Annotated in this window: 46 protein-coding genes (2 of these 46 cut by a window edge); 31 read left to right on the top strand and 15 right to left on the bottom strand. The window is 69.8% G+C overall.

The window, feature by feature from the left end; genetic code table 11:
- The 4 genes in view from AOM45_RS07595 to AOM45_RS07610 are tightly spaced (each overlapping or abutting the next) and all read right to left on the bottom strand, a layout consistent with a single transcriptional unit that may run on beyond the window.
- Positions 1–705: the 5' portion of an MFS transporter gene (locus AOM45_RS07595; protein WP_030467033.1), read on the bottom strand. 510 nt of this gene lie to the left of the window's left edge; 705 of the gene's 1215 nt are visible here — the first part of the coding sequence; its start codon is at positions 703–705; its stop codon lies off the left edge, out of view.
- Positions 705–1739, bottom strand: coding sequence for an NAD(P)/FAD-dependent oxidoreductase (locus AOM45_RS07600; protein WP_030467034.1), 1035 nt, complete (start codon positions 1737–1739; stop codon positions 705–707). The genes AOM45_RS07595 and AOM45_RS07600 overlap by 1 nt, the downstream gene beginning before the upstream one ends.
- The gene (locus tag AOM45_RS07605) at positions 1739–3259 is read right to left on the bottom strand and encodes a class I tRNA ligase family protein (RefSeq protein ID WP_030467035.1); all 1521 of its coding nucleotides are present in this window, start codon (positions 3257–3259) and stop codon (positions 1739–1741) included. Before AOM45_RS07605 ends, AOM45_RS07600 begins: the two co-directional genes overlap by 1 nt.
- The gene (locus AOM45_RS07610) at positions 3259–4533 is read right to left on the bottom strand and encodes a lysine N(6)-hydroxylase/L-ornithine N(5)-oxygenase family protein (RefSeq protein ID WP_030467036.1); all 1275 of its coding nucleotides are present in this window, start codon (positions 4531–4533) and stop codon (positions 3259–3261) included. The genes AOM45_RS07605 and AOM45_RS07610 overlap by 1 nt, the downstream gene beginning before the upstream one ends.
- Before the next feature lie 388 nt (positions 4534–4921).
- On the opposite strand from AOM45_RS07610, the gene AOM45_RS07615 reads away from it, so the two are divergent.
- From AOM45_RS07615 to AOM45_RS07635, 5 genes are all read left to right on the top strand, one after another.
- On the top strand, positions 4922–5635 hold the full coding sequence (locus tag AOM45_RS07615; protein ID WP_081902025.1) for a response regulator: 714 nt from the start codon (positions 4922–4924) through the stop codon (positions 5633–5635).
- Positions 5636–5727: 92 nt separating this feature from the next.
- Positions 5728–6090: a cupin domain-containing protein gene (locus AOM45_RS07620; RefSeq protein WP_030467038.1), complete on the top strand. Its 363-nt coding sequence runs from the start codon at positions 5728–5730 to the stop codon at positions 6088–6090.
- Complete coding sequence (locus AOM45_RS07625; RefSeq protein ID WP_030467039.1) at positions 6087–6410, top strand: avidin-fold protein; 324 nt, start codon at positions 6087–6089, stop codon at positions 6408–6410. Before AOM45_RS07620 ends, AOM45_RS07625 begins: the two co-directional genes overlap by 4 nt.
- A 67-nt stretch (positions 6411–6477) precedes the next feature.
- A complete protein-coding gene (locus AOM45_RS07630) occupies positions 6478–8520 on the top strand; it encodes an ATP-dependent Clp protease ATP-binding subunit (RefSeq protein ID WP_051783094.1) in 2043 nt (680 codons plus the stop codon).
- A 145-nt stretch (positions 8521–8665) separates the two neighbouring features.
- Complete coding sequence (locus AOM45_RS07635) at positions 8666–10111, top strand: PKD domain-containing protein (protein WP_030467041.1); 1446 nt, start codon at positions 8666–8668, stop codon at positions 10109–10111.
- A 51-nt stretch (positions 10112–10162) separates the two neighbouring features.
- On the opposite strand, the gene AOM45_RS07640 is transcribed toward AOM45_RS07635, so the two are convergent.
- Complete coding sequence (locus AOM45_RS07640) at positions 10163–11080, bottom strand: sulfotransferase domain-containing protein (protein WP_081902026.1); 918 nt, start codon at positions 11078–11080, stop codon at positions 10163–10165.
- 180 nt (positions 11081–11260) lie between these two features.
- Here AOM45_RS07640 and AOM45_RS07645 point away from each other — a divergent pair, with 180 nt between their 5' ends.
- Complete coding sequence (locus tag AOM45_RS07645; RefSeq protein WP_051783096.1) at positions 11261–11632, top strand: hypothetical protein; 372 nt, start codon at positions 11261–11263, stop codon at positions 11630–11632.
- Positions 11633–11698: 66 nt separating this feature from the next.
- On the opposite strand, the gene AOM45_RS07650 is transcribed toward AOM45_RS07645, so the two are convergent.
- Positions 11699–12820: a PucR family transcriptional regulator gene (locus tag AOM45_RS07650; protein WP_051783098.1), complete on the bottom strand. Its 1122-nt coding sequence runs from the start codon at positions 12818–12820 to the stop codon at positions 11699–11701.
- Positions 12817–13956 carry a PucR family transcriptional regulator gene (locus tag AOM45_RS07655; RefSeq protein WP_051783100.1) on the bottom strand — a complete coding sequence of 380 codons (1140 nt, stop codon included), beginning with the start codon at positions 13954–13956 and terminating at the stop codon, positions 12817–12819. Before AOM45_RS07655 ends, AOM45_RS07650 begins: the two co-directional genes overlap by 4 nt.
- Positions 13957–14168: 212 nt before the next feature.
- On the opposite strand from AOM45_RS07655, the gene AOM45_RS07660 reads away from it, so the two are divergent.
- The 3 genes from AOM45_RS07660 to AOM45_RS07670 are packed head-to-tail and all read left to right on the top strand — an operon-like array spanning position 14169 to position 17294.
- Entirely contained in the window at positions 14169–15608 is a 1440-nt protein-coding gene (locus AOM45_RS07660; protein ID WP_030467046.1) for an FAD-dependent oxidoreductase, read from the top strand.
- A complete protein-coding gene (locus tag AOM45_RS07665) occupies positions 15605–16666 on the top strand; it encodes a hypothetical protein (protein ID WP_030467047.1) in 1062 nt (353 codons plus the stop codon). The genes AOM45_RS07660 and AOM45_RS07665 overlap by 4 nt, the downstream gene beginning before the upstream one ends.
- A gap of 28 nt (positions 16667–16694) precedes the next feature.
- Positions 16695–17294, top strand: a complete 600-nt coding sequence (locus AOM45_RS07670) for a TetR/AcrR family transcriptional regulator (protein ID WP_030467048.1) — start codon at positions 16695–16697, stop codon at positions 17292–17294.
- Here AOM45_RS07670 and AOM45_RS07675 read toward each other — a convergent pair whose 3' ends face one another.
- Entirely contained in the window at positions 17295–18455 is a 1161-nt protein-coding gene (locus AOM45_RS07675) for a beta-ketoacyl synthase N-terminal-like domain-containing protein (protein WP_030467049.1), read from the bottom strand.
- 201 nt (positions 18456–18656) lie between these two features.
- Here AOM45_RS07675 and AOM45_RS07680 point away from each other — a divergent pair, with 201 nt between their 5' ends.
- From AOM45_RS07680 to AOM45_RS07735, 12 genes are all read left to right on the top strand, one after another.
- Positions 18657–21416, top strand: a complete 2760-nt coding sequence (locus AOM45_RS07680) for a sensor domain-containing protein (RefSeq protein WP_030467050.1) — start codon at positions 18657–18659, stop codon at positions 21414–21416.
- A gap of 453 nt (positions 21417–21869) precedes the next feature.
- Positions 21870–23069, top strand: a complete 1200-nt coding sequence (locus tag AOM45_RS07685; protein ID WP_051783102.1) for an HNH endonuclease signature motif containing protein — start codon at positions 21870–21872, stop codon at positions 23067–23069.
- Positions 23070–23950: 881 nt separating this feature from the next.
- The gene (locus AOM45_RS07690; protein ID WP_156093762.1) at positions 23951–28279 is read left to right on the top strand and encodes an OmpL47-type beta-barrel domain-containing protein; all 4329 of its coding nucleotides are present in this window, start codon (positions 23951–23953) and stop codon (positions 28277–28279) included.
- Positions 28280–28685: 406 nt separating this feature from the next.
- On the top strand, positions 28686–29816 hold the full coding sequence (locus tag AOM45_RS07695; RefSeq protein ID WP_030467053.1) for an agmatinase family protein: 1131 nt from the start codon (positions 28686–28688) through the stop codon (positions 29814–29816).
- Between the two features lie 34 nt (positions 29817–29850).
- Positions 29851–30837, top strand: coding sequence for an ABC transporter substrate-binding protein (locus AOM45_RS07700; protein WP_051783114.1), 987 nt, complete (start codon positions 29851–29853; stop codon positions 30835–30837).
- On the top strand, positions 30834–31691 hold the full coding sequence (locus AOM45_RS07705; RefSeq protein ID WP_081902027.1) for an ABC transporter permease: 858 nt from the start codon (positions 30834–30836) through the stop codon (positions 31689–31691). Before AOM45_RS07700 ends, AOM45_RS07705 begins: the two co-directional genes overlap by 4 nt.
- On the top strand, positions 31688–32455 hold the full coding sequence (locus AOM45_RS07710; protein ID WP_030467056.1) for an ABC transporter ATP-binding protein: 768 nt from the start codon (positions 31688–31690) through the stop codon (positions 32453–32455). Before AOM45_RS07705 ends, AOM45_RS07710 begins: the two co-directional genes overlap by 4 nt.
- Positions 32452–34752 carry a sensor histidine kinase gene (locus AOM45_RS07715; protein WP_051783117.1) on the top strand — a complete coding sequence of 767 codons (2301 nt, stop codon included), beginning with the start codon at positions 32452–32454 and terminating at the stop codon, positions 34750–34752. The genes AOM45_RS07710 and AOM45_RS07715 overlap by 4 nt, the downstream gene beginning before the upstream one ends.
- A 340-nt stretch (positions 34753–35092) precedes the next feature.
- Complete coding sequence (locus tag AOM45_RS07720) at positions 35093–35530, top strand: roadblock/LC7 domain-containing protein (protein ID WP_030467058.1); 438 nt, start codon at positions 35093–35095, stop codon at positions 35528–35530.
- A 3-nt stretch (positions 35531–35533) separates the two neighbouring features.
- Positions 35534–35884, top strand: a complete 351-nt coding sequence (locus tag AOM45_RS07725) for a DUF742 domain-containing protein (protein ID WP_030467059.1) — start codon at positions 35534–35536, stop codon at positions 35882–35884.
- Positions 35868–36455: a GTP-binding protein gene (locus AOM45_RS07730; RefSeq protein ID WP_030467060.1), complete on the top strand. Its 588-nt coding sequence runs from the start codon at positions 35868–35870 to the stop codon at positions 36453–36455. The genes AOM45_RS07725 and AOM45_RS07730 overlap by 17 nt, the downstream gene beginning before the upstream one ends.
- A gap of 78 nt (positions 36456–36533) precedes the next feature.
- Positions 36534–40241, top strand: a complete 3708-nt coding sequence (locus AOM45_RS07735; RefSeq protein WP_051783119.1) for a 5'-nucleotidase C-terminal domain-containing protein — start codon at positions 36534–36536, stop codon at positions 40239–40241.
- Here the strand turns inward: AOM45_RS07735 and AOM45_RS07740 are convergent.
- Complete coding sequence (locus AOM45_RS07740) at positions 40213–40530, bottom strand: cupin domain-containing protein (protein ID WP_051783121.1); 318 nt, start codon at positions 40528–40530, stop codon at positions 40213–40215. The genes AOM45_RS07735 and AOM45_RS07740 overlap by 29 nt on opposite strands.
- 50 nt (positions 40531–40580) lie before the next feature.
- Here AOM45_RS07740 and AOM45_RS07745 point away from each other — a divergent pair, with 50 nt between their 5' ends.
- Positions 40581–41165 carry a helix-turn-helix transcriptional regulator gene (locus AOM45_RS07745; protein ID WP_030467063.1) on the top strand — a complete coding sequence of 195 codons (585 nt, stop codon included), beginning with the start codon at positions 40581–40583 and terminating at the stop codon, positions 41163–41165.
- Here the strand turns inward: AOM45_RS07745 and AOM45_RS07750 are convergent.
- On the bottom strand, positions 41162–42568 hold the full coding sequence (locus AOM45_RS07750) for an FAD-dependent monooxygenase (RefSeq protein WP_030467064.1): 1407 nt from the start codon (positions 42566–42568) through the stop codon (positions 41162–41164). The two genes, AOM45_RS07745 and AOM45_RS07750, sit on opposite strands and share 4 nt — an antisense overlap.
- 55 nt (positions 42569–42623) lie before the next feature.
- Positions 42624–42872 (bottom strand): DUF4242 domain-containing protein, encoded by a 249-nt coding sequence (locus AOM45_RS07755; protein WP_030467065.1) that lies wholly within the window; start codon positions 42870–42872, stop codon positions 42624–42626.
- A gap of 87 nt (positions 42873–42959) precedes the next feature.
- Between AOM45_RS07755 and AOM45_RS07760 the strand changes: the two genes are divergently transcribed.
- Positions 42960–44666: an AfsR/SARP family transcriptional regulator gene (locus AOM45_RS07760; RefSeq protein ID WP_030467066.1), complete on the top strand. Its 1707-nt coding sequence runs from the start codon at positions 42960–42962 to the stop codon at positions 44664–44666.
- Here the strand turns inward: AOM45_RS07760 and AOM45_RS07765 are convergent.
- Complete coding sequence (locus tag AOM45_RS07765; RefSeq protein ID WP_030467067.1) at positions 44663–45220, bottom strand: CGNR zinc finger domain-containing protein; 558 nt, start codon at positions 45218–45220, stop codon at positions 44663–44665. The genes AOM45_RS07760 and AOM45_RS07765 overlap by 4 nt on opposite strands.
- An 83-nt stretch (positions 45221–45303) precedes the next feature.
- Here AOM45_RS07765 and AOM45_RS07770 point away from each other — a divergent pair, with 83 nt between their 5' ends.
- Positions 45304–46254, top strand: a complete 951-nt coding sequence (locus AOM45_RS07770) for an EamA family transporter (RefSeq protein ID WP_030467068.1) — start codon at positions 45304–45306, stop codon at positions 46252–46254.
- A 648-nt stretch (positions 46255–46902) separates the two neighbouring features.
- On the opposite strand, the gene AOM45_RS07775 is transcribed toward AOM45_RS07770, so the two are convergent.
- The gene (locus tag AOM45_RS07775; RefSeq protein WP_082157629.1) at positions 46903–48099 is read right to left on the bottom strand and encodes an HNH endonuclease signature motif containing protein; all 1197 of its coding nucleotides are present in this window, start codon (positions 48097–48099) and stop codon (positions 46903–46905) included.
- A gap of 560 nt (positions 48100–48659) precedes the next feature.
- Here AOM45_RS07775 and AOM45_RS07785 point away from each other — a divergent pair.
- From AOM45_RS07785 to AOM45_RS07795, 3 genes are all read left to right on the top strand, one after another.
- Positions 48660–49655, top strand: a complete 996-nt coding sequence (locus AOM45_RS07785) for an Acg family FMN-binding oxidoreductase (protein WP_030467071.1) — start codon at positions 48660–48662, stop codon at positions 49653–49655.
- Between the two features lie 133 nt (positions 49656–49788).
- On the top strand, positions 49789–50943 hold the full coding sequence (locus tag AOM45_RS07790; protein ID WP_030467072.1) for a globin domain-containing protein: 1155 nt from the start codon (positions 49789–49791) through the stop codon (positions 50941–50943).
- A gap of 97 nt (positions 50944–51040) precedes the next feature.
- A complete protein-coding gene (locus AOM45_RS07795) occupies positions 51041–51850 on the top strand; it encodes an SAM-dependent methyltransferase (protein ID WP_030467073.1) in 810 nt (269 codons plus the stop codon).
- Here AOM45_RS07795 and AOM45_RS49270 read toward each other — a convergent pair.
- Entirely contained in the window at positions 51757–52404 is a 648-nt protein-coding gene (locus tag AOM45_RS49270; RefSeq protein ID WP_236703202.1) for a hypothetical protein, read from the bottom strand. The genes AOM45_RS07795 and AOM45_RS49270 overlap by 94 nt on opposite strands.
- Positions 52405–52605: 201 nt before the next feature.
- Between AOM45_RS49270 and AOM45_RS07805 the strand changes: the two genes are divergently transcribed.
- From AOM45_RS07805 to AOM45_RS07820, 4 genes are all read left to right on the top strand, one after another.
- Entirely contained in the window at positions 52606–53871 is a 1266-nt protein-coding gene (locus AOM45_RS07805; RefSeq protein WP_030467075.1) for a hypothetical protein, read from the top strand.
- A gap of 52 nt (positions 53872–53923) precedes the next feature.
- On the top strand, positions 53924–55120 hold the full coding sequence (locus tag AOM45_RS07810) for an AAA family ATPase (protein ID WP_030467076.1): 1197 nt from the start codon (positions 53924–53926) through the stop codon (positions 55118–55120).
- Positions 55117–56334 (top strand): vWA domain-containing protein, encoded by a 1218-nt coding sequence (locus AOM45_RS07815; RefSeq protein WP_030467077.1) that lies wholly within the window; start codon positions 55117–55119, stop codon positions 56332–56334. The genes AOM45_RS07810 and AOM45_RS07815 overlap by 4 nt, the downstream gene beginning before the upstream one ends.
- Positions 56335–56423: 89 nt before the next feature.
- Positions 56424–56834, top strand: coding sequence for a VOC family protein (locus tag AOM45_RS07820; protein ID WP_030467078.1), 411 nt, complete (start codon positions 56424–56426; stop codon positions 56832–56834).
- Here AOM45_RS07820 and AOM45_RS07825 read toward each other — a convergent pair whose 3' ends face one another.
- A protein-coding gene (locus AOM45_RS07825; RefSeq protein WP_030467079.1) for a helix-turn-helix transcriptional regulator crosses the window boundary here: on the bottom strand, positions 56835–57671 show its 3' portion. The gene runs 105 nt beyond the window's last position; the window shows 837 of its 942 coding nt (coding positions 106–942); the start codon falls outside the window, past its right edge — the gene reads right to left on this strand; its stop codon occupies positions 56835–56837.

Here is a 57671-nt window from a genome sequence, read left to right on the forward strand (position 1 = left end):
GGCGTAGCAGATCGTGCCGAGGAACACCGCGGCCAGGTAGGCCAGGTACTTGCCGTCGCCCAGCATCTTCGCGTAGGCGGTGCGGGAATCCACAGTGGACTTCTCTTCGTGCTCCTCCGGCGCCTCGACGCGGGGCAGCAGCGTGTACGCCAGCAGCGCGTAGAGCAACGCCGTGGCGCCGTCGACGTAGAAGAGCAGGTCCCAGTCGACGAGGATGAGTCCGGCGGCGATGAGCGGGGCGAGCGCGGCGCCGGTGTTGAGCGCGATGCGCATCATCGAGAACGCCATCACCTGGTGTTCTTCGGGCATCAGGTCGCTGAGCAGCACCGCAGCCGCCGGCCGATACGCCTGCGTCACCAGGCCCGCTAGGCCCACGACCAGGAACAACACCACCGGCGTCTTGGTCACGAACGGGATCGAGGCGACCAGCGGCGCGGAGGTCAGCATGGCCAGCGTGATCGTGGTGCGCGGGCCGAGCCGGTGGGTGAGCTCACCGCCCGCCAGCGTGCCGAAGATCGACCCGACGCTGTACGCGGCGAGGCACAGACCGGCGATGCCGATCGCGTCGCCGCGGAAGGTCAGGTACAGCAGGATGAAGGTCTGCACGAACGCGCCGAGCTGGTTGACCAGCACGCCACCGAGCAGGTAACGCACGGGTGTGGGCGTTGCCCGCAACGTGGCGAAGACTCCGCTGTTCCCGGACATCAGGCTGCCTCCTCGAGGACGTCGACGATGCGTCCGGCGACCAGCGGCGCCGAACCGAAACCGCTGCCACCGCAGGCCGCGCGGGCCCAGACGGCCGGAGCCACCTCGGTGAGCAGCGCGCCGCCCGTGACGGCGTGGGTGGCGTAGTGGCAGTGCTTCACCGCGACCACGGTGTACCTGTCCACATCGGACACGATCGACGCGGCGAGCAGGCGGTCGGTCCACCTGTGGTCGAGCTCGTCGCCGTCGACGGACGACACCTCGCGGCGGACCGCGTCCGAGCTGATCTTCAGCAGCGTGCCGTCACCCGGCGGCAGCAGCCACGCCCTGCCGTCACGGCCCAGCCCTCCGGCACCGGGTGCGTTCTCCCACCACCGCATCAGCTGCTCTGGCGGCCGCAGGTACACCATCGTCTGGCGGTGCAGCCGAACGGGGACGTCGACCAGTTCCGCGGTCCAGGGACCTTCCGCGACCAGCACCAGGTCCGCGCCGACCGTGCCGCCGCCCTCGACCTCGACGCGTCCGGTGTCGACGGCGGTGACGCGGCTGTTGGGCCGCAACGACACCAGCGGGTGCTCGACCAGCCAGCGCACGGCCGCGGCCAGCACCCGTGCCGCGAGCAGCACCCCGGCGTCGATCTCCAGCACGCCGACCGAGTCGTCGGCGAACACCAGATGCGGCAGCTTCTCCGGTTCCAGCGTCTCGACGGGCAGCCCCAACACCGCCGCCTGCTCCGCCCTCGCGGCGGCCTGGGCGCGCGGCCAGGCCGTGACGATGCCGACCCGGCGGTAGAACCTGGTGTCCAGCAACGACTCCAGTTCCAGCCACCGCCGGTGCGCCGCGAGCCGGCCCAGGGTGGCGTCCACGTCGTCCGGGACGAACGTCCGGATCGCGCGGTGCTGGTCGAACGACGTGGACACCGGACTCGGGATGCTGCCCCGGTCGAGCACCGTCACGCGGTGTCCGGCGAGCGCGCACTCCACGGCCGTCACGAGACCCGTGACGCCCGCTCCCACGATGACGACCTTGGCCATCACTCGGACAGTTCCGGCAGTCGTCGCGGCGTGAACTCCCGCGCGTCGAACGTCGACGGGATCGTGTTGTCCGGCAACGCCTTCGCGGCGAGATCGGTCAGGATCGGCGCGGCGCAACGCAGGAACACGTCGACCTCGTGGCAGAAGTCGCCCGCGTTCTCGGCCGTGAGCGGGAACGAGTCCAGCCGGGCGAGCTGCTCGGTGAGCGTGAACGCCGCGGCCGTGACGCTGAACCGCCGCACGTCGTACGCGCCGGCGAAACGTTCGGCGATCAACCGCGCGGCGACGCGGGAGCGTTCGGAGACCGGCAGCGGGGTCTCGGCCAGGGCGTTGACCTTGGCCGCGATCCGGTTCCACGGCGCCACCAGGCGCGACGACGTCACCTCCGCCATCGCGGCACGGGTGAAGTTCGTGCGCTGGAACTCCGGGCTGGTCGAGGCGAGGTAGAACCGGATCAGGTCGCGCGGGACGCCGGAGTCCAGCAGTTCCTGACCGGTGACGAGGTGCCCGCGGCTGGTGGAGAACTTGTCGTTCTCCAGCTCGTAGAACTCGTTGGTGACGAACTGCTCCGGCAGCACGTACTCGCCGAGCGCGAGCAGCATCGCGACACCGGCCACGGCGAACGCGAAACCCGCGTCGGAGCCGAAGAAGTACACGACCTCCGTGTCGCCGAACCACAGCTCGTCGTCGCTCTCCAGCACCTCACCGCGACGCTGGGCCGCGAGCGCGGAGGCGTGGATGCTCCAGGTGATCGTCTCGGTGTCCGAGTAGATCACCTGGCCGTCGACCTCCGGGAACGGCGCCGGGATGCCCCACGAGATGGGCAGCGTGATCGGGTAGTCCGGCAGCGGCCGCGTCAACATCTCCTCGATCACCCTGGCGAGCCGCGGCCGCAGTGTCGGCGCGTGCCGTGCGAAGAACTCCTCCAGTCCCGGCCGGTACTCCTCGACCGGCAGGACGAGCACCTTCTCCTCGTGCAGCTCGACGGGGTCGTCCGGGTCCAGTGTGGACTTCGGGTCGACGAGATCGCCGGAAGCGATCCACGTGCCGCACCCCTCGCACAACCCGGCACAGCCGTCACTCAGGCACACCGGACAGCCACCGCGCACGTACGCGTCGGTGAGGAACTCCCCCGTGCGCGGCGAGTACGGGAACTTCACCGCGCGCAGCCGCAGTTTGCCCGCGCTGTGCAGCCGGTCGAAGAACGTGACGACCGTCTTGACGTACCGCTCGTCGAACCGCACGAACCCGTCCGGCTCGATGCCCATCGCCGCGAGCGACGCCTCGACCTGTCCCGCGGACTTCTCGCGCAGGTCCTCGGGTTTCACGCCGAGCCTGCGCGCGGTGGTGACGATGTAGTTCTGCGTCGAGTGGATGCCGGTGCCGAACAGCACGTCGCATCCCGCGGCACGGGCGTACCGCGCGCAGATGTCGGCGGCGAGGAACGGTCCGGCGAGGTGGCCGAGGTGCAGGTCGCCGTTCGCCGTCGGGCCGGGGGCGATCACCAGGAGCCTGCTCATCACGCACTCCTCAGCTCGGCCGTGCGACGGGCGAGCAGGTCGTTGACGATGTCCTGCGAACGGTGCGCGAGCACGCTGATCAGCGAGTCGGACATGCCGTGCGTCTTCTCGTTCACGCCCTGCAGGTACAACGCGCCCCACGCGGCGTCACCGATGTCGACGCGGTACTGGCGGCTCACGGCGATGTCGTCCAGTCCCAGCTTGGCGGCGACTTCCCGCGCCATCGCGGGCATCCGCTGGTCGTACCCGGTGCCGAGCACCACGAGGTCGCAGCGCACGGGGTCGACCTTGCCGGTCTTGCGGTCGTGCAGATCGAGGACGATCTCGTCGCCGTCCTGCCGGGCGTTGAGGACCTCGGTCATCGACCGGACGCTGGAACGCTGCGGCCCCAGCATCTTCTGCTGGTACAGCATCGTGTAGAGCTCGTCGAGGAACGGAGGCGCGAGACCCGCGTAGTTCGCGAACCGCATCTCGTCGAGAATCTGCGCGCGCACCTCGGGCGGCGTGTCGTAGAACTCGTCCACATAGGACGGGAAGAAGGCCTCGTTGATGAACTTGCTGGTCTGGTAGTTCTGCAGGCCGATCGACCGCACGACCATCGTGACCTGACTGTCGGGCAGGTCTCCGTGCAGGGCGTAGAACATCTCGGCCGCGCTCTGCGCACCGCCGACCACCACCGCGTGCAGCGGCCGGTCCTTCGGCACGGCGCCGATTCGGTCGAGGTACTGCGAGCTGTGCACGACCTTGTCCGCGGGCAGGCCGGCGAACACCTCCGGCACGTGCGCGTCCCGTCCACCGCCGACGACCAGGTCGCGGCACCTGATGACGTCACCGTTCGCGAGCGTCACGGTCCAGCCGGTGATCACGCCGCTCTCGGTCGTGGGCTCGATGCTCAGCGCACGGGCGTCGTAGCGGATCCGCACCCGTTCCAACGAGTTCGCGACCCACTGCAGGTAGTCGGACATCTCCCAGCGGTACGGGTGGAACGTCCCGAGGTTGACGAACTCGTCGAGCCTGCCCTGGTCGTGCAGGAAGCTCAGGAACGAGAACCGGCTGCGCGGGTTGCGCAACGTCACCAGGTCCTTGAGGAACGACACCTGGCTGCGCGCCCACGGCATCAGCGTGCCGCGCTGCCACTTGACGTCCGCGTGCTGCTCCAGCACGAGCGTGTCGCCTGCCAGCTCCCGCGCACCGGACTCCTCGATCGCGACGGCGAGGGCGAGGTTCGCCGGACCCGCCCCGATCGCCAGTACGCCAACGTCTTGGACAGTCACACGTCCCCCTCTGTTCGTCCCCGAGTGGCGATCCAGAGGCTAGGTAGCGGCTCTTCCCAACAGGTAGGGGAACTGTTCCCGGCCGTGTGGGCAAAGCGATTCCCTTGCGAGGCAACGAGGTCCCGCCGAGAGACGCTCACCGGGTGTCACCGGTTTCCCGCCGGGTTGAGCCGCTTCGCCCAACGACCGGGCCGATCGCACGCACGCCGCTACTCCGCTCGCCACGGACGTCCGGCAGCATGTTGGGCCGAACGAGTGAAAACCGAGTTTTCGAGATCGCGACTTCCCACCGGAGCGCGATATACCCTACGGCCGGTGCCGACTCTTTGGGGGAGATCAGGTGACCGCGATGAAATGAACAGAACAGCTATTTCGGGGGCAAACACTGATGACTCAGCTGGAACAGGCGGTTGTTCCACCGCTCCGCCGCGGGCACGACATCGCGGTTCTGCACAGACCCGCGGCCATCACCGTCGTTCTCGCCGACACACAGCCCGCCATCAGGCACGGAGTGCGTTCCGTGCTCGAACGGGTGGACGGCGTTTCCGTTGTAGGTGAAGCTTCCACTTCTTCCGAAGTGGTCTCGGAGACAGCCCGTTGCCGGCCCGACGTGCTTGTCGTCGACGTCGACACGGTCGGAGCGGGAAACTGCCGATTAGTGGAACAAATAACGCGCGCATGCCCCGAAACGGGCATTCTGGTCTTCAGTGCGAGCGATTGTGACGAGACGGTCATCGCGGCCATTCGCGCGGGCGCGCGAGGCTATTTGTTGAAGAACGCCGACCCGGACCAGATCGTGCGCGGCATCCAGGCCGTCGCGGCGGGCGAGTTCCTCATCGGCAGAACCATCGCGGCCCGCATCGGCGCACTCCTGCACCCCGGCACGGACCGGTCGCCGTACCCGTTCCCCCAGCTCACCGGAAAGGAGCGGGAGGTGCTCGACCGCATCGCCGCCGGCCGGTCGAACGTCGCCATCGCACGCGAGTTCGCGCTGGCGTCGAAGACCATCAGCAACCGCGTCTCGGCGATCTTCGCGAAGCTCGGGGTGGCGGACCGCGCCCAGGCGATCGTGCTCGCCAGAGACGCGGGCCTAGGACGGTAGTTCCTGGCGCAGAAGGGAAAACGTCCTCTGTCGGCGGGGAAACCCGCGAACCTACGCTCCGCGGAGTCGCCGAACGTCGATCGGAGTTGGGGATGCCGACAGACCACGTGGACTTCCGCAGGCGCGAGCCGGAGAACCTCGTCCGCGAACACGGGCTCGACCTCAAGCTGCTGCACCCGTGGCCCGGCCTGGCCACACCGTTCCGCGGCGCCTGGTGCGTTCTGCGCCCAGGCGACCGCACGGACACGCACCAGCACCGCGAGCAGGAGCTGTTCATCGCGATGGCCGGACGCGCCGAGGTCGTGGTGGGCGAACGCACTCACGTGATCGAGGCGGGCGACCTGATGCTGATGCCGGGGGACGTGGACCACCACGTCCTCAACCCGCACGATGAGGACTTCTCCTACTACGCGATCTGGTGGGACGGCGTGATGGCGCAGGAGTTCCTGGCGTGATCGACTACAACGGCCGCAGGTTCCGCAAGCCCGACAGCGATCCCCACACCGTCGCCGAGTACCACCAGGAGGGCGACCTCGTCTGGGCCGACTTCGCCGGTGGTGCCGTCCGGCGCGGCTCGATCGCCGGGACGCGCGACGCGGACGGCACCCTCCACATGGGATACACGATGGTGCTGACGAACGGTGACGTCATCTGCGGCCACACCGTGAACACGCCCGAGTTCACACCGGAGGGACGCCTGCGGCTGCGTGAGGAGTGGGAACGCTACGGTCCGCACGCCGCCGCCGGCACGTCGTACATCGACGAGGTCGGCTGAGACCTGCTCGCGCCGCTGCTCGCCCTCTGACCGGTGCTCATGGCCGCAGAGGCGGAGGATCGGAGGTGTGGACCCCTCGGTCGAGCGGAGGTGGCTGGCGGTGGGTGACGACTGGATGTTCGGCTTCGGCTCCAACTCGTTGGAGGACCTGGTCGGAAAGCTGTTCGGCGGGCTGGGCCAACCCCAGTCCGCGACCCGGCGCACGGACCGGTTCGGGCGCGACCTCACCGCCGCGGCACGGGAAGGCCTGCTCGACCCCGTCATCGGCCGCGAGGACGTCATCGACGAGGTGCTCGAGGTGTTGTCGCGGCGCACCAAGAACAACCCCGTCCTGATCGGGGACCCCGGCGTGGGCAAGACCGCCGTCGTCGAGGGCATCGCGGCACGGATCGCCCGCGGCGACGTGCCCGCCACGCTGAGCGGCAGGCGGCTGATCTCGCTGGACCTGGCGGGCATGGTCGCCGGAGCGAAGTACCGGGGCGAGTTCGAGGAACGGCTGGAGGGCGTCCTCGACGAGGTGGCCGCGACGAACCGGATGGTGGTCCTGTTCATCGACGAGCTGCACACCGTGGTGGGCGCCGGCAGTGCCGAGGGTGCGCCGATGGACGCCGCGAACATGCTCAAACCCGTGCTCACGACGGGACGGCTCCAGGTCATCGGTGCCACCACCGCCGAGGAGTACCGGCGGTACGTCGCGAAGGACGCCGCGCTGGAGCGGCGGTTCCAGCCGATCCAGGTCGCCGAGCCGTCCGTCGACGAGGCGATCGCCATCCTGCGCGGCCTGCGGGACCGGTACGAGATGCACCACGGCGTGCGGATCGCGGACGAGGCGATCGTGTCCGCCGTCGAGCTGTCGGCCCGCTACGTCACCGACCGGTTCCTGCCGGACAAGGCGATCGACCTGGTGGACCGGGCGAGTGCGCGGGTCCGGCTGCGCGAGAAGTCCCCCATGCCGCCGGACCCGGTCCGGCTGGAGCAACGGGTGTGGCGGCTGAAGCGGGACAGCGCCACCGCACAGGGCGAGGACGCGGACCGCCTCGCCGACGAGCTCGCCCAGGCGGTCGCCGAGCTGGAGGCCGCGCGCGCCGCGCTGGCCGACGCGCCGCAGGTCGGGCCGAACGACGTCGCCGAGGTCGTGTCCCGCAGCACGGGCATCCCGGTCGCCCAGCTCACCGAGGCAGAACGGCACCGGCTGCTGCACCTGGAGGAACACCTGCACCAGCGGATCGTCGGGCAGGACGAGGCGGTGGAGGCGGTCGCCGACGCGGTCCGCCAGAGCCGCGCGGGCCTCAAGCACCCGCACCGGCCCGTCGGCTCGTTCCTGTTCCTCGGCCCGACCGGGGTGGGCAAGACCGAGGTCGCGAGGGCACTGGCCGAGGCGCTCTTCGGGTCGCAGGACCAGCTGATCCGGTTCGACATGAGCGAGTTCTCGCAGCAGCACACCGTCGCGCGGCTGATCGGCGCGCCACCGGGGTACGTGGGCTACGAGGACGCCGGGCAGCTCACCGGCGCGGTCCGGCGCGCTCCGTACTCGGTGCTGCTGCTCGACGAGATCGAGAAGGCGCACGCCGACGTCTTCAACACCCTGCTGCAGGTGCTCGACGCGGGCAGGCTCACCGACGCCCAGGGACGCACGGCCGACTTCGCGAACACCGTGATCATCATGACCAGCAACATCGGCGCCGACCAGCTCCTCGCCGCCGCCACGTCGGGCGTGCCGGTCGAGGACCTGCGGGAGCCGTTGATGTCGACGGTCCGCCGCTACTTCCGGCCGGAGTTCCTCAACCGCCTCGACGAGATCATCCTGTTCCGCGGGCTCACCGCGGAACAGCTGCGGCAGATCACCGCGCTGCTGCTCGACCGCACCCGGCAACGGTTGCGCGAGCAGAACATCACGCTAGAGGTCGACGACCGGGCCGTCGACTGGCTCGCGTCCTACGGCTACGTCCCCGAGTACGGCGCCCGGCCGTTGCGCCGCACCATCGGCAGGGAGCTGGACCGGCGGCTGTCCCGGGCGTTGCTCGCGGGCGAGCTGCGCGGCGGCCAGCACGCCGTGGTGACGGTGACCGAGTCGGGCCTGACCCTCACCATCACCGACCCTCCGACCTGACGGGCCCGCTCGGCCGCAACCGTTGCGACGGATGATCGAATTTGCCGCCCCAGCGATCCTCCACAGCCATCCTCGGCGCCGTGGCGCGCGTTTCTGATCACGAGAGGCCGCGGCGAAAGCGGCCTACGGAAACTGGGGTTTTCATTTGCGTGCACTGACCATCGCTGCCGCGGTCGCGCTGACCGCGGCACTGGCACCGGGTGTCGCCCACGCGGCACCGCCGTCGAACGACGACTTCGCCAACGCCACCACGATCGGCGCACTGCCGTTCAGCTCCACTGTGGACACACGCGAAGCCACGCGGGACTCCGGCGAACCGTCCCACTGCTGGTGGAGCACCAGCAGCGTCTGGTACCGCTACACCGCCGCGGCCGACGGGTTCGTCCGCATGACGACAGACCGCCCGGACGAGCAGAAGCCGGCGATCTCCGCCTACACCGGCGAGCTCGGCGCGCTGACGTGGACACCGGGAGCCTGCCAGTTCCCGCACGGTGGCGGCTCGAACACGTTCGCGGTGAAAGCGGGCACCACCTACCACTTCCTGGTGCAGGACACGTACAACGCCGGACCCGTCACGTTCGGCCTGGAGACTGTGCCGAGGGCGGCGAACGACGACTTCGCCTCGGCCGCGGACGTGCCGTTCGACACCGACGTCGCGGCAAACCCCGGCCCCGCCTCGATGGAAGCGGGTGAGACCAGGCCGAAGTGCGAGCGCTCGTCCACCCGATCGCTGTGGTTCCGCTACACCGCCGACCGCGCCGGGTTCGCCGCGGCGAAGGTCACGCAGCGGTCCAGCGGCGCGACCGTGGCCGTCTACCGCGGCACCGCGGTGAACGCGCTGACCGAAGTGGACTGCCGCAACAGCAGCCACGACCCGGCGGTCTTCACCACCACGCCAGGCGAGGTCTTCTACATCAGGGTCGCGGACGACGACCACGGCGCCACGCCGCTGACGTTGCGGGTGTCGGAAGCGCCGCAGCTCAAGCCCTACCTGGTGTACCTGCTCCCGGAGCAGCCCGGCGTCTTCGACGAGGTCCGGTTCGGCATCGAGCCGGGTGACCCGGCGGGCCGCTACATCGCGGGTGGCGAGATCCGCTTCGGTGACGGCACGTCCGCGCAGATCCCCGCCACTCAGGGCGCGGCGCACATCACGCACCGGTACGCCGCCGACGGCGACTACGAGGTCACGCTCACCGCACGCACCGCGGACGGTCGTTCCGGCACCTCCACCCTCCCGGTGAAGGTCGAGACGCACGACGTGACCGTCTCGAACGTCGTCGCACCCGCCACCGCGAAGGTCGGCGAGACCGGCGACGTCCAGGTGTCCGTCACCAACACCCGTTACGCGGAGGACGTCGTCGTCGAACTCCTGCGCCGCAGGTGGGACGGCTACCACGACGTCGTCGGCACGGTGCGCGGGCACGTGGCGAAGGACGGCACCCTGACCGTGCCGTTCACGTACACCTACTCCGAGGACGACGCGAAGCTCGGCAAGGCGACGCTGAAGGCGCGGGTGCGGCTCGACGGCCGTGAGGACAACAACCCGGCCGACAACGAGCGCGTGGTCGAGACGGTCGTCTCGGCCAGTTAGTGGTCGTCCCGTCCGGGCGCGTCCGCGTGGCGTTGCCCGGACGGCACCGCGCTACGGCCGGTGGAGCCAACCGGCGAGGTCGGGCGGGGCCAGTTCGGCCACGCGACGGTGGTAGCGGTCGAGCGCGACGGGGTCCAGCAGGCGCCGCCACTGGCCGCTGGTGCCGGAGCGGAAGAAGTTCTCGTTGCTGCGCCACAACTTCGCGTCGACGCCGGGGGCGAGGTCGTCGGCACGGCCGCGCATGTGGTCGAACGTCGCCGCTGCCGCGAGTTCCTCGACGCGCTCGTCGCTGACCTCGATCGACAGCAGCTGTGCCAGGCGCCGCAGCTCACCGGGCAGGTCGGCCTTGAGGTCCGCGTAGTGGAACAGCCCGACCTGGGGCTCGTCGCGCCGTTCCCAGAACGTCCACACGTGGTTGACGAGGTTCGCCAGGGTCACGCCGAACGAGGACGTGTCGTCGACGAGGTCCGAGTTGGCCCACAACCAGAACCGGTCGAGCTGGTCCGGTGGCGGTGGCCGCATGTCCAGGCCGGCCGGGGGCATGGCGTCCGGGTGGATGTTGGCCGTGGCGTTCTCGAACGACAGCATCACGTCCCGCGGATCACGCCCGACGCAGAGGTACGTCACGTCCTCGCGGAACGGCAGGCCGTCGAGCGGGGTGTGGGTCTTGATGAACCGCCGGTGCTGCTGGCTTTCGAGCGTCGCCAGCGTCGCGGCGGTGTCGTAGGTGGTCGCGTCCAGCCACGGAGAGATCTCGGTGAGCGGCCGGTCGAACTCGGTCTTGTCGAAGATCAGCAACGCGCACAGCATCTGCATCCAGGTGGTGCCGCACTTCGCGGGCGGACTCACCACCACGTCCCCCGCCCGGAACGGGAAGTCCGCCCACAGGGCGCTGTCGGACACCACGGTTCGATATCGCCGCAACGCAGCCATGATCAGCTCTCCCCCAGCCTTCTCGACGTGCGCCACGTCCAGGGTGACACGCCCCGCTGACGATCAACAGCTCCTGGCGGCCCAACGCGGTTGCGGCTTCACGCGAAAACGGGCGTTCCCGCGGCGCCGTTTTCTCGCGGATCGACGAAGACGCGTCACCACCGGGCTGGAAGGCTTCGATTCAGTCGAACCTGCCCGGCATCCCGGAGGAACAACGTGATCGGAAAAGGACTCGGGCGCCTCTGCGCGTCGATCGGTGCCACCGCTGCCATCACGGCGTCGATCGTGGCCGGTGGTGCGGCCGCCGCCACAGCCCAGCCGGTGGCCGCGGACGTGGGTACGGCCAGCCTGCACCGCAGCTGGGCGTGCACGGTTCCGTCCGGCTACACCTGGTCGTCGGTGCGCAGCAACCCCAACTGCGGGTTCCGCTACGAGTACTTCCTGCTCGACGCCGTGAACTACAACCTGACCGGTGTCTGGGCCTGCGGGATCCCGTCCGGCTACACCTACACCTCCGCGCGGCAGGGCAGCAACTGCTCCGCCTCGCCGGGTTCCTCACCCTACGAGTACCGGCTCGCGAGGCTCTGATTCGGCTCTCGCGCAGAGAGAAAGCCCTTCACCGCCCCGGCTCGGTGAGGGGCTTTCTCCTGGAGGTCAGGACAGAACGCGGGCCACGACCGCGCTGAGGATCCTGATGCCGTGCGTGCTGGCCGGGTCGATCCCGGTCAGCTCCCTGACCCGCTGGAGCCGGTAGTCCAGGCTGCGCGGGTGGATGCGCAACGCCGCGGCGGCCCGTGGCCGGTTCAGGTCGTGGCGGTAGTACGCGTCCAGGGTCTCCACCAGCTCGGGACCGCCGGTCAGCCGGCCCGCGAGCTGGTGCAGCCACCGGTCGATCTCCGGCAGGTCCGCGGCACCGAGCTCGATGAACACGTCGGCCGCGGTGTGGAGGTGACCCGCCCGTGTCACCCGGCTGACGCGTCTGGCCAGCGCGAAGGCCTCGGCGAGCGCGGTGGCCGGACCGCTGGCCGTGCCCACGGAGAACGGGCCGCCGATGATCTCGGTGAGATCGCTGACCAGCCTGGCCGAGGTCGTCTCCTGCCCGGCGGGGACCAGCGCCACGAACTCGTTGCCGCCGAACCACGTCGCAGGGGCACCGCACCGGCGCCAGGCCGCGTGAACGGCTTCGGCGGCCACCTCCTTTGCCACGTCCGGTGTTCGGGCGACGATCACCTGGTAGCAGCCGGGCACCCGCACACCCAGCTCGCCGGCGTTCGCGATGGCGGCCACCTCACCCGCGAGCACCATCTCGGCGAACTGCCGCACCTGCGCCATCTCCGGCAGGAAACGCTTCTGCCCCTGCAGGAACCCCGTGGTGTAGGCCTGCTGGGCGGCGGTTCCCTGTGGTCCCAGCCAGCCGAGCATCCGCATGGTCGCGGGGAGGTCGGCGGGTCCGGACGCCTCCTGGATCTCGTTGAGGGTGGCGCTGGCGTGCAACGTGAGCAGGCGCCGCAGGCCCGCGCGGGACATGCCGGTCTCACCACGCCGTTCCCCGGTGGCCGCGACCACGGCGAGATCCTCCGCGGTCAGTGGCTCGTCGCCCGCGACGAGTTCGATGGTGCGGCGCCGGATGAACACCGCGAAGTCGAGCATGTCCGCGTACTCGCGCGGATCACCGGCGGCCGCGGCGTACTCCGGCAGGTCGCCGGTGCAGATCTCGACGACCCGTCTGGCGTTGGCGGGCACCTGTTTTCGCAACGTGCCGAGGAAGTCGCTCACACCGCTTCCCATCCGGAGAGAGCACGGGTCACGGTTGCGCTCAGGATCCGGACACCGCGCACGGATACCGGGTCCAGTCCGGTGAGAGCGTGGACACGCTGCAACCGGTAGTCGAGCGTTCGCGGGTGGACGTTCAACGCGGCGGCGGTGCGCGTCCGGCCCATGTCGTTGCGGTAGAAGGCGTCGAGCGTCGCCACCAGGTCAGGACCGTCGGCGAGTGCACGTGCCAGGTCGCGCAGCCACCGGTCGACCGGAGGAATGCGCGCGGCACCGATCTCGGGGAACAGATCGGTCAGGTGGTGCACCGCGCCCGGCGTGGACCGGACGGGCGAGGCACGGCTGACCTGTCGTGCTCGCGTGAACGCCTCGGCCAGCGCACCGCTGCGGCCTCGCACGGCACCGGCGGCGCACGGAAGTCGCACCAGGTCACCGAAGTGCTCGACGACGGCGAGGCTCGCCGTCTCGTCCGGTACCAGCGCGACGAACTCGCCGGGTCCCGTCCAGCAGACCGGTGTCCAGTGACGGCTCAGCAGGCCCTGGAGAACGTCCGCCCGATCGGGATCGCCCCTGGGCACGCGCACCACCGTCACGACGCAGTCGCCGGGCAGGTTCATGGCCAGGCCCGCCGCCATGTCCGCGGCCACCGGATCGTCGGCGAGCAACGCCCCGGCCAGCTGCTGGACGCGGTCCACTACGGGCAGCACCGCTTCCTGTCCGTCCAGGAATCCTTGCGTGTAGGCGGTTTGCGCGGCCAGCCCCAGCGTCGGCAGCGAGGCGAGCGTGTGCATGACGTCGTCGAGGTCGTGCGGATTGGCCGCCTCGTGCACCTCCTTCAACGTCAAGGAGGTGTGGATCTGCAGGGCGTGCCGCTGGGAGGCCAGCGAGAGCCCGCTCTCCGCCCGGTTGCGCCCGACCGCGCGGATGAAGGCCAGGTCGGCGGCGGGGAACCCTTCGTTCGCCGTCACCAGCGCGACCGTGCGTTTTCGCAGGTACACCGCGAAGTCCAGCATCGCGGCACGTTCACCGGACTCGTCCGCGATCTTGCGGTAGTCGGGCAGCTCGCGCACGTAGACGTCGACAGCACGGCGGCTGTTGGCGTCGACGCTGTTGCGCCACAGGGTGAAGAGGTCCGCCACATCGCCCCCTCGGCCAGAGGTTCACCCGAAAGGCCATCGTGGTGGGAGAACCTGACCGGCAGGTACCGCCGGGAGGCCGACGCCGAAGACCGCCTTGTGCCGCAAGGGGTTCACGTCCACTCACGAGCGAGCGCAGCCAGTTCGTCGCTTGACGCCCGCTGCAGCCGATCATACATTCGACGACACTTTGTATGATTGAGGGAGTGGTCGGTATGCGTCTCGGCACCACCGCCGTCGTCCTCGGTGGCAGCGCGGCAGGCCTGTGCGCCGCGGGAGCGCTCTCCGCGCACTTCGACCACGTCCTGGTGCTCGAACGCGACGTGCTGCCGGCCGACGCCGAGCACCGCCGTGGCGTGCCGCAGAGCAAGCACCCGCACTTCCTGCTGAACTCGGGTCGTCGTGCGATCGAGGCGCTGTTCCCCGGTTTCGAGGAAGCGTTGATCGCCGCGGGCGGCCTGCACCTGATGCCGTCCATGGACGCCGCCTACCTCGACGAAGAGGGCTGGTCGGCACGCAAGCGCGGCACGATGACGATGATCTACGGCTCGCGGCTGCTGATCGAGCGGGTGCTGCGCGACCAGGTTCGGAAACTGGCCAACGTGGTCATCCGCGAAGGTGTGTCGGTCACCGGCCTGAGCACCCGCGACGGCGAGGTCACCGGAGTTTCCTTCACCGATGACGAGCACGTCGAGGCCGACCTCGTCGTCGACGCGATGGGCCGGGGATCGCCGGTCTCCTCGTGGCTGGTGGCCGCGGGCTGGCCGGAGCCGGAGGTGCGGACGCTCGACGCCAAGGTCACCTACACCTCGCGCTGGTACGAACTTCCCGAGCAGCCGCCGGAGTCGTGGTGGTGGCGGCATCTGGTGATCATGCCGACCCAGCACCGGGGCGAGCACCCCGCCGAGCACGAGTTCCTGGTCAACTTCTTCCCCATCGAGGGCAACCGCGCCATCGCGTGCATGGGCTCGTGGGGCCACGAGATGCCGCGCACCACCGAGACGTTCACCGGGTCGGCGCGACGGGTGCGGACGCCGTTGTTCGCCGCCGCGATGGACCGGTGTTCTCCCGTCTCCGAGGTGCACCTGACCCGGTCCACCGGCAACAAGTGGCGGCGCTACGACCTGTGGGCGACACCGCCGCGGCGGCTGGTGTTCGTCGGCGACGCGATCTGCGCGTTCAACCCGTTCTACGGGCAGGGCATCAGTTCCGCGGCGAGCTCGGCGTTGTTGCTGCGCGAGCGCCTCTCCCGCGCCGTCGAGGTCGGTACGACGTTCTCCGCGAAGTTTCTCCTGGCGCAGCGGAAGTCGCTGAACGTGCCGTGGCGCCTCGCACTGGCCAGGGACCGCGGCTACGCGTGCGCCGAAGGCACCGAGAAGATCAGCGAGTGGAAGCGGCGCATCGTCGCGGCGGTGTCCGGACCGGCGTTCAGCTTCATCGTCGGCGCCGCACGGGAGTACGCGGTGGTCGACGAGCACTTCGCCAAGGTGTTCAACCTCGACGAGTCGCTGGGCGACATGATGACGAACCCTCGGGTGCTCGCGGGCCTTCTGCGTTATCGCGTCCGCACCGCGTTGGGACGGCACCGGGTTCCGTTCGGGTTCGACGCCCAGGCCGAACCACCGGTCACGGACTACTCGGCGGCGGCACGATGACCACCACCTGCGGGCCGGACGCCGAGGCCGTGGCGCGGAACCTCGGCTTCGACTGCCACGACGTCTCCCCCGTCGTCTCGGTCCGCGCGCCCTGGGACCTCGCCCACCCGACCATGCCGTTGCTGGAGCTGCTCGTCATCGGTGGCGCCGTTTTCGCGCTGGTGCACGCGGTGCGCCGCCACCGCGCTGGCGACCCGGTCAACCTCGCGCTGTGGTGGGCGTCGCTGGTCTACCTCCTCGTGATCGAACCGCCGCTGTACTTCCCGGAGTGGTTCGGTCTCGACGAGATCTACGGCTTCATCTTCGCGCACAACCGGTTCACCGTGCAGTTCATGTGGGATCGGCTGCCGCTGTACATCGTGGCGTTCTACCCGATGATCAGCCAGCTGGCCTACGAGGTGGTGCGCTGTCTCGGGATCTTCCGCCGCCGTGGCGCGCTGGCGGGGTCGGTCGCCGTCGCGTTCGTCCTGCAGGTGTTCTACGAGGTGTTCGACCACGTCGGACCGCAGCTGCGGTGGTGGGCGTGGAACCCGGCCAACCAGGTCGTCAACCAACCGGCCATGGCGTCGGTGCCGTTGCAAAGCGCCCTGTTGTTCGCGTCCGTCTCGTTGGGAGCCATGACGTACCTGGTGGTGCGTCTCGCTCAGCGCGGATGGTTCGCGCGCACCGTGCTGGCCGGGGTTCTCACTCCGTTGGCGATGCTGGTCGCCGGTATCCCGTCGAGCATCTTCCGCGGGAACCCCACAGCTCAGGCGTGGGTGCTCGGCGTCGAGCTGGCGCTGGTCTGGTTGGTGGGAGCGTGGATCATCGTTTCCTCCCGGCAACCGCTGGACGAGCCGCTGCCCGCGTTCACCCGGATCTACCCCGCGGCTTATCTCGTGGTGATGGCGGGGTTCTGGATCAGCGCGCTGCCTGCCTACCTCGGCGCGGAGAACGGCGTCACCACCGACGGCACACCGACCGGAAGCGGCCTGTACGCGCTGGCCTGCTTCGCCGGAGCGGGACTGGTGCTGGCGGCACTGCACCGGGTGCGTCGCGCGGCACCTGCCTCCGTCTGACCGATCCGGCTCGGGAAAGATGGTGCGCATGGGGCACCACGGCTGGCAGGGCAACCCGCCCGGCACCGAGCAGGAGGCGCGCCGCCGGATCGTCGAGGCGGCGACGGCGTGCATCGACCGTGCCGGACTCGCCAAGACCAGCCTCTCCGACGTGGCCGCGGAGGCCGGGGTCACCCGCCAGACCGTGTACCGCTACTTCCCGCGCCTGACCGACGTGCTGAGCGCTGTCGCCATCGCCGGCGCGGAGGAGTTCGCCGGACGGATGGCGCGGCACCTGACGTCGTTCGACAGTCCCGTCGAGGTCGCCGTCGAGTCCGTCGTGTTCGGCGTGCGCGCCGTTCCCCGCGAGCCGTACCTCGGCCTGCTCTTGGAAGCCGGTGAGGGCGACTTCTTCACGGATGCGGTCGCGTCCGGCCAGTGGTTCGACCTCGGCGCACGGATCCTCCGCGACGTGCCCGTCGACTGGGCCTCGGCGGGCGTCAAGACCGACGACGACTTCGCCGGGCTCGCCGAGGTCCTGATGCGCCTCTTCCTGTCGTTCCTGCAACACCCCTCGACGCCGCCGGTCACCGACGACCGGCTGCGGGCCCTGGTGCGCCGCTGGATCGGGCCCGCCCTGCGCGCGTGATCAGCCGGGCGGTGCCAGCACGACCACCGAGTTGTGGCCGCCCATGCCGAGCGACGACTTGACCGTGATGCCGTCACGGGCCGGGGTGAGTCCGTCCAGCAGCCGCGGATGTGCCGGTGCGACCACCCGTGGTGCCGGGATCACCCCGTGGTCGTAGGCCATCGCGGTCACCGCGACCTCGATCGCCGACGCCGCGCCCTGGCAGTGCCCCGTCAGCGGCTTCACCGAGTAGACCCCGGTGTCCTGACCGAACAGCTGCTCCAGCACGGCAGCCTCGGCGGTGTCGCACTGCACGGTGCCCGGACCGTGCGCGTTGAGGTAGCGCACGTCGGCCGCGCTGACCGCCGCGTTGTCCAGCGCGTCGGTGAAGCACGCGGTGACCTGGTCGAGCCGCGGGTCGATCGACGTGACGTGGTAGGCGTCGTGCGACATCGCGCCGCCGAGCGTCACGGCGTACGGACGCGTCGACTGGCGCGAAAGGACGAACGCCACCGAAGCCTCGCCCATCACGAAACCCCTGCTGCCCTTCTGGAACGGGCGGCACGCGTCGAGCGGCTCCGCGTCCACGACCGCGACTCCCAACCGGACGAAGTGGGCGACGTTCTCGGGAGTCAGCGAGATGTCCGTCGCCACGAACACGACGTCGTCGACGATTCCCGCGTCTAGCCAGGCTTTCGCCGTGATCAGCCCGGCGTTGCCCGACGCGCACATCGCCGAGACGTTCATCGCAGGCCCGTGGAAACCGTATTCCTGCATGAACGTCGACATGGGAGTCGACGGCATCAACGCCAGGTAGTCGCGCAGTGGCAACTTGCCACCGCGCGTGACGTAGAAGTCGCGCCACAGGTCCACTTCGCCCAGTACGACCGCGTGCAAAAGGCCTACGCGGCGGCCGGGTCGCCAGCCGCGCTCGCCCGCGTCCTCAATGGCTTCCCTCGCGGCGGCGCGCATCGCCCGCGCGAACCGGCTGGGCCCGTCCGCCGGATCACCGCCCTCCCCGACACGCGCCGCCCAGACGGTGTCACCCGCGAACCTGCCCAGCTCGGGGACCACGACGGCGGCGGGCTTCCCGCTCACCAGACCCTCCCAGAGCGACCGACGGCTCCAGCCGTACGCGCTGACCACGCCAATTCCGCAGATACCCACACCTCGCGCGACCATATCCAGCTCCCCCACACCGAGGGCCGACACATCACGTCAGCGTAACCGGCCGGAGGGCCCCGTCACGAGGAAATCATCCGTCCACAATGGACATAGAAGCCGACCCTGACCTCCGGACGGATCCGGTCACCGGATATAACGGCACACCATGTTCACGCCAGACGGATGCGGCTCTGGCCGAGTGTGTAGTAGGACTTCACGATGGCAACGCCACCGGGAATTCGAGGAATCGTCGGTTCTGGGAGCCAAGACGTGAGCGGCCTGACCGGCGACACCGAGTTCGACCACGACCTCCTGGCGGACCTCGCGGTGTCGGTCGGCGCCGCGGTGGTGTGGTGGCTGGACCTCGGCGCGGACCAGTTCGGCTGGATGCCGGGCCTCGACGCGGTGGTCGGCGTGCCCGGCGCGGACCCCGACGCGGTGCGCGCCCGGCTCGCCGAGCTGGTCGAACCGCTGACCGTGGCGGCCAAGGCCGCGCCCGCGTGGCAGGACTTCGAGCTGGAGCAGCCCCTCGACACCTCGGCCGGCACGCGCTGGCTCCAGTTCCGCGCCCGCGTCTCGACCCACGGCTCCGCACGGGCCCTGGTCGGCGTCGTCGCGGACGTGACGCGACGGCACGTCCAGCAGCAGGAGCTGGCGGACCTCGCCGACCGCTACCGGCTCCTGGTGGACCTCTCACCGGACGCGATCGTGGTGCACGAGGCCGGCAAGCTCGTGTACGCGAACCCGGCGGCGGTCCGGTTCGTGCGGGCCCAGTCCGACCAGGACGTCCTCGGGCGGCCGATCACCGACTTCGTCCACCCCGACTCGCAGGCGGACATGCTGCGGCGGATCGCGAAGCTGACCGAGCCGGGCGCGACGAGCGACCCCGCGGACGCCGTGCTGGTCCGGTTCGACGGCGGCACGACCGACATCGAGTCGGTCTCGGTGCGCACGACGTGGGAAGGCAGACCGGCCTTCCAGGTGATCATGCGGGACGTCACCGAGCAGAAGGCGGCCGCGGCGGCGCTGTGCTACCAGGCAACACTGGTCGCGCACGTCAGCGACGCGCTCATCGCGACCACGACCGAAGGCGTCGTGACGAGCTGGAACCCCAGCGCGGAGAACGTCTACGGCCACCGCGCCACCGAGGCGATCGGCCGGCCCATCGGCGAGGTCGTGGGAGCTCCGCTGGACCCCGCCGCCGTGCTGGAGGCGGGCGGAGTCGTCCAGGCGGAGCACCGCGGCTCCGACGGCGAAGCGCTGGCGGTCCGGGTCTCGGTCGCCGCGATGTCAGGCGGTTACGTGCTGATCTGCGCCGACGAGACCGCGCGCAGACGAGCGGAGAGCCACTTCACGGCAGTGGTCGCCGCCATCCAGGAGGGCGTGCTCGTCGTCGGCGCCACGGGGCTCGTGGAGTCCGTGAACCCCGCGGCCGAACGCATCCTCGGCGTGCGCGCGAGAGAGGTGGTCGGCAAGGCGGCGTCGTTGACCGAACTGCACGACGAAGCCGGCCAGCCCATCCCGCTGGCCCAGTTCCCGTCGGCGATCACCCGCACAACGGGCCGCTCGCAACACGGCCGCATAGTCGGCGCACGACGCCCCGACGGCACCCGCGTGTGGCTGTCCCTCTCGGCCCGCGCGCTCACCGCGGGCGGAAAGCTGCCGGCGGCGACCGTCGTGTCGTTCACCGACATCACCGAACGCCGCATGATCGACAGCCGCCTGGAGCACGACGCCACGCACGACGCGTTGACCGGCCTCTGCAACCGCACGGTCACCATCAACCGCCTCAGCCCAGCCGCCCGAGCACACCGGTCGGGCGTCACCGCGGTCCTGTTCATCGACCTGGACAAGTTCAAGGTCATCAACGACTCCCTCGGCCACAGCGCCGGCGACGAGGTCCTGCGAGTGGTCGGCACCCGACTGAGCCGCAGCACCCGCCGCGGCGACGTGGTGGGCAGGCTCGGCGGCGACGAGTTCACCGTGATCGCGTACGGCGTGGCCGACCCCGACGAGGCAACGGCGTTGGCCGACCACATCCGCTCCGAACTCAACCGCCCGATCACAGTCGACGGACGCCAGCTGCACGTGGACGCGAGCGTGGGCATCGTCCTGGCCGACCCCGGCGACCCCCGCGACGGCGCCGACCTGCTGCGCGACGCCGACCTCGCGATGTACCAGGCGAAGACCAGAGGCCGCGGCCGCGTGGCGTTCTTCGACGTGGAGCTCCGCGAACGCATCCAACGCAGACTCCAACTCGAACAAGACCTCCGCATGGCCCCGCTCAACAACGAACTGTGGCTCGCCTACCAGCCCATCGTCGACCTGCGGACGAACCAGCGCTCGTCCGTCGAGGGCCTGCTGCGCTGGAACCACCCGCGCTACGGCCTGATCCTCCCCGGCGAGTTCATCACGCTCGCCGAAGAGAGCGACCTGATCAACATCGTGGGCGCCCACATGCTCCACTCCGCCACCCGCGAAATCGCCGAGCAGGCCCCAGACCTCCAGCTGACCGTGAACCTGTCAGCCCGCCAGCTGGACGACCCGTGGCTCGTGTCCGCGGTCCGCAACGCCACGCACAAGGCGGGCCTGTCCCCCAGCGCACTGTGCCTGGAAATCACCGAAAGCGCCCTGATGCGCGACCCGACCCTGGCCGCACGCACCCTGGCGGCCCTGCGCGACCTGGGTGTGCGGCTGGCGATCGACGACTTCGGCACGGGACACTCGTCGCTGGCGCAGCTGCTGACTCTGCCGCTGGACACCTTGAAGATCGACCGCTCCTTCACGTCGGGCTTGGGCGAGTCCGACGAGGCTGAGGCGATCGTCACCAGCATCGTTGCCATGGCTCACGCAGTGGATCTGACCGTGGTCGCCGAGGGGGTGGAGACGGTGGAGCAGTTGGAGATTCTGCGGTCGTTGGGGTGCGATCAGGCGCAGGGGTTCTTGTTGGGGCGGCCGGTGCCGGTGGGGTCGCTCTGACGGGTTTCTCGGCTTGCGTTGGAGCATGCGCGGGTGGTGTGCGGGTCGGCTTTCGTGGTTCGGCGCGGGTTCCAGCGGGGTTGGTCACCTTTGCTGGTTGGGTCACCTTTGTGTTGGTGGTCGCTTTGGGTTGTATGACGAGCCGGGTCATTTCATCGCCGCTTCGCGACGATTGCGATTGGGGCTTGACTTCGGGGCCCTTGCGAGGTGCACGTCGGCCTTAAAAAGCCGGGCATAAGGAGCCCGGCCGATCCAACCAGCATAGCACCTCGCTCCCAAAGTCAAGCCCCAATCGCAAGCGTGCGTGGTTGGGTTTGTTGTTCATCTTCCGTCATTACCGGTTGCCTGTGTTCGTATAGCCCTGTCCGGCTCGGCTTCGCCATCGCTGGTTTCACCCTATCGTGTGCGACTTTTCCCGTTATCCTGTCGTGATCTTGCGGTAGATTAGAACACGTGCTCGAAACCCGCCTCCTCTCCACCGACGAGCTGCTCCGCAGTCTCGTCGACGAGGTGACGGAAATCCGGGTTCGCGAGAATGCCGCGTTGCAGATCGTCGCCGAATTGGATCGGCGCGGTGCCGCGAGCGAACTCGGCTACAAGGATTTGCCAAGGGTGTTGCGGCACGTCGTCCGCTGGGATCTCCACATCGCCAAGCGCTGGATCGACAATGCCGCCCTGCTGACCAACGAGATCACCCCGACCGGCAGCGAACTCGCCCCCAAGCTCCCGCTCACCGCGGAGGCGGTGGCCGAGGGCGCGTTGTCGGTCGACCACGTCGCCGCGGTCGCCGCGGTGATGAAGACCGTGCCCGCCGAGCACGAAGCCGACGTGGTGGGCTACGCCCGCGACTTCGAGCCCGTCACGGTCCGCCGCCTCGGCGCGAAACTCGCCTACAACCTCTTCCAGGACGACCCGGAGCCGCGTGACCGCGAGTCCACGCCGCCGCCGGGCAATCAGCACATGATGCAGTGGAAGAACGGCAAGCTGGAGATCCGCGCGAAGCTCGACAAGATCACCGGCGCGAAGTACGAGGCGCTGCTCGATCCCTTGGCCAAGCCCCGCCCGACCACCGCCGACGAAGGCCCCGACCCGCGCACCCGCGAGGAACGCGAAGGCGACGCGCTGGCCGAGCTGATCGACCTGATGCTGCGCGCCGACCAGCTGCCCGAGCACGGCGGCGAACCAGTCACCCTGACCCTGACCATGCCCTACGAGGATCTCGCCAATCAGGTCGGCCACGCCACCCTCGACAACGGCGACCGTGTCTCGGCCGAGCAGGCCCGTCGGCTCGCGTGCAACGCGGGCATCATCCCCATGGTCCTCGGCGGAGCAGGCCAACCACTCGACGTCGGCCGCAAGACCCGCACCTTCCCCGCCGCGATCCGCCGCACCCTGGTCACCCGAGACCGGGGCTGCGCCTTCCCAGGCTGCTTCAGACCACCCAGACATTGCGATGCCCACCACATCAAACACTGGGCCAACGGCGGCGACACCTCGGTCGACAACGCCGTCCTGCTGTGCCGCCACCACCACACGCTGATCCACAAGAGTGAGTGGGAAGTCAGGCTGGTCAACGGGATGCCGACGTTCTACCCGCCAGCCTGGCTCGACCCGCAACGAAGTCCCAGGCGCAACCTGATCAACACCGCCTGACCACAGCCAGGCGGTGTTGATCAAGGCCGCAAGGCTACGGGCGGCGGTGTCGATGAAGCCCTCCTGTGGCTGCGGCAGGCAGGCCGGTGAAGGCCGTCCTGACCACGGCCAGCTGCCTCGTCACGCGAGGCCGATCCCGCGAGGCCACATTCAGCACAGCGAATCTCCCGAACTCGAAGACCAATGGCAATGGCAATGGCAATGGCGTAGCCGAGCCGAACCTCCCACCGCAACGCTGGCAATGGCGAAGCCGAGCACACCCACCAACCGCAATGGCGAAGCCGAGCCGAAACTCCCACACCAACGCCACGACGGCGAAGCCGAGCCCCCCAACAACCGCGATGGCGAAGCCGAGCCGGACAGGGCAATGCGAACGCAGGCAACCGGTAATGAGGCGAGCCGACCAACAAACGCAACCACGCACGAATGCGATTGGGGCTTGACTTTGGGAGCGAGGTGCTATGCTGGTTGGATCGGCCGGGCTCCTTATGCCCGGCTTTTTAAGGCCGACGTGCACCTCGCAAGGGCCCCGAAGTCAAGCCCCAATCGCAATCGTCGCGAAGCGGCGATGAAATGACCCGGCTCGTCATACAACCCAAAGCAACCACCAACCCAAGGCGACACGAACAGCAAAAGGCGACCACCCCGCTGGAACCCGCGCCGAACCACGAAAGCCGACCCGCACAACCCCACCCCCGACCTGCGCAACGCAAGCCGAACCCACGCGAGGCGCCACCCGACCCGACCACCGCAGAGGTCCCCGTCACCCCGGGACCAAGGTCCCCAATTCCGCCGTCCTGAGCCATCCGGCGTAACAGCGCGCATCCGCAGTTCGACACGACGACCGTATCTGCACCCGCATTCCGGATCGGTGACAAAACATGCGACAAACGTCTCGTCGGGGGCTCACAGCCGTGGTCGCCGGTTCACTCGTTCTCTTCAGCGCGCCAGCAGCGCTGGCCACCTCGTTCAGCGATCCCGCCTTCACCTTCAGCGGTGACGGCGTCACGTCGAACGGGGTGTTCTACGCCAAGTCGGGCAAGCAGATCAGCCTGGTCGTGCACACGGCGAACACCGCGAAGTGCGTCGACGTCTTCGGGCTTCCCCGCCAAACCTCGCAGACCGGCGCCACCACCTGGACGTTCTCGCTCACCACGCCCAACGGCGCGGACGGGGTGCAGTCCAAAGCGGTGACCATCGGCGAGAACTCCAACGCCAACAACTGCACCCAGCGCACGGCCACCACGACCGCCTCGTACGTGCTGGACAACACCGGGCCCGCTGCCACGGCGTCGCTCAGCCCCGCCGCGAACGCCGCCGGGTGGAACAACGGCAACGTCACCGTGTCCTGGACTGGCAACGACGGCACCGGGGTCGGTGGTGGCACGACTACCGCGCCGACGACGGTCTCCGCTGACACCGGTGGGCAGACGGTCATCGGCAAGGCGACCGACGCGCTCGGCAACGTCGGGGCCGACTCCGCCGTCGTCGTCAAGCGGGACACCGTCAAGCCGTCGATCAGTGGTGCGAAGACACCCGCGGCGAACGCGAGCGGCTGGAACAACACCGACGTCACCGTCGGGTTCACCTGTTCGGACGCGCTGTCGCTGATCAAGAGTTGTCCTGCTGCCACGACGGTCAGCGGGGAAGGCGTGAACCAGTCCGTCGGCGGCACCGCCACGGACAACGCCGACAACGCGCAGAGCACCACCGTGAGCGGCATCAACATCGACAAGACGCCGCCGACCATCACCACGAGCGCGAAGCTGCCCAACGGCACTCCGTACGTGCCCGGCACGTGGACCAACCAGAAGGTCACCGCCGTCTTCGCTTGCGCAGACGCACTCTCCCAGGTGGCGGTGTGCGGGACCGAGACGTTCCTCAACGGTGAAGGCGCGGACCAGACGGCCAACAGTTCCGGCAGGGACTTCGCGGGCAACGTCGCCAGTGCCAGCATCACGAACATCGACATCGACAAGACCGCGCCGGTCACCAGCGCGACGGCGCCGCAGACCGCGTGGAACAACACCGACGTCACCGTGGCCTTCCAAGCGAGCGACGCGCTGTCCGGTGTGCGCGAGACGCACTACAAGGTCAACGGTGGCGCGCCGCAGACCGGCGACCAGCTCACGCTGAACGCGCAGGGCACCTACGCGGTCGAGTACTGGAGCACGGACAACGCCGGCAACACCGAGGCCGCGAAGACCGTCACCGTCAACATCGACAAGACGCCGCCGACGATCACCCACGCCCAATCCCCCGCCGCGAACGCGAACGGCTGGAACAACGGTGCCGTCACCGTCACCTTCACCTGTGGCGACGCCCAGTCCGGCGTCGCGAGCTGCGGTCCCGACAAGACGGTCAGCAGCGAGGGCAAGGACCAGGCCGTCACCGGCACCGTGACCGACAACGCGGGCAACACCGCGTCCGACCCCGCCACGGTCAGCATCGACACCACCAAGCCGACCATCACGGCCAAGACGAACGGCACCGCGAACGACGGTTGGTACAACCAGGACGTCACCGTGTCGTACGAGTGCGCCGATGAACTGTCCGGTGTGGACGGTTGCACCGGAACCCAGACGCTGGGCGAAGGTGCGAACCAGACGGCGACCGGCACCGCGACCGACGCGGCGGGCAACAGCGCCACCGCGAGCGTCACCGGCGTCAACGTCGACAAGACCGCGCCCACGCTCACCGGCACGCCGAGCACGACCGGCTGGAGCCGCGAGGACGTCACCGTCACGTGGGTCTGCACTGACGGCGGTTCGGGCGTGACGAACGTGCCCGCGCCGAGCACCGTGACCGGTGAGGGCGCCAACCTGTCCGCTTCTGCCAGTTGCACCGACAAGGCGGGCAACACAGCGACGGCGACCGTGTCCGGCATCCGGATCGACCGCGCGGCACCGAACACGAGCGCGAGCGTCGCGCAGCCGTCGGGCAGTGGCTGGTACGCCGACGGCGTCGAGGTCACGTTCTCCGCGGCCGACGGCCTGTCCGGCGTCGGCGCGACCCGGTACCGCGTGGACAGCGGTGCGGTGCAGCAGTACACGGCTCCGTTCAGCTTCACCGAGAGCGGCAAGCACCTGATCACCTACTGGAGCGTCGACCAGGTCGGCAACGAGGAGAGCGCCGAGGGCAACGCGCTGGCGCTGTGGATCGACAACGCGGTTCCGACGATCACCGGCACCCGCACGCCCGCCAACGGCAACGGCTGGAACAACACCGACGTCGCCGTCTCCTTCGAGTGCGCCGACACCCAGTCCGGTGTGGCGAGCTGCGGTGATCCGGCCGTGGTCACCGCAGAGGGCAAGGGCCAGAGCGTCAGCGGCACCGCCGTCGACGGTGTCGGCAAGAGCGCGTCCACGACCGTCGGTGACATCAACATCGACCGGACCGCGCCCGTGCTCACCGGATCCTCGACGGCAGGCTGGCACACCGGGGACGTCACCGTGCACTGGACCGCGACCGACGGTCTGTCCGGTGTGGACGAATCGACCCAGCCGGCCGACAGCGTGATCACCGGAGAAGGCCGGAACCTCTCGTCCGGCACCGTGACGGTGAAGGACAAGGCGGGCAACGAGAGCACGCCGGCGTCCGCGACCGGCGTGATGATCGACCGTGCCGGTCCCGTCATCACCGGCGGACCGATCACCCAGCCGAACGCCGCGGGCTGGTACCGCGACGAGGTCGTCGTCGACTTCGCCTGCGCCGACCCGAAGCTCGCCGACGGAACCGACGGCTCCGGCACTGCCCTCTGCCCCGGCAGCGCGGTGCTGAAGACCGACGGCGCCGGCCAGTCCGTCACGAGCGGCGACGCCACCGACGTCGCCGGCAACACCACCAAGGGCAAGACCGTCGGCGGCATCAACATCGACGGCACCGCGCCGAGCACCAGCAGCGACAACCAGTGCACCAAGGCGAACGGCTGGTGCACCGGCTCGACGGCGAACGTGGTGCTGACCGCGACGGACGCGTTGTCCGGCGTGCAGGAGCTGCACTACCGGATCGACGGTGGCGCCGAGCAGGTCTCCGCGGGCGCCAGCAAGACCGTCGCGGTTCCGCTCGACGGCAGCGGCGCGGGCACCGTCACGTACTGGGCCGTGGACAAGGCCGGCAACGCCGAGCCTCCGAACGCCGTGGCGCTGAAGTGGGACAACATCGCCCCGGCGGTCACCCACACCACCTCGCCGGCCCCCAACGCCGACGACTGGAACAACAGCGACGTGACCGTCCACTTCACCGCCAAGGACGACGACGCGGGTTCCGGCCTGGACACCGGGTCCGTCACGCCGGACGTCGTGGTGAGCACCGACACCAACGGCCAGATCGTCATCGGCACGGCGAAGGACGTGGCGGGCAACGTCGGCACCGACGCGGTGACGATCAAGCTCGACAAGACCAAGCCGACCATCACGGCCGAGGTCGTCGGTGGCCCCAAGCCCTGGTTCACCGCGCCGGTGAAGGTCCACTTCACCTGTGCCGACGCGGGATCCGGCATCCCGGCGACGGCCTGCCCCGACGACGTCGTGCTCAGCACGAACGGTGCCGGCCAGTCGGTCACCGGCACGGTCACCGACCGCGCGGGCAACAGCCAGAGCGCGACCGTCGGCGGCCTCAACGTCGACACCGTCGCCCCGGCCATCGAGTCGGTCAGCGTGGCCGACGGCGCGGTGTACCGCTTCACCGCACCGGCACCCGCGTGCACCGCCACGGACGCCGTGTCCGGTGTGGACAGTTGTGTCGTGGTCGTCGCGGCAGCGGCGGAGCCGGGCGCGTGGACGTTCACCGCGACCGCGAAGGACAAGGCGGGCAACACCAGCACGCGGTCCGGCCGGTACCAGGTGCAGCTGTACGAGTTCGGCGGCTACCTGCAGCCGATCAACGCCACCGGCCCGACGAGCGTCTTCAAGGCGGGCAGCACGGTGCCGGTGAAGTTCCAGCTGCGCGACGGCTCCGGTGCGCTGGTGGCGTCGCGGACCGCACCCCAGTGGCTCGTGCCCGTCCGCGGTGGTCTGCTGACCTCCTCGGTCAACGAGACGGTCTCGTCCGACTCGCCGACCGCTGACGGCGCGTTCCGCTGGGACGCCACGGCACAGCAGTACATCTACAACTGGCAGACCAAGGGCCTCGCGGCCGGGTACCTCTACCGGATCGGCGCGAAGCTCGAGGACGGTCAGATCCACTACGTCACGGTGGGCCTGAAGTAACAGCGTCCCGAGTGGACGCATCGACCAGGACCTCCCGCACCTCCGCCTCGGCGAGGTGCGGGAGGTCTTGCTCGTTGCGCGGACGCGTCAGCAAATCACCCGATTGGACTCAAACATCGTAGTCCGGCGAATCGGCCCACCATTGGCATGGACCATTTTGATGCCAACTGCGCAGGCCACGAGGGCGCGTCCCCAAACGAGCACGCGAAGTACCGGAAATCATTGCTCCATTCGATGACGCTCGGGCCCGCCGAAGGGGTTGCGCGCACAGCTAGTCTTGGCGAACGTCATTTGAACCTGGATTTTCGAGCCTTTCCGTCCAGGTACATGACAAAGCACACGGAGTTTCCGGGGACCTCCGCATTTCGGTACATCAAGAATGCGCAGAGGAAGCGTGCGGACACCGATGACTGAGACCGGCGGCAAGCCGTTGTACGACAATTACGGCCCGGAAGCCCGCGCCGCCGTCGAACGCGAGGCCCAGCTGCCGACCACCGGATGGGAGCGCGAGGTCGCACGCGGCCTCGAGCTCGGGCTCCCCGCCGCGGACTCCGTCGTGGACCGGCGCATCCCCACGTTCTCCCGCGGTGAGCTGCCGCACTTCGCGGGCATCAACACCTTTCTCAAAGCGCCGTACGTGGAGGACGTCCGCACGTGCGGCGAGTACGACGTGGTCGTGCTCGGCGCCCCGTTCGACGGCGGTACCACCTACCGGCCGGGCACCCGGTTCGGGCCGCAGGGCATCCGCAAGATCTCCGCGCTGTACGGCCCGTACAACTTCGAGCTCGGCGTCGACCTCCGCGAGTCCATCAGCATCGCGGACGTCGGCGACGTGTTCACCATTCCCGGCAACATCGAGAAGACGTTCGACCAGATCAGCAAGGCCGTCGGTCACGTGTACGCGTCGGGCGCCTTTCCCGTCGTGCTCGGGGGCGACCACTCGATCGGTTACCCCACCGTGCGCGGTGTTTCCGAGCACCTGCGCGGCAATCTCGGCATCATCCACTTCGACCGGCACGTCGACACCCAGGAAACCGACCTCGACGAGCGGATGCACACCACCCCGTGGTTCCACGCGACGGACATCCCGAACGTGCCGCCGCGCAACCTCGTCCAGATCGGCATCGGCGGCTGGCAGGCCCCTCGGCCGGGCGTGAAGGTGGGGCGTGAGCGCGGCACCACGATCATGACGGTGACCGACTGCGTGGAGATGGGCATCGAGGCCGCCGCGCAGCGAGCACTGGACGTGGCGTGGGACGGCGCGGAAGCCGTCTGGCTCAGTTTCGACGTCGACTGCCTCGACGCGGCGTTCGTGCCCGGCACCGGCTGGCCGGAGCCCGGAGGTTTCCTGCCGCGCGAGGTGCTCAAGTTCATCCAGCTGGTGGCCGCGCAGCCGCTCGCCGGCATCGAGGTCGTCGAGTGCTCTCCCCCGTACGACCACGCGGAGATCACGTCGTTGATCGCCACCAGGGTCATCTGCGACACCCTCGGCTGTCTCGTCCGCGCGGGCCACCTGCCCCGCTCTGCCGGCGAGTAGCCCTCCCACAACGCGAATCTCACAGGAGTTCGGTTTGTTTTCCCGCCGCATCAACGGTCTTTTGATCGCGCTCGTGTTGCTGTGCGCCACGGCGTGCACGTCGAGCCCGGCCTCAACGGGCAAGGTGACGCTCGGGTTGAGTGCCTGGCCCGGCTGGTTCCCGTGGCAGGTCGCGCACGAGCAGGGACTCTTCGCCCGCAACGGCGTCGACGTCGAGCTCAAGTACTTCGACAGCTACACCGACAGCCTCAACGCGTTGTCGAGCGGCGCGATCGACGCCAACAGCCAGACGCTCAACGACACGCTCGCGTCGGTCAGCGGTGGCGCGCAGCAGACGATCGTCCTCGTCAACGACAACTCGACGGGCAACGACCAGGTGATCGCCCGCGAGGGCATCTCGGGCGTCGCCGACCTGAAGGGCAAGAAGGTCGCCGTCGAACAGGGCACGGTCGACCACTACCTGCTGCTGCTCGCCCTGACCGAGGCCGGTCTGTCGCAAAAGGACATCGAGCTGGTGCCGCTCGCCACCGACGCGGCGGCGGCGGCCTTCGTCGCGGGCAAGGTGGACGCGGTCGGTGTCTTCGCACCGTTCACCACCACCGCGCTGCAATGCCCCGGCAGCCGCACCATCGCGACCTCGGCCGAGTTCCCCGGCGCCATCCCCGACCACCTGGTCGTGTCCAGCGCGTTCGCGAAGAACCGCCCGGAGGCGGCGCAGGCGTTGGTGAACACGTGGTTCGACACGCTCGAGTGGATCAAGCAGAACCCCGGCCAGGCCATCGAGATCATGGCCAAGCGCGGCGGCGTGAGCGCCGAGGACTACCGGACCTACGACGCGGGCACCACCATCTTCACGTTGCGGCAGAACCTCGACGCGTTCACGCCGGGGGTCACGCCCGCGCACCTCAACCACCAGGCCGGCCAGATCGCGGACTTCATGGTGAGCACGGGGCTCACGCCGAACCGGCCGTCACTGGACGGGCTGTTCGACGACCGGTTCGTCAAGGCGGTGAAGAGGTGAAGACCGCACTGGCAGGCCGCACCACCGACGTCCGCGCCGCGTGGCCGCCGCTGCCCCGCCGGACCCGCCCGCACCGCAAGGTGCTCACCATCCGCACACCGATCCCCCGCCGCGCCGCGGTCGTCCTCACCGCGCTCTCGCTGGCCGTGCCGCTCGTCTCCTGGGTGGCGCTCAGCGCGAGCGGTCTCGTGCCGGCCACCTTCCTCCCCTCACCAGGTGCCGTGCTGTCCGCCGGCTGGGAGATGGCGCGTTCGGGCGAGCTCGCGGTCGACGTGGGCACGACGACCCGGCGCGTGCTGGAGGGTTTCGGGCTCGCCGTGCTGGTGTCCGTTCCGCTCGGCATCCTGATGGGCACGTTCCACGCCGCGCAGGCCGCGTTCGAGCCGGTGATCGGGCTGCTGCGCTACCTGCCGGCGAGCGCGTTCATCCCGCTGCTCATCATCTGGCTCGGGCTCGGCGAGCCCTCGAAGATCGCGATCCTGTTCATCGGCACGGTCTTCTTCAACACGCTGATGACCGCCGACGCCGTCCGGAGCGTGCCGCGGTCCCTCATCGACGTCTCCTACACGCTCGGCGCCCGGCGTGGTGAGGTGCTGCGCAAGGTCGTGGTGCCGCACTCGTTGCCGGGCATCATCGACGCGGTCCGCGTCAACGCGGCGGCGGCGTGGAACTTCGTGGTGGTGGCGGAGCTCGTCAACTCCACGGCTGGACTGGGCTACCGGATCGTTCGCGCGCAACGCTTCCTGCAGACGGACAAGATCTTCGCGGTGCTCGTCGTGATCGGCGTCATCGGTCTGACGATCGACGTGGCCCTGCGCCTGCTGCGTGCCAGAGCGGGGCGGTGGGCCGCATGACGCTGGCACTCACCGACGTCTCCAAGGAATACGGACGGAAGCTCGCGCTGGACGGGGTTAACCTCACGGTGACCCCCGGCGAGTTCCTCTGCGTCGTCGGCGCGAGCGGGTCGGGCAAGTCGACCCTGCTGTCGCTGGTCGCCGGACTCGCGATGCCGACCGCGGGCCAGATCACCGTCGACGGTCACCTGATCACCGGGCCGGGACCCGACCGCGGACTGGTCTTCCAGACCGGATCGCTCTACCCGTGGCGCACCGTGGAACGCAACGTCGCTTTTGGACTCGAGCTGCTCGGGCTGGACGGCGCCGAACGCGCGCGCAGGATCGACTGGTACCTCGCCGAGACCGGTCTCGCGGACGTGCGGCGCTCGCTGCCGCGTCAGCTGTCCGGCGGTCAGCAGCAGCGCGTCGCGATCGCGAGGGCTCTGGTCTGCGAACCGGATGTGCTGCTGCTCGACGAACCGTTCGGCGCGCTCGACGTGCAGACCAAGGAGGACATGCAGCTGTTGATCAGACAGATCTGGCGCGACACGGGGACCACCGTGCTCATGGTCACCCACGACGTCGAGGAGGCCGTGTTCCTGGGCACACGGGTGGTCGTGCTGGCGAGCGATCCCGGTCGCATCGCCGCCGAGACCCCGATCCCCCTCGCCGACGACAGGGATCTCGCGATCAAGCGCACGTCCGACTTCCTCCGGCTGCGAGCGTCCACTGAGGACATGGTCCGCACCTGGCACCGGCTCCGCGGTGAGGTGACCAGGTGAGGAGAGGTGTGCTGCACGGGCACTCCATCGGCAGGAAGCTGAACCTGCTGATCGTGCCCCCGCTCGTCGCCGCGGTACTCGTGTCGGTGCCCTTCCTCCTCGGCCAGGCGGGGGACGCGGGATCGGCCGCGGGCACGGCCGAGTCCGCACGGCAGGTGCGCGAGCTGGGGAACCTGATCTGGGAACTGCAACAGGAACGCGTGCTCACGGCCGCGCACCTGGCGACGCCCGCCGACGACGGCGAGAGCCTGAAGCGCCAGCACGGCAACGTCGACAGGGCGGTGGAGGGCGTGCGCGCCGCGCTCGGCTCCGACATGTCCGACGAGCTCACAAACGCGTTGGTGCGCCTGGGTTCGCTCACCGGACTGCGGCAGAACGCGCTGCGCGGCGGCGCCTCGTCCGACGGTGTCGCGCGGACGTACCACGCCGCCATCACCGCGGTCATCGACTCGCTGCGCCTCGTTCCGCAGCAGACCGGTGACGCGGAGGGCACGAGACAGCTCACCGCGCTCGAAGCCCTGCTGCGCGCGACCGAGCAGAACTCGCTGCACGACACCAGCCTGATCATCGCCGCGGCGAGGAGGCAGACGGGACAGGACCTGCTGAACGACGCCGCGATGCAGTCCCGCGCGTTCACCGAACGCTTCGTGCAGCAGGCCGACGCGGACCACGCCGCGATGGTCGTGACGGTGGAGGAGGGCCCCGAGGGCCGCCGGGTCGACGAGCTCGCCACCAGGCTGCCGAAAGATCCGAGCCCGTCGTTCGCGGCCGAGGCGCTGACCGCGGTGACCGCGCAGGCTCAGCTGCGCAAGGTCGCGCAGGACCGGGTCACCGACGAGATCACCGCGGCGGCCGAGGCCCGCGCGAGCAGCGCCAACGCGGTCGCGTGGAGCGTCGGTGCGGGCGGTGCCGCGTTGTTCGCCCTGGTCGTGTGGCTCGTGATCGTCGTGCGTCGCTCGATCGCGAACCCGTTGCGCAGCCTCACCGACGCGGCGGGCGCGGTGGCCGATCTCGCCGGCAGGGAGCTGGTCCGCGTCTCCGACACCGAGGTGCCCGACGAGCAGGTGCCGCGGCTCAGCGCGATCGACGTGTCGTCCGGCAACGAGCTGGGCCGGCTCGCCGAGGCGTTCAACCGCGTGCAGGGCACGGCCGCGCAGCTCGTGGAACGGCAGGCGATCACGCGGCGCAACGTGAGCCTGATGTTCGCCAACGTCGCCAAGCGCACGCGCAGCCTGGTCAGCAGGCAGCTCGCCCTCGTCGACGAGCTGGAGCGCGACGAGCAGAACGAGCGGTTGCTCGCGAGCCTGTACCAGCTGGACCACCTCGCCACCCGGTTGCGCCGCACCTCGGACAACCTGCTCGTGATCGCCGGAACCCGCGAGGACGCCCGGCTTTCCGGTCCGATGGAGCTGGGCACGGTCCTGCGTTCGGCGCTGGCGGAGATCGAGGACTACCAACGCGTCCGGCTCGACGTCGCCGGCAGGAGCACCATGCCGTCCGCGCTCGGGACGGACCTGATCCAGCTGTTCGCCGAGCTGCTGGAGAACGCGACCTCGTTCTCGCCACCGGAGTCCACTGTGGAGGTCAGCACGACACGGCCGGCTGACGGGTCCTGCGTCGTGCAGATCGTCGACCGCGGCATCGGGATGACCGAGGCCAGGCTCGCCGAGGAGAACCTGCGCCTGGTGCAGCGCGAGCGGCTGGACATCGCGCCGACCAGCGTTCTCGGCCTGTTCGTGGTGGGCAGGCTGGCGCGCAGGCACTCGCTCACCGTCGCGCTGTCCCCGACCGAGGGCGGCGGTGTCACCGCACGCGTGACCCTGCCGCCCGGCGTTCTGAAGCAGGAGGACGCGCCCTCGAGGCCGCTCACCCTGCCGTCGGCGCCGTTCCGCGGCAAGGACTTCGGCTGGTTCATGGACGACGAACCGGCCGCCGCGACGGACGTGTGGGAGCAGCCGGACCGGCTGTCTGGCGAGCTGACCGCCGAGATCGCGCTGGTGTCGACGGCCGTCGCGCGCGTCGCGGTCCTGCCGCAGCCCGTCGCGACACCCGCGATCGAGCCCGAGCGGCAGGGACGTGCCGGGCTGACCCGGCGCGTGCCGGGAGCCAGCCTCGCGGCGAGCCTGCGCAACGATCCCCCCGCGACACCCGCAAAACCCGCTCCTGAGAACACCGCCTCCTGGCAGCAGCGCGATCCCGCCGCCGAACGGGCCGCGCTCGACGCGTTCGCGAACGGCCTCGCGGAGGGCGCCGCCGCCGGAGCAGGCACGCACACGATGAAAGAGGGCATTGATTGACCTCACTCCCAGCTGAAGCAGGGAGATTCTTCCCTCGCGGGTCGAGTTTTCTGCTTCACAGCCCGTTGCCGCCTGGGGTTACCAGCGAAGGGACGGTGTACCGCCCACGGTCTTACACAAGCTCCACAGACCTGACATCCCACCAGCTCGGCGGTAGACCCCGCCGACGTGGTTGTCGCCGACCGGGCGCGACAACCGTACCAGCCGCTCCGCCAACTGCCGCACCCGCCGGTCAGAGCACGGTCATTCACCCTGGCGGCGAAGGACCGCCCTTGCCCTGCTCCGCAGGCGTCCGTTTCCTCCCCGGTCTGAAGACCGGGGTATCCACGAAGGAATCCCGATGAGCACGTTCCCCGCAGCACGAACCAGCGTCGAGGCGCAGAACTTCAACTGGCTGGTCACCCGCTTCGCGCAGGGCACCCCCGGCGCCCTGGCCGCGATCGCCGTGTCCTCCGACGGCCTGCTCATCGCGATGTCGTCGGACCTGGCGAGGGAGAACGCCGATCGGCTGGCGGTGATCTGCTCGGCCGTGCTGAGCCTCGCGGGCGGTGTGTCCGAGTGCCACCCGCTCGGCGAGCCGGACAAGGTCATCGTCGAGCTGGGGCACGGTTACCTGATCGTCTGCACCATCAGCATCGGCTGCGCCCTGGGCGTGCTGGCGTCCAAACAGGCCAGTCTCGGCACGATCGGCTACGAGATGGCGATGTTCGCGAACCGCGCCAGCTCCGTCCTCACCCCGCAGGTGATCGAGGAACTCAAGTTCTCGGTCGGGCGGTAGGACGTGCCCGACCGAGACGTCTCGCTGCTGCGGCCGTACCTGCTCACGTCCGGACGGACCGAGCCGATCGACCGGAACCTGGAGATCGAGACCCAGGTGCTGACCAGTGAGCTCGGCGCGGCGTCCCACGCGAGCCTGTCGTTCGAGCGCCGCGACATCGTGGCGCTGTGCACCAAACCTGTGTCGGTGGCGGAGGTCGCGGCGATTCTCGGGCTGCACATCGGTGTGGCCCGAGTCCTCGTGGCGGACCTGGCCGCGCTCGGGTACCTCGCCGTCCACCGACCGGTCGCAGGCCTCGCCGGCGACCCCGCCATGATCGAGAGGATCATCCGCCGCCTTGAAGCCATCAGTTGAGACCCGCACCCCGACACCGGTCAAGATCATCATCGCGGGCGGTTTCGGAGTCGGCAAGACGACAGCGGTGTCGTCCATCTCGGAGATCACGCCACTGCGGACCGAGGCGGCCATCACGACGGTCTCCGAGGACGTGGACCGCACCGCCCACGTCCCGGACAAGACCACCACCACGGTGGCGCTGGACTTCGGCTGCATCACCATCGACGACGACGTCAAGCTGTACCTGTTCGGCACACCGGGCCAGGACCGCTTCGGCTTCATGTGGCGCGACCTCGCGCTGGGCGCGCTGGGCGCACTCGTCATCGTCGACACCCGGCGCATCGACGACTGCTACCCGGCCGTCGACTACTTCGAGAAGACAGGGCTGCCGTTCGTCGTCGCCGTCAACCTGTTCGAGGGCAAGCTCAGCCACGCCCAGGCGGACATCCGCTGGGCGCTGGCGATCGGCGACCACGTCCCGTTGATCACCTTCGACGCCCGCGTCAAGCTCTCGGTCCGGGACGCGCTCCTGACCGTCCTGCGCACCACGTTGGACCGTGCGACCTCCCAGCAGCAACCCGGCCGTTAGGGTCGTTCGGCCGTAGGAGGCGCTCGCGAACGGACCTAAGCTTTGAGCGGGTCGGGGCAGGCACCTGGAGGATTTGTCATGCGCCGCACCCGCATGTTCGTCCTGGCCGCCGTCGTGCCGATGGTGGTCGTGTCCCCTCCCGTGACCGCCGCGGCGGCTCCCTCAGCCGGAGCCGCCGCGCGGGCCGTGTTCTTCGCCTCCGACGGCATGAGGCCCGACCTGGTCGACAAGTACGCGGCCGCGGGTGCCATGCCCACCTACGCCAAATTGATGGCCGACGGCGTCAAGGGCGCGAACGGCATGGTCCAGGCGTTCCCGCCCAACACCGGGGTCGGCTGGTACACCATGGCCACCGGCACCTACCCCGGCGAGCACGGTTCGACGAACAACACCTTCCACCGCACCGGTGAGCCGAACTTCAACAACCGCACGTCGTTCTCCGCCAGCGGGGTGCTGCAGGCGGACACGCTGGCCGCCAGTGCCGAACGGGCGGGCAAGAAGGTCGCCCAGATCGACTGGGTGGGCGGTGCGGCGGCGAAGATCACGGGACCGACCGTGGACTTCGCGAACTTCTTCTCCACCCGCGGCGTGCTGACGGCGCCGGTCGTGGCGGACGAGCAGGCGGGCGCGGCGGCGTTCGGGCTGTCGTACCAGGTCGCGGCGTTCAGCCCGGCCGACGGCTGGACGAACGTGCCCGCCGGCGATCCCGCGGCTGTCCCGCAGCAGACCACGCTGACCATCGCGACGACGTTCGCGGCGCAGAACCCCACCCGCGTCTACGACGTCTACGTGTACGACTCGAACAGCGACGGCACCGCGGCGTACGACCGCGTGCTGCTGGCACCGACGAGCGCGGGCAAGAACGCCGCGCAGGCCGTGTCACTGGCGCAGGGCGACTTCAAGGAGGTCAAGCTGCGCGGCCCGGACGGGTTGATCGGCGCACGCGCGGGGCAGGCCGCGGGCTTCTACACGAAGCTGATCGGCCTCGCGCCCGACCTGTCGTCGTTCAAGCTGTACTTCACCTCGGTCGAACGCCTCATCGCCACGTGCGGCACGGCGGCGTGCAATGCGCTGCCCGCGGGCGGGGCCGGTGAGGACCGGCTGGAGAAGTACCTCGCCGAGAACGTGCCGACCGCGGTGGCCGCGGACTTCGCCCCGATGGAGGCGCGGATCATCGACGAGGACACCTACGTCCAGCAGGGCCTCGACCTGGAGAAGGCGTACGGCGACGCGGTGCTCGAGTACGTCCTGGGCACGTTGCAGCCGGACACCCAGCTCGCGCAGGTCGGCTACCCGGTGACCGACGAGTTCTCGCACCAGTTCCTCGGGCTCACCGTCCCCACCGACATGGACGGCGCCGCGAACCCGTACTTCGACGACCTCAACGGCGACGGCGTGAAGGACAACCGCCTGGCCATCCGCGAGGGCTACCTCCGCGCGGCCTACCACGAGGCCGACGCCAAGCTCGGGCGTGCCCGCGCGCTGATGGGCGGCAACCCGACGACGATGGCGGCCAGTGACCACGGGTTCGCGCCGCAGTGGTACGCGCTCAACGCGGGCAAGGTGCTCGCCGACGCGGGCCTGCAAGGTGCCGAGCAGACCGGCAACTGCCGGGTCGCGGCGAGTGGTGTCACCAAGGCGAAGGCCTGCTACGCCGGTGGCACCGCGCAGATCTACATCTCACTCGCCGGCCGCGATCCCGGCGGCGTCGTGCCCGCGGCCGACTACGAGGCCGTGCGCACCCAGATCATCAACGCCTTCAGCGGACTCACGCACAACGGCAAGCAGGTCGTGCTGAAGGTCATGAAGAAGGAGGAGCTGCGCAACGTCGACGGCTCCGACTCGCTGCACCCGTCGCGTTCCGGTGACGTGGTCGTGGTGACCAGGCCGCCGTACCAGTTCGACGCGGCGACTCCCGGCCAGACGGTCGCGTTCAGCCAGTTCTTCGGCCAGCACGGCTACCTGCCGGAACTGGTGGACCTCGCGCACAGCGTGAACATGCACGCGGTGTTCATCGCGTCGGGTCCCGGCATCCGCAAGCAGAAGCCGCTCGCCGGCGTCCGCGCGATCGACCTGGCGCCGACCATGGCGTTGCTGCTCGGCGTGCCCGGCCCGCAGAACGCGCGCGGCCGCATCCTCTACTCGCTGCTGCCCCAGCCCGGCGCGTTGAAAGAGCTGACCGTGCTGAACATCAGCGACTACCACGGCCAGCTGGTGCCGCTGTCCGAGGCGGCCGACACGGTGCCCGGCGGGACCGACCCGGTGTTCGGCATCGGTGGTTCGGCGTTCCTCAAGCCGTGGTTCGACCTCTACCGCGCGGAGGCCACCAACGGCTCGATCACCGTCGCCGGCGGTGACTCGGTGGGTGCCACACCGCCGATCTCCGCGTTCTTCGGCGACAAACCGACGATCGAGCTGATGAACGCGATGGGCTTCACGTTCGACGGGCTCGGCAACCACAACTTCGACAAAGGCCAGGCGTACCTGCGCCAGACCTTGATCCCGTTGGCGCAGTACAAGTTCCTGTCCGCCAACATCGTGGACGCGAACGGCAAGACTCCCCCGGAGTGGGCGCCGTCCGCGGTCGTCGACGTCTTCGGCGGCGTCAAGCTCGGCATCATCGGGTACTCCAACGACGATCTGCTGGAGCTGACCGCGCCCGGTGCGATCGCCCCGTTCCAGCTGACGAACTCGACGGCGGCGGTGAACGCGGAGGCCGCGCGGCTGAAGTCCCGCGGTGTCAACGCGATCGTGGCGCTCGGCCACCTCGGGGCCACGGCGGGCACGATCACCAACCCGACGGGTCCGGTCGTGAACCTGGCCGACAACGTGTCCAATGTGGACGCGGTGCTCGGTGACCACACCGACTTCCAGGTCGTCGCCACGCGCTCGAACAACGTGCTGGTGACGGAGAACCGCAGCAAGGGCCTCCGGTTCACCCGCGTGCGCCTGGTCGTCGACACGAACGTCAAGAAGGTCGTCTACAAGACCGCGGACTTCCACAAGCCGTGGGACATCAGCGTCACCGCCGATCCCGCGATCCAGGGCCGCATCAACGACCTCAACGCACAGCTGGCACCGGTGCTCAGCACGGTGATCGGCAGTTCCACCCGCGTCATCCCGCGTGCCGACGCGTGCGGCAACGCCCAGGGACGCACGTGCGAGTCGTTGGTGGGCAACACGGTCACCGACGGCATGAGGCTCAAGTACGGCACGGACTTCGCCATCACGAACTCCGGTGGCCTGCGCGCCGACCTGACGTGCCCGGCGACGGACAACCCGAGCGACTTCTGCCCGGCTTTCACCCCGCCGCCGTACCCGATCACGCGCGGCCAGGTGCTGGGCGTGCTCCCGTTCGGCAACGTCGTGACGACGCTGAACGTCAACGGTGCCGAGCTGAAGACCATGCTGGAGAACGGTGTCTCGCAGATGCCCGCCGTGAACGGCCGCTTCCCCGAGGTGTCCGGGCTCTGCTTCACCTACGACATCGCGGCTCCCGCCGGGTCCCGCGTGGTGTCCTCGGTGCGGCAGGCCGCCGACGGGTCGTGCACCGGAGCACCGGTGGACCTGACGGCCGCGGCGACGTACTCGTTGGCGTCGAACGACTTCATCTCCAACGGCGGCGACGGCTACCCGAACTTCTCCAGCCGGGTCACCACCAGGGAGATCATGGACCAGGTGCTGGCCGACCACATCGCCGCGAACTCGCCGGTCAGCCCGGCGATCGTCGGCCGGGTCACCTGCACGACGAGCGGCGCTACCGCGTGCCCGGTGGTGGTGCCGTGATCCTCATGCCGGGTCGGCGCTGGTGCGAGGTGAGGTAGGCGAGCCCATTCGCACCGGCCCGCACCGACCGGCGGCTGCCGCGTGGCAACCACACCACGGCGCCGGGCACGAGCCGTTGGTCGCCGCTGTCGAGGTGCACCACGCCGTCACCCTCGACCGCGACCAGGAGCACGTCGAGGTCGGGCTCGACGTGCTCGCCGATGTGGTGCTCCGGGTTCAGGCGCACCAGGTTCGCGTCCAGCTGCCTGCCTGGATCTGTCAGCCGCCAGTCGACCGTCGCCCCTGTCATGACCCCATTCTAACTATTTCCACGAGTGGGACTCGTGTAATACTGCTCGCATGGCTCGGCGGGATGAGGTGCTGGCAGTGCTGCGCGACGGTCCGCGCACCCTCGCCGAGATCGCCCGCGAGGTCGGCATCCACCCCAACACCGCACGGTTCCACCTGGACGCGCTGGTGTTCGAGCAGCTGGTCGACCAGCTCGCGGGCACGTCGTCCGGTCGAGGCCGCCCGCCCGCCACCTACGCGTTGCGTCCGGTGATGGCACGCGGCGGGCACCGCGACTACCGGTTGCTGGCGGAGATGCTGCTCGGTGTGGTCCGCGAGAACGAGGCTCCGGAGCGGGTCGGCGAGTCGTGGGGCCACCACCTCGTCGACCGGCCCGCGCCGGGACGGGCCACCGACGCGACCGGCGGCGTGGTCGCCCTGCTCGACCGCATCGGCTTCGCGCCTGAACGCGTGCCCGACGGCATCAGGCTGTGGCACTGCCCGTTCCTGGAGCTCGCCGAGCAGAACCGGGACGTGGTGTGCCCGCTGCACCTGGGGCTGATCAGGGGCGCGCTGGCCGAGCTGGGGTCGCCCGTCACCGTTGCGCGCCTCGTGCCGTTCGCCGAGGGCAATGCCTGCAAGGCGTACCTGGGTTAGCCGAACCAGCGCGCGAGGTGCTCTTCGAGGTCCTGCTGGTCGTCACCGATCCACGCGACGTAACCGTCCGGCCGCAGCAGGAGGGCCGGAACGTCCAGTGCCGCGGTGGGATCCGCGATGACGTCGACCCGGTCCGACCATCCCCCGGCGGTGAGCCGTTCGGTGCGGTCGAGCACCAGCCCTCTGCCCCGGCGCAACTGGTCGTAGAGACGGCCGATCTTCAGGTCGAGGTCGGGCAGGCGGCGGCCGAGCAGCTCGGGTCCCGGCCCGAAGTCGTAGCGGACGCCGATCGCGGTGATCTTCTCGAGGAGGTACCGGTTCACCTCGTCGAGGTCCATCAGCTCTTCGAAGAGCCTGCGCACGGCCTGTGCGCCCGCACTGGTGGACATCAGCTCCACCTGGGCGCGGGTGTTGTTCAGGACGTCCTCGCCGACCGGATGACGTTCGGCGTGGTAGGTGTCCAGCAACCCTTCGGGTGCCCAGCCGCGGATCTCGCCCGCGAGCTTCCAGCCGAGGTTGAACGCGTCCTGAACGCCCAGGTTCAGTCCCTGACCACCGGCGGGCGGGTGGATGTGGGCCGCGTCGCCCGCGAACAGCACCCTCCCGACGCGGTACTGCTCGACCTGCCTGGTGGCGTCGCCGAAGCGGGACAGCCAGCGCGGCGAGTGCACGCCGAAGTCGGTGCCGGCGACGGCCCGCAGCCCCTCCTTGAAGTCGTCGAGGGTGGCCGTCCGATCCTCGCTGACCGCCACGGCGGGCACCACGACGCGTTGGATCGTTCCGCCGAACGCCCCGACGTGGAACACCTTCCAGGTCTCACGGACCTCGGCCACCTTGGCGGCGACCTCCTCCGGCGGAGCACCGACCTCCATCGCGCCCATCAACGTGTCGTTGCGCGAGGGCTCGCCGGGAAAACCGACACCGAGCACCTTGCGCACCGTGCTGCGCGCGCCGTCACAGCCGACCAGGTAGCGCGCCCGCAGCCGTTCGCCGCCGGCCAGTTCGACGGTCACCCCTTCGTCGTCCTGCTCGACCCCGGTGACCTCGCAGCCGCGCCGGACCTCGGCACCCAGTTCGACCGCGTGCTCCTCGAGCAGCCGGTCGACGACCGGTTGCGGCATGCCGAGCTGGTACGCGTCCTCCATGCCCCGTGGCGCGGGCTTGGGGACCGCGACGAAGGCACCGCCGACCGTGCGCTGCCGCCCGTTCTCGAGGAGGCGGTCCAGCAGTCCGCGCATCGCCATCAGCTCGAGGGTGCGGACGTGCAGACTCACCAGGCGCACGAACGAGGCGACGTGCTCGGGCTCCTTCTCGAGCACGAGCACCCGCACGTCGTGCAGCCGCAGCTCAGCGGCCAGCGTCGCGCCGGTCGGCCCGCAGCCGGCGATGATCACATCGAACATGAACCCAGTCTCGGGGTCACGGCAAGCGAAATAGCCGTCACCCCGCCGGAACCCACTAGCCCTGCACGACCGGGTAGATCTCGTCGGCGACGAGACCGTGCGCTTCGCGGTGCACTCGGTGGGCTGCCTCCGCGTCCGGTGCCTCCACCAGGCAGAAGACCTTGCCCGCCTGGTCGTCGACCCAGTAGTTGAGGTACCGCACACCGTGCTGGTCCTGGGTGCGCAGATCGGCCTCGTGAGCCTCCGCGACGTCCTTCGCGGTGGCGCCGTCGGGCAGTTCGTTGTGGACGTCCATGAACAGCATGGCTTCCTCCTTTTCCGACTGTGCGGCGAGATTAGGCAGCGCAGCGTTCCCCGAGCGTTCCCACGCTCGCGGACGTAAGGTCGGCCCATGCCTGCCACCTGCCAGGTGCGTGTGCTCGGCGGGTTCGGCGTCACGGTGGACGGCCAGCCCGTCCCCACTCATGCGTGGCGCAGCCGGCGAGCCGCCGACGTGGTGAAGCTCCTCGCGATCGAGCCAGGGCACCGGCTGCACCGCGAGCAGGTCATGGAACTGCTGTGGCCCGACCTGCCCGTCGACGCGGCGGGCGCGAACCTGCGCAAGGCGGTTCACTACGCCCGCCGCGCGCTCGGCGACCCCGGCGCGATCACCGTCGACGGCCAGGTGCTGGTGCTGTGGCCGGGCGGGCACCTCGACTGTGATCTCGAACGGTTCGACCAGGCCGCGGATGCCGCGCTCGCGTCGGGTGACGCGTCGGCGTGTGCCGCGGCGGCCGCGATGTGCGGCGGGGACGTGCTGCCGGACGACCGGTACGAGTGGTGGGCGGAGGAACGGCGAACGAAGACCAGGACCCACCACGTCGCCTTGCTGCGCGCCGCCGGTGACTGGACCCGGTTGCTGGAGCTCGACGAAACCGACGAGGAAGCACACCGCGCGATGATGCGGCACCACCTCGCGGCCGGACGCCGTCGAGAGGCGCTGCGCCAGTTCGAGCAGCTCCGCGAGGCGTTGCGCGAACGCGTCGGCGTCGGCCCGGACGCCGAGACGGTCGCCCTCTTCGAGGCGGCGCTGGCCGAGGGTGCCGAACCGCCGTCGGTGCGGCAGACCGTGGCGGTGACCCTCGCCAACGGTCTGGTCGCCTGGGGACGGCGCAACGTCGAGGAGGCCGAGCGGCTGGCGAAGAGGGCACGCCCGCTGGCGTTGGACGCGAACCTCGGGCACGAGCTCGGTGAGGCGTCCACGCTGCTGGCGCTCGTCGCGTACGCGAAAGGCACGTGGCACCAGCAGTTCCGGGAGGAGTTCGCCGACTCGGTCCGGCGGTCCGCGAACCTGGAGGGCGCCGTGTTCGACGCCCACCTGTGCTTCCAGGAGTACTACCTCTACGGACCGGAAGGCCACGAGGGCGCGGAGTCGTTCGGCCGCGACCTGCTCGGCATCGCGACCGAGGCGGACTCGCCGGCGGGCCTCGCGCTGGCACACCTGCTGCTCGGCGAGTTCGCGCTGCTGTCCGGCCACGTCGACGAAGCGTGCGAGCACCTCGACCGGTCGCTGGCCGACGCGGAACGGGCCGGGTGCCTCTCCGCCCAGAGCATCGCGCTCGAACGCGCCGCGGAGGCACGCGTCCGGCGCGGAGACCGGGCCGTGGCCCTCTCACTGCTCGACCGCGCCATGCCGCTCGCGCACTCGTCGGGCATCCGGTCGCACCTCGTGATCCGGATCCACGGGCTGCGGGTGCTGGCCGCCGGCGGTCTCGTCGAGTCACTCGGCGCGGTCCGTGACGGCGAGCGCCTGCTCACGTCAGCGACTCACGTCTGCGATCCGTGCTCGATGGTGTTCCGCATCGAGGCGGCACGAGCCTGCGCGCGGGCGAACGAGCTGAGCCGGGCCCGGCGGCACCTCGCGGAAGCGGAACGGATCAGCGGGCTGTGGCAGGGCGGTCCGTGGTCGGCCGCGCTGTGGGAGGTCAGGGCGGAGCTGCGCCGGGCGGCCGGCCAGAACGCGCAGGCGGCCGCGCTGTTCCTCGAAGCGGCCGAGCTCTACTCGACCCTGCGCAGGCCGATCGAGGAAGATCGCTGCCGGGCGGCCGCGGTCGGTTAGGAACGACCTTCCGCTCGTCGTTCCCGGAACGCGATCATGTTCATCCGGTTGCCGCACCGCACGCTGCAGAACCGCTTGAGGCCGTTGCGGGACAGGTCCAGCAGGAGCCCGGTGCAGTCGTCGGCCGCGCAGATCCGCAGGCGGTCCATCTCGTTCATGCGGATCACGTCGATGAATCCGAGCGCGGCCTCGACCCGGATCCGTTCGGCGAGCGGCGAGCTGGGCTCGGTGGCGTGGATGTGCCAGTCGAGGTCGTCGTGCCGCACGAGGTACGGGAGCGCCTTGGCGTCGCGGAGCATCTTGTTCACGGCCTCGACGGCGTCGTCACGGCTGAGCGACCACACCTGCCGGAGCAGCGCGCGCGTGCGGTGGACGTCGCGCAGTTCCGCCTCGTCGTGGTCGATCCGCCCGGTGTACGGGTAGCGCGCGAGCAGGGCCGCGAGCTGGTCCACCGTGGCCAGCTCGTCCGTGCCGCTGCGCGAGGCCTCCGGTTCGGTGTTGCACAGCTCCACGACGAAGGCGAGAGAGTCCTCCGTGTCAGGGGCAAAACGCAAATTGACTCCTTACCCTTATCAGCCTACCGTCAGGGGCATCATTCAGGTTAGGCCATGACACGACACCGGGCCGGGAGGCAAGCATGGGGATTCCGTCGAAGTCCACCGGCCTGATCGCGGCAACGGTCTCGTTCATCTCGTTCGGCACCTCCGGAGCGTTCGTCAAACCACTCCTGGACCACGGCTGGTCACCGACCGCCGCCGTCACGGCCCGCGCGCTCACCGCGGGACTCGTGCTGCTCCCGTTCGTGCTGATGTCGTTGCGCGGCAAGTGGAACGTGCTCTGGCAGGCCCGGTGGCCGGTGCTGGGCATGGGCCTGTTCGGCGTGGCGATCACCCAGGTCCTGTACTTCGCCGCGATCGCGCGCATCCCGGTGGCGACCGCGCTGCTCATCGAGTTCCTGGCGCCAATCCTGCTGGTCGGCTTCACCTGGGCGGCCAGCAGACGAACGCCCGCACCGGTCGTCCTCTTCGGCTCGCTGCTGGCAGTCGGCGGCCTCCTGCTGGTGATCGGCCCCGGCGCGATCCAAGCCGTGGACCCGATCGGCCTGGCCGCCGCATTCGGCGCCGCCATCGGATGCGCCGTGTACTTCGCGATCGCCGCACGCCCCAACCACGGCCTGCCCCCGGTAGCGCTGGCCGGAGCGGGCCTGCTGGTGGCCGCACCCGTCCTGGCGGTCGTAGGGCTGATGGGCCTGCTCCCGTTCACCGCGACGTTCGACGACCTCCCACTCCTGGGCACGACCACGGCGTGGTGGGTGCCGCTGCTGGTCGTCGCGGTCGTGGGCACGGCGCTGGCCTACGCAACCGGCATCACCGCCTCGGGCCTGCTCGGCTCACGGGTGGCGTCGTTCATCGCACTGCTGGAGGTCGTGTCCGCCTCGGTGTTCGCCTGGCTCCTGCTCGGCGAAGGGCTCGCGCCGCTGCAACTCGTCGGTGGTGGGCTGATCCTCGCTGGGATCGCGTCGGTGCGGGCTGAACGGCAGAAGGTGGAACCGGTCGTGACGCCGGCGGTTGAGGTGGCCTGCCCGTAGCTGACGTTCGGGTCCTGCCGATAGGCGGGTCGCGAAGCAGCTTCCGGGGGTTGGCTTGCGTTGGAGGGTGCTCGGTGCGCGGGTCGGGTTTCGCCGGGGTCGGGTTACGCCGGGGTCGGGTTACGCCGGGGTCGGGTTACGCCGGGGTGTGCGCGGGTCGTTTTGGGATGGTTCGGCGCGGGTTCCAGCGGGGTTGGTCACCTTTTGCTGGTGTGGTCGCCTTTGTGTTGGTGGTTGCGTGGGTTGTATGACGAGCCGGGTCATTTCATCGCCGCTTCGCGACGATTGCGATTGGGGCTTGACTTCGGGGCCCTTGCGAGGCGCTGTGTCGTGCGGAAAAGGTCGGATGCTTCGCACCCGCCCGGTCCGAAAAGGCTAGCACCTCGCTCCCAAAGTCAAGCCCCAATCGCAAGCGTGCGTGGTTGCGTTTGTTGGTCGGCTCACCTCATTACCGCTTGCCCGCGTTCGCATTGCCCTGTCCGGCTCGGCTTCGCCATCGCGGTTGTTGGGGCCTCGGCTTCGCCATTGCATGCGTTGCGGTGGGAGATTCAGCTCGGCGACGCCATTGCCGCTTGCTTCGCAGAGCGCCCTTCATCAGGCTGCTTCCCCCGTGGCCAGGCGACCTTCATCGACACCGCGTCGCTGTGGTTAGGCGGTGTTGACCAGGTTGCGTCTGGGTCTTTGTTGCGGGTCGAGCCAGGCTGGTGCGTAGAAGGTCGGGATGCCGTTCACCATCCCGACTTCCCACTCGCTCTGGTGGATGAGCGTGTGGTGGTGGCGGCAGAGCAGGACGGCGTTGTCCACCGAGGTGTCGCCGCCGTTGGCCCAGTGTTTGATGTGGTGGGCGTCGCACTGTCTGGGCGGTCTGCCACAGCCGGGGAAGGCACAGCCTCGGTCTCGGGTGACCAGGGTGCGGCGGATTGCGGCGGGGAAGGTGCGGGTTTTGCGGCCGACGTTGAGCGGCTGGCCCGCTCCGCCCAGGACCATCGGGATGATGCCCGCGTTGCACGCCAGCTCACGCACCTGCTCGACCGGGACACGGTCGCCGTTGTCGAGGGTGGCGTGGCCGACCTGGTTGGCCAGGTCGTCATAGGGCATGGTCAGCGTCAGGGTGACTGGTTCGCCGCCGTGCTCGGGGAGCTGGTCGGCGCGCAGCATCAGGTCGATCAGCTCGGCCAGGGCGTCGCCTTCGCGTTCCTCGCGGGGGCGCCGGTCCGGGCCCTCGTCCGGGGTCTGCGGGCGGGGCTTGGCCAGCGGGTCGATCAGCGCCTCGTACTTCGCGCCGGTCACCTTGTCCAGCTTGGCGCTGATCTCCAGCTTGCCGTTCTTCCAGCGCATCCAGTGCTGATTGCCCGGCGGCGCAGGCGCGGGGTCACGAGGTTCCGGGTCGTCCTGGTTGATGGCGTAGGCGAGTGTCGTGCCCAGGCGGCGGACCGTGACGGGCTCGAAGTCCCGCGCGTAACCCACCACCGTGACCTCGTGCTCGGCAGGCACGGTCTTCATGATCTCGGCGACCACCGCGACGTGCTCGATCGACAACGCGCCCTCGGCCACCGCCTCGGCGGTGAGCGGGAGCTTGGGAGCGAGTTCGCTGCCGGTCGGGGTGATCTCATTGGTCAGCAATGCGGCATTGGCGATCCATCGCCTTGCGGCGGAAAGATCCCAGCGGACAGCATGCCGCAACACCTGCGGCAAATCCCTGTAACCCAGCTCCGCCGCAACTCCACGCCGATCCAATTCGGCGATCTTGTGCATCAACGAGTTCTCGCGGACGCGAATTTCCGTCACCTCGTCGACGACACTGCGCAGCAGCTCGTCAGTGGAGAGGAGGCGGGTTTCGATCACGTGTTCTAATCTACCGCAAGATCACGACAGGATAACGGGTAAAGCCGCACACGATCGAGTGAACCAGCAATGGCAAAGCCGAGCCGGACAGGGCAATGCGAACGCGGGCAAGCGGTAATGAGGTGAGCCGACCGACAAACGCAACCACGCACGATTGCGATTGGGGCTTGACTTTGGGTGCGAGGTGCTATGCTGGTTGGATCGGCCGGGCTCCTTATGCCCGGCTTTTTAAGGCCGATGTGCGCCTCGCAAGGGCCCCGATGTCAAGCCCCAATCGCAATCGTCGCGAAGCGGCGATGAAATGACCCGGCTCGTCATACGACCCACGCAACCACCACCGCAAAGCGACACGGCCAGCAGAAGATGACCAACCCCGCTGGAACCCGCGCCGAACCACAAGCCGACCCACGCAAGCCCAACGGGTGGCCCGGGACGTTCCGGCCCTGAGCGACCTGCCCCAGTCCCTGCCACCTCGGGACCTTCGACGGTGGGACCGCCCCCGGAGCCACGCCGACAGTGGACGCCAGAACGTTCCAGGCGACACGGACGGGGTGAAAGACATGGCCGAAGTGCCGGCGGCTCTGGGACTGGAGTCCGGACAGATCGAGAGCGCGCTCGCGGCCGCTTCGCTCGCGCCGTCCGTGCACAACACGCAACCGTGGCGGTTCCGTGTCCGGCGGGACCGCATCGAGCTGCACCCCGACCCCAGCCGCAAGCTGGCGGCGACCGATCCCGAGGAGCGCGAGCTGCGGCTTTCCTGCGGTGCCGCGCTGTTCAACCTGCGGCTGGCTTTGCAGGCCTCGGGTGTGCGTCCGCTGGTGTCGATGCTGCCGGGCCAGGACGCGCCCGGTGCGCTTGCCGTGGTGCGCCGCGGCGGCACGATCAAGGTCGACGACGAGCAGCGGGCGTTGCTCCGGGCGGTGCCTCGCCGTCGGACCAACCGCCGGCCGTTCCTCGACACGGCCATCGAGCCACGGCAGCGGCACGCGCTGGTCAGGGCGGCCGAGCTGGAACGGGCCTGGCTGCACGTCGTCACCACGCGGGAGGGTCGCGCCGACCTGAAGCGGTTCGTCCAGCGGGCGCACCAGATCCAGCTCGACGACGAGGGTGTGCAGGACGAGCTCGCCGCGTTCACCGGCCATCGTCCCGGCGCTGCCGACGGGGTGCCGCCCGCGTCGGCGGGGGTGCGGCCGGAGACGCAGGACGAGTGGGTGTTCCGCGACTTCCAGGGGTCGGAACGCCACCCCGCCAAGGATTACGAGTCCGATCCGCTCGTCGTGGTCCTCTGCTCGTTCTACGACGGGCCGCTCGGTGATCTCCAGGCGGGACAGGCGATGCAACGCGTGCTGCTCACCGCGACCACGCACGGGCTGTCCGCGTCGTTCCTGTCCCAGCCGGTCGAGGTCCGGCGCGTCCGCGAGGAGCTGCGGCGGTCGCTCGGCGGCATGCTGATCCCGCAAACGGTGCTGCGCCTGGGTTTCGGCGCTCCCGTCCCGCCCACTCCGCGGCGTTCCGTCTCCGAGCTCCTCCTCTCCGACGTGCACGTGGCTTGTTAGTGGCACCAAGGCCTTCCGGGCGTGAGTTCCGGGACGAAGGTCCTGCCGCGAAGGCGACGTTCCGACCTGCGTTCGCCCGCACCTGATCACGCAAGCTCGAAGTCGCCCGTTCCCCACTTCCGAGGAGACCTCTGTGCTTTCCGCTGCTTCAGCCGCCGTGGTGCGCGCGACGCTGCCCGTCGTCCGCGAGCACGCCGCCGCGATCACCGCCGAGTTCTACCCGTCGATGTTCGCCGCGCACCCGGAGCTGCTGAACCTGTTCAACCGGGGCAACCAGGCCAGCGGGAAGCAACAGATCGCACTGGCCGCCGCGGTGGTCGCCTACGCGCAGCACCTGCTCGACGGGACGCCGTTCGGCCCGATCGCGGAACGCATCGCCCACAAGCACGTCTCGCTCGGCGTGCGGCCCGACCAGTACCCGATCGTCGGCAAGCACCTCATCGGCGCGGTCGCCACCGTGCTCGGCGACGCCGTCACGCCCGAGGTCGCGGCCGCCTGGGACGAGGTCTACTGGCTGTTCGCCGTGTCGTTGATCGCCGCCGAGGCGCGCCTGTACCAGCAGGCCGGTGTCACCGCGGACACGCTGTGGCGTCCGTGGCGCGTGGCGAAACGGGACGAGGAGGCGGTCGACACGGTGTCGTTCACGCTGGTGCCCGACGACGGCGGCCCGGTTCCGGTGTTCGAGCCCGGGCAGTACGTGTCGGTCGCGGTCGACCTGCCGGACGGGCACAGGCAGCCGCGCCAGTACTCGCTGTCGCAGGCACCCGGACGGGGTGAGCTGCGGATCACCGTGCGGCGGGTGCGCGGTGTCGACGGCGCCCCGGACGGTGCGGTGTCGACGTTCCTGCACGACCACGTGCACGCCGACGACGTCCTGCTGGTCGGACCGCCCGCCGGTGAGGTCACGCTGGCTCCCGGCGAACGGCCCGTGGTGCTGGCCAGCGCGGGCATCGGCATCACCCCGATGCTCTCGATGCTCGACCACCTCGCCGCCACGCAGCCGGAACGCGAGGTCGTCGCCGTGCACGCGGAGCTGTCAGCGGATCGGCACGCACACTTGGCGGAGTACTCCCGTCACCCGCACCTGACCTGGTACGAGAACGGTGACGAGGGCGGCAGGGCAGGACTCGTCGACGTGGACGCGATCCCGTTGCCCGCCGGGGCGATCGTCTACCTGTGCGGACCGATCGCGTTCATGCGCGACGTGCGTGCCGGGCTCCTCCGCCGCGGGGTGCTGTCCGACGACATCCGTTACGAGGTGTTCGGTCCGGGCATGCTCGAAGGGTGAACGGCCGTCCCTCGTTCGGACGCGGTGCCCCGGTCCAGGCAGGACAACGGCTAGTCTCGTGCTGGACCGGCAGGTACTCGGCGATGAGGGTGGTCAGGTGAACCGACCGGCGTGGGCAGGTCCGGAGATCGACGTGGACAAGCCGAGTGCGGCCCGCATCTACGACGCGCACCTGGGTGGCTTCCACAACTTCCAGGTCGACAGGGAGGCCGCGGCGAAGATCGTCGCGTTCATGCCCGAGCTGCCGGACATCATGCGCGCCAACAGGTCGTTCCTGCGCCGCGCGGTCCGCCACCTCGTGGACCGGGGTGTCACGCAGTTCCTCGACCTGGGCTCCGGCATCCCGACCGTCGGCAACGTGCACGAGATCGCCTGGAAGGCGAACCCGCTCTGCCGGATCGTCTACGTCGACGCCGATCCGGTCGCCGTCTCGCACAGCCGCAACATCCTCGCAGGCAGCACCCTGGCCACGGCGGTCCAGGGTGACCTGCGCCGGCCGCAGGACATTCTCGGTGACCCGGAAACCCAGCGGTTGCTGGACTTCTCGCAGCCGATCGCGGTGCTGATGTTCGCGGTGCTGCACTTCGTGGCGGACGAGGACGACCCGGCCGGCATCATCCGTTCCTACCTGGACGCGACGGTGCCGGGCAGCTACCTCGCGATCTCCCACGCCAGCCTGGAAGGGCCGGAACCGGAGAGGGTCGAGGAGGCCACGCAGCAGTTCCGGCGCAGCGTCACCGACTTCTCGATGCGCACGCGCGCCGAGATCACCGGCCTGTTCGACGGACTGGAACTGCTCGATCCCGGTGTGGTCTACCTGCCGGAGTGGCGACCGGACACCGGAGACGAGATCGGTGACGCGAAGCGCACGTCGACGTTCGCGGGAGTGGCGCGCAAGAGGGACTGAACTCGGGACTGCCCGTCGAGCAGGCCCGCCACCACCGTTGTCCACAGCACGGCCGCGCCACCGAATCCCGGCACCAGCCGCCACGCCGCCGCCAGCCCGGCCACACCGAGCACGACCGCCAGCACACCGGTGCCGCACAGCGCCGCGGCCAGCCACAGGAACCTGGTGGAGCCGAAGAGCCTCGCGAACGGCGCGAAGTGCGCGCCGACGACGAACAGCACCCACGCGGGAATCGCCTGCGGCAGTTCGACCAGCGTCAGCAGCCGCGACCCCGCGAAGATCCCGACGACCATCAGCAGGACGGCGATCCCGTACGTCTTCCCGAACGGGCTGTCCGCACGCCCGCCGCCAGGAGGCAGTTGGCGGCCGGACCGGCCGACGCGGAGCACCCAGCCCACCAGGCACACGGCGATCACGACGCCCAGGACCACCGCCGCGGGGCCGGCCAGCGCGGTGGCGGCGGAGAACCACCACCCGGTGCCGAACCCGACGCCGATCAACGATGTGATCATCAGGGTGATCACGTGGCCCTTGGTGAACTGCTCGTCGCTCAACTTCGCCCCTCAGCGTTGCGTGCTTCCACCAGGTACACACGCCACCAAAGCCCCAATACGTTGCATCGATCTGAACTGGGAGAAGAACTTCCAGGTCTCGGCGGGCCTGCACCGGAAACCCCTTGCGCGCCCTGCTACCGTTGCCACGATGATCACCTACTCGAGCGGATCGGGGGTCTCGTTCACCAAAGGTGAGTGCTGATGCACCACTCGACCGTGAACGGACAGTCCCGCCTCAGTTTCTGGTCGCACGTGCGCGAGTTCGCCGTGCCGACGTCGATGATCGATTCCTCGACTGCCCGCCGTGCGGTGGGCGACTGGTCAGGTGCCTGCGCCGCCGCGCGGGTGGACGTGGATCTGAACCTGCGTGCGGTGGGTCGCGCCCACGGAAGGCAGTTCGCGGAGACCGTCCGCGCCGATCTGCGTCATCTGGCCCCTGACCTGCTTCGCTGGCATTTTCCGAGAGTCAGTCCCGACGGCCTGCTGCGGCCGGGTCTCACCGTGTCGCTGGCCCGGTACCACCCTCCTGACGGCGGTCGCGCCGTGCACCTCGTCGCGCGCACGCCACCGGCCTGGGCGGACGCGGGTCAGCGGATCAGCCTCGCGCTGTGGGAACCTTCGCGGCCCCTGGCCGGCGCGGGCCGACATCCCCATCCCCGGCCCGACCGGCGTTTCCGGCTCGACCTGCACCGCCACCTCTGGGACGCGCGCAGGACCTCCGAGCTCCGGGAACGGTCCGGTGCCGGCTGGGCGGCCGAGGCCGCGCTGCTCCTGCACGCGGACGGATGCGCGGACGGCGCCGTCACCGTGCGGCTCAGTTCCCGGCACCAGCTCGTGCTGCGCCTTCCGGACGAGGTGGTCGAAGTGCCGCCACGAGGTCTTGTCCCAACGCATCCGGTGCTGCCCGACGCGGCGACCTGGGTGCCGCCCGACCTCGAACTGCTGCACGCGGGGCTGATCGACGCCGACCGGCTGCACCCGCTCGTCGCCTCCGCGCTCCTGCCGGACCACCGCCCGGCGTCACGAAGTCCCGACGGCACAACGTGTTCACGTCTCGTCGAGTGCCGCGGCTCCACGCACCGGATCGGTGTGGTCGACGGCGTGCTCGTCCCGCTGGACCACGACGCCGCCGAGATCCGCCGCGAGGAGCTGCTGGTCGCGTTGGGCGGCACCGGTTTGCCGTGCCTTCAGGCGATCGACGCGGCACACCGCCACCCGGAGAACCTGGCGGAAGTCCGCGGCCTGCTGGACCACGGGGACACCGCCGGTGCCGTCGCGGCCGTCGAAAGTCTGCTCGGACCGGACGTGCTGCTGCGCAGCGGTGCGTTGCGCGACGAGCTCGAAACCGCGGTGCACCGCAAGCTGACGCACGGGTTGTACCGGGCCGGGCTCGCCGGAGCCGGTCCCGCCAAGTCCACTCGGGACAGTCGTCGTCGCTCGCGTCCGCGTCACGCGACCTTCAGCTGACACCTCGCCTGGCCGGCGCACGGCCTCACACGACCCAAAGGTGATCGAACACATGACTTCTGCCACGCTCGACGTTGCCGCCGACCTGCTCGCTCTGCTTCAGAACACGACCACCGAGCTGCGGGCCGACCCGCAGCTGGAAGCCCTGACGCTGGCCGTGTCCGCCGACCTGCCGGTGTTGCTGTGGGGCGAGCCGGGGATCGGCAAGACCGCCGCCCTCACCCAGCTCGCCGACGCTCTCGCACTGCCGTTGACGACGGTGATCGCCAGCGTGCACGAACCGTCTGACTTCTCCGGTCTGCCGGTGGTCGGCGACGACCCGGCGACGCAGGGCGTTCCCATGGCGCCGCCGGACTGGGCGGTGCGCCTGGTCCAGGCGGGCCGCGGACTTCTGTTCCTGGACGAGCTTTCGACCGCACCACCGGCGGTGCAGGCCGCGTTGCTGCGCGTCGTGCTGGAACGCCGGGTCGGTGCCCTGCGACTGCCTCCTGGCGTCCGGATCGTGGCCGCCGCCAACCCGCGCTCCTCCGCCGCCGACGGCTGGGAGCTGAGCCCACCGCTGGCCAACCGGTTCGTCCACCTGCAGTGGACGCACGACCACGACGTCGTGGTGCGCGGGCTCGGCGGGACGTGGCCGACAGCGCCGCTGCCGCGACTGGACCCCGGCCGGTTGGGCGACGCCGTGACGTTCGCCCGCCGCGCTGTGTGCGGGCTTCTGGCCGTGCGGCCCGCACTCGTGCACCAGCTGCCGAAGAGCGAAGCCCGTCGCGGTGGTGCCTGGCCCTCGCCGCGCAGCTGGGACATGGCGCTGCGCCTGATCGCGTTCGCGACCGCGGCGGACACGTCACGCGAGGTGCTGTCCACGCTGGTGAGGGGCGCGGTGGGCGACGGCCCCGGTCTGGAATTGTTGGCGAGCCTGGACCGCATGGACCTGCCGGATCCCGAGGTGCTGCTCGCGGATCCGGCGGCGGCTGTGCTGCCCGAACGCGGCGACCTGCGCCAGACCGTGCTCGACGGCGTGGTGGCGGCGGTGCGCAAGCGGCCGGAGCAGGACCGTTGGGACGCGGCGTGGTCGTTGCTGGTGCTGGCACTGGAAACCGGGGCCCCGGACCTGGTCGTCGTGCCGGCGGCCACGCTCGCCGCGCTGCGCCGCGACGACTGGGAGGTCCCGGCCGCGATCGAACGGCTCGCCGGGGCCGTGTCGGTGTCGCGGCGAGCGGACCGTGCCGCCGCGGGTGCCCGCGCATGACGAGCCTCGACGAGGAAAAACTGTTCGCCGCCCGGCTGCACGCTGTCCGGAACAGGCCGTACCTCGCGACCGCGTTGTTCGCCCTGCACGTGGTGGAGTCGCGGCAGGTGCCGACGATGGCCGTGGACCGGCACTGGCGCTGTTACGTGTCGGCCGCGTTCGTGGACCGCACCCCGGTCGAGGAGCTGGCCGGGGTCTGGGTGCACGAGGTGTCCCACCTGCTGCGCGACCACCACGGGCGCAGCGACAGGTTCGCGGCCGCGCACGAGCTGACCGGGCCGGGTGAGCGGCTGCGGATGAACATCGCCGCGGACTGCGAGATCAACGACGACGTGTTCGGCGACGGGCTGGTGCGTCCGAAGGATGCCGTTCGGCCGGGACTGCTCAGGTTGTCCGAGGGCGAGCTGATGGAGGACTACCTGCGCCAGTTCCGGCTCGGCCCCGGCACGAACGGGTGGGTCTGGCTGGACTGCGGCAGCGGCGCCGACGGTCTGGAGCGGGAATGGGACCTGGGCCCCTGTGGCGCGCACGGGCTCAGCGCCCAGGAACGGGACGCCGTCCGGTTCCGCGTGGCGCAGGGCATCACCGCGAGTCCCGGCAGAGTCCCGAGAGGCTGGCGCAGATGGGCGGACGAGGCGTTCCAACCCCCGCAGCCGTGGCGGGAGCTGCTGGGGGCGGCGGTCCGCTCGGCCGTGTCCGGACCCGGCGTCGGCGAGGACTACACCTACGGCCGGCCCTCACGCCGCTCGGCCGGTCTGCCGGGGGTCGTCCTGCCGAGTCTGCGCCGCCGTCCGCCGCGTGTCGTCGTCATCGTGGACACGTCCGGATCCGTGAGCGACACCGAACTGGGCAGCGCGATCGTCGAGATCGCCGCGATCATCCGCGCGGTGGGCGGCCGGCGTGATCTGGTGACGGTGATGTCCTGCGACGCCGCCGCGCACATCACCGGGCCGTTGTGCCGCGCGGAAGGGATCCCGTTGGTGGGCGGCGGTGGCACGGATCTGCGGGAGGGCTTCGCCGAGGCGCTGCGCAGGAGTCCGCGCCCGGACGTGGTCGTCGTCCTGACCGACGGCCAAACTCCCTGGCCGCGAACGAAACCTGCCTGCCGTACGGTCGTCGGCCTGTTCCCCCGGGAGCGTCGGTACGACGAGGACGACCCCGACTACGAGCCGGACGCACCACCCGAGTGGGCACGGGTCGTCGAAATTGGTTGATTTCCGTTGAGGTAGCGGACATCCACTGTCCTCTACGGACGGAACAGTAGCTCCTGAACGCCGGAACTCCACTCAGTCAGGAGCACGTCATGTCCGTCACCACAGCGCCTCACCTCAACTTCCGCGGCGACGCCCGCGAGGCGCTCGAGTTCTACCAGAAGGTCTCCGGCGGGGACCTGGCCGTCATCACCTACGGGGACATGGGCAACGTGGAGAACCCCGACGAGGCCGGCCAGGTCGTGTGGGGGCAGGTCCGCGGCGCGAACGGCTTCCACGTCATGGCCTACGACGTGCCCGCGGCCAGGCCGTTCAGCCGCGGCGACGACCCGTTCTTCGTGTCGCTGCGCGGTGACTCGGCCGACGAGATCTCCGCGTTGTGGGACGAGCTGTCCGACGGCGCCACGGTCGTCGTCCCGCTGGCGGCCTCGCCGTGGGCACCGCTGTACGGCATGCTCAAGGACCGTTTCGGCATCACGTGGGTGCTGGACGTCGCGGCCTGATCATCCGGCGGAGTCGCGGTAACGGCGCGCCAGCACCAAAGCGGCGTCCCGCAGCTCCGCCGGACCGACGATGTGGACGGCGGCGTCGAAACGACCCAGCGACGCCGCCAGCCCGACCCACGACCACGACCCCGCGACGAGGCGGCACCGGTCGTCATCGATCGGCTCGACGATGCCGTCACCGGCGAACGGCGCCACCTCGGCGGCGGGCAGGTCGATCACCGCTTCCCCCTGGCACGGCCACGCGTCCCTCCCTCCCGCGGCGCCCTTGAACCTGGCGTTGACGAACGCCACGACGTCGCCGCCGGGGACCTCACGCGGGCTGAACCGGGGCCCTGTGGGCGTTTTCGGGGTCATCCGGTCGGCGCGGTAGACGCGCCAGTCGTCGCGGCCGAGGTCCCAGCCGACCAGGTACCAGCGCCCGGCCCGGTTGATCAGGTGGTGCGGTTCGATGCGGCGAGGCGACTCGTGCTCGTAGTCGAACCGCAGGACCTCGCGCGCTCGTACCGCGGCGCTGAGCGCCAGCAGCACTGCGCTGTCGATCTTCTGCGGCGAACGGTCGACCACGGTCACCTGCACGGCGTCGATGCGGTGCCGCAACCGGTTCGGCATCACCTGGCGCATCGTCGCCAGCGCACGTGTCGCGGCGTCGGCGATGTCCGCGCCCGAGCCGGCGGCGAGCTGCAACGCCACCGTCACCGCCACCGCCTGGTCGTCGTCGAACAGCAGCGGTGGCACGTCGGTGCCCGCTTCGAGCCGGTAGCCGCCGTCCGGTCCTTTCACCGCCACCACGGGATAACCCAGCTCGCGCAACCGGTCGATGTCACGACGGACCGT

Origin of the sequence: Lentzea aerocolonigenes, assembly GCF_000974445.1 — a bacterium.
GTDB lineage: Bacteria > Actinomycetota > Actinomycetes > Mycobacteriales > Pseudonocardiaceae > Lentzea > Lentzea aerocolonigenes.

Coding starts and splice junctions, on each gene's coding strand:
- AOM45_RS07660 (WP_030467046.1), top strand. CDS start 14,169: ATGCGTCTCGGCACCACCGCCGTCGTCCTCGGTGGCAGCGCGGCAGGC.
- AOM45_RS07620 (WP_030467038.1), top strand. CDS start 5,728: ATGCCGACAGACCACGTGGACTTCCGCAGGCGCGAGCCGGAGAACCTC.
- AOM45_RS07785 (WP_030467071.1), top strand. CDS start 48,660: ATGGCCGAAGTGCCGGCGGCTCTGGGACTGGAGTCCGGACAGATCGAG.
- AOM45_RS07755 (WP_030467065.1), bottom strand. CDS start 42,872: ATGCTGTTCATGGACGTCCACAACGAACTGCCCGACGGCGCCACCGCG.
- AOM45_RS07690 (WP_156093762.1), top strand. CDS start 23,951: ATGCGACAAACGTCTCGTCGGGGGCTCACAGCCGTGGTCGCCGGTTCA.
- AOM45_RS07695 (WP_030467053.1), top strand. CDS start 28,686: ATGACTGAGACCGGCGGCAAGCCGTTGTACGACAATTACGGCCCGGAA.
- AOM45_RS07710 (WP_030467056.1), top strand. CDS start 31,688: ATGACGCTGGCACTCACCGACGTCTCCAAGGAATACGGACGGAAGCTC.
- AOM45_RS07805 (WP_030467075.1), top strand. CDS start 52,606: ATGCACCACTCGACCGTGAACGGACAGTCCCGCCTCAGTTTCTGGTCG.
- AOM45_RS07605 (WP_030467035.1), bottom strand. CDS start 3,259: ATGAGCAGGCTCCTGGTGATCGCCCCCGGCCCGACGGCGAACGGCGAC.
- AOM45_RS07820 (WP_030467078.1), top strand. CDS start 56,424: ATGTCCGTCACCACAGCGCCTCACCTCAACTTCCGCGGCGACGCCCGC.
- AOM45_RS07745 (WP_030467063.1), top strand. CDS start 40,581: ATGGCTCGGCGGGATGAGGTGCTGGCAGTGCTGCGCGACGGTCCGCGC.
- AOM45_RS07680 (WP_030467050.1), top strand. CDS start 18,657: ATGGCAACGCCACCGGGAATTCGAGGAATCGTCGGTTCTGGGAGCCAA.
- AOM45_RS07735 (WP_051783119.1), top strand. CDS start 36,534: ATGCGCCGCACCCGCATGTTCGTCCTGGCCGCCGTCGTGCCGATGGTG.
- AOM45_RS07670 (WP_030467048.1), top strand. CDS start 16,695: ATGGGGCACCACGGCTGGCAGGGCAACCCGCCCGGCACCGAGCAGGAG.
- AOM45_RS07815 (WP_030467077.1), top strand. CDS start 55,117: ATGACGAGCCTCGACGAGGAAAAACTGTTCGCCGCCCGGCTGCACGCT.
- AOM45_RS07810 (WP_030467076.1), top strand. CDS start 53,924: ATGACTTCTGCCACGCTCGACGTTGCCGCCGACCTGCTCGCTCTGCTT.
- AOM45_RS07615 (WP_081902025.1), top strand. CDS start 4,922: ATGACTCAGCTGGAACAGGCGGTTGTTCCACCGCTCCGCCGCGGGCAC.
- AOM45_RS07750 (WP_030467064.1), bottom strand. CDS start 42,568: ATGTTCGATGTGATCATCGCCGGCTGCGGGCCGACCGGCGCGACGCTG.
- AOM45_RS07665 (WP_030467047.1), top strand. CDS start 15,605: ATGACCACCACCTGCGGGCCGGACGCCGAGGCCGTGGCGCGGAACCTC.
- AOM45_RS07675 (WP_030467049.1), bottom strand. CDS start 18,455: ATGGTCGCGCGAGGTGTGGGTATCTGCGGAATTGGCGTGGTCAGCGCG.
- AOM45_RS07600 (WP_030467034.1), bottom strand. CDS start 1,739: ATGGCCAAGGTCGTCATCGTGGGAGCGGGCGTCACGGGTCTCGTGACG.
- AOM45_RS07760 (WP_030467066.1), top strand. CDS start 42,960: ATGCCTGCCACCTGCCAGGTGCGTGTGCTCGGCGGGTTCGGCGTCACG.
- AOM45_RS07720 (WP_030467058.1), top strand. CDS start 35,093: ATGAGCACGTTCCCCGCAGCACGAACCAGCGTCGAGGCGCAGAACTTC.
- AOM45_RS07770 (WP_030467068.1), top strand. CDS start 45,304: ATGGGGATTCCGTCGAAGTCCACCGGCCTGATCGCGGCAACGGTCTCG.
- AOM45_RS07740 (WP_051783121.1), bottom strand. CDS start 40,530: ATGACAGGGGCGACGGTCGACTGGCGGCTGACAGATCCAGGCAGGCAG.